The sequence below is a fragment of the Paraburkholderia ferrariae NBRC 106233 genome, assembly GCF_000685035.1.
GTDB lineage: Bacteria > Pseudomonadota > Gammaproteobacteria > Burkholderiales > Burkholderiaceae > Paraburkholderia > Paraburkholderia ferrariae.
Genome location: NZ_BAYB01000008.1, coordinates 283032 through 338772 on the forward strand (window position 1 = coordinate 283032; position 55741 = coordinate 338772).

Here is a 55741-nt window from a genome sequence, read left to right on the forward strand (position 1 = left end):
TCGTGATACGCGTCGCCGGTCAGCGTCTGATAGTCCTTCAGGCATTGCAGGCCCTCTGCAAAAGCACCGCCGCCAATGCACGCGCGCAGCGCAGCGGCTTGCGAAAGCGCCGGATAGCGCGCCTCGGCTTCGTCGAGAAAACCGCGCATGGCGTCGTGCAGATCGTCGTACGTTTGCGCCTGGTTGATGCCGTTGATTCGCTCGTCGGGTGTCATGATTCCACTCCGCGTCGTATCGAAGGAACCAGCATAGCGCAACGTCGGCGAGCGCGTGCCCTTGCCCGTGCCGGGATTGCTGCAGCGCAGTGAAAATCTCCTCTGGTTATTTCGCAATCCAAAACAAACTGCGCGCTGCAAAGCCACCAAATCGCGATGCCGCTACCCGTTGTTCGAAGGCCCGCCGGCCGCGTGCTGCCTCGGCATGCAGTCCCGCGCATATTCGGCGCCCAGCCGGTCGCGCGCGGCGCTGATGTCGGGCGAGTAATTGTCGATGGCCGGGCGATATCCCACCGACTCCAGCTCCGCCATCTCCCGCGCGACATCGGCCTGGGTGAGCGGGCCGTGCGCAGGCTTGAAGGGATAGCTGTTGCACTCTTCGCGCGTGAGGTGCCCGGAGGCGAAGGCGAGAGAACTCCCCGCCATGAGGACGAGCGGCAGCAGCCGCCTGAGCGTTGCGTTCATGATGTGTCTTCCTCCATGTCATGAAACCGGATGCAGCCGCCGCTATGGGTTTTCGATCGGCTGCGTTCCCAGATTAGGCGCAGGCGCTCGACATTCCGGCCTCATTGACGTGAACTTATTGTCATGCTGCTCGCCAACCGCGGCTTTCTCGCACAGTTGTTCTGCCCTGGTTTCGATACGGCGACGGAAATGGGCGCGCGGCTACATCATCATCGGCATCGACATCTTCGCGCTGAGCGGGATTGCCTCTGTCGTGATCTACCGGGGTGACGGGTTTCGACGAAACCGGCGTTTCGCCTCAACCCGGATTGAATAAGGGTTAAACCAACCCTTTCTACTGATGCGTTAATTCCTTCGAACCGGCGCGCGCGAGGCTCAGCAGCACCTGGCTGCCGTCGTTGCGCGCCGCCTCTTCTTTCGAAAACGTCTGCTCGCTATACGCAATCAGCCTGAAGCCGCCGCCCGCGGCACGCGGAACGGTAATGCCCCAATGCCAGCCGCCGTCCTGCTCGAATACGTGCAGGATCGGATCGGCGCTTACCTCCAAGGCTTCTAACGTCGTCATGGCGCATCCTCCCGTCATGGCACGACTGCGCTCACACCGACGCGAACGCACCAATCCAGTCTAGCCGGATTTCGCTGCATTGCAATATGGCCGCCGTTGTAAAAATGTAAATGGGCATTCGCCATAATTTTGAAAAATCCTGGTATCCGGGCGAGATGTGCGACGATCAATGCACGGCAATAGTGAAATGCATGCCGGGATTGACGGGGGTTCTATGAGCAATCATTCGCTCATCTGGGCGGGAGTGCCGCACAACAGTGATGGCGTGGTGTTTCAGGCTCGCATTTTCCACGGGTTTCAACGCTTTCATGTGTCACGCCGCGTATTGGAGGAAGTGTTCGGACTCGAGCGCAAAGCGTCGGACGCGCGGCAACTGGAAGTGTTCTACGCGGTCTTCGCGGAAATTTTGAGCCATGCGCGTGACAAACGTTCGATAGCCGGGTCGGACACCGTTGCGCTCGTGCCCGCCGATTTTCCCACCTGCGACCGGGCAGCCCATGCCGTGCACGCCGGCGCCGGGGCACGCCGTCTGCAGTAGCTTTCGTCAGTTCGGGAACGGCGCGAGCGGCAGCGCCGCTTCGGCAAAGCGCTGCTCGATAAAATCGGGCAGCGTGCGCACGTGAGGCGCCACGCGGCGCGATATAGGGCGTGCGCTGGAAATCACGTGGACGGGCATCTTCGAGCGTTTGCAGCGCGTGCCGGCCAACTTCCGTTCAGGACGCCTTGCGCCACTGCGGCGCCCACGCGCTCTCGGTGAGCGTGGAGACGAACTGCGCGGTTTCCGGCTCGCGCGGCCGCATGAACACGTCCTGCGCACTGCCCGCTTCCACCACGCGGCCGCCGCGCAGAAACACCACGTGGTGCGCAACCGAGGCGGCGAGGCGCAGATCGTGCGTTGCCATCAGCATCGTCATGCCTTCGTCCGCCAGCTTGCGCAGCGTCTCCACGACTTCGCCGGCCAGGCCCGGATCGAGCGCCGAAGTGGGCTCGTCGCACAGCAGCACCTCGGGCGAAGGCGCCAGTGCGCGCGCAATCGCCACGCGCTGCTGCTGTCCGCCCGACAACGTGGCGGGCCACGCATCGGCCTTGTGCGCAATGCCCACCTTCTCCAGCAGCGAGAGTGCGCGCGTGCGGGCGCGGGCCGCGTCCCACTTCTGCACCGTCACGAGCCCTTCCATCACGTTCTGGACCGCCGTGAGATGCGGAAAGAGCTGGAAATTCTGAAACACCATGCCGCTGTGGCGGCGGATCGAGAAAATATCCTGGGTCGAGAGTGTGTACCCGGGTGCGAACGCGAGCCGCGCGTCGCCCACGGCAAGTAAGCCGGCGTCCGGTATTTCGAGCAGGTTCACACAGCGCAGCAGCGTGCTCTTGCCGCTGCCCGATGGACCGATCACGGCCGTGACGCTGCCGCGCGCGAGCGACAGATTCACGTCCGCCAGCACGCGGTGGCCCTGAAAGTGCTTCTCGATGTGTTCGAGCTGGATCATGCGCGGGCCGCCTCGAAGCGTGCGTGCCGGCCAAAACGCTCTTCAAGGCGCCCTTGAGCCGCGGACAGCACCGAGCTGAACAGAAGGTAAATCAATGCGGCCTCGGTATAGAGAATCAGCGGCTCGTAGGTCACGGCCGCAATACGCTGCGCCGCCTGGAAAATCTCGGGCACGGTAAGCACGGCGGCAAGCGACGTGTCCTTGACGAGCGAGATGAACGAATTCGAAAGCGCCGGCAGCGCCACGCGCACGGCCTGCGGCAGAATCACGCGGCGCAGCGCCTGCGCGCGCGTCATGTTGATCGAGTAAGCGGCCTCCCACTGCCCCTTGGGAATCGATTCGATCACGCCACGCACGACTTCGGCGTTATACGCGCCCACATTGAGCGAAAATCCGATGATGGCCGCCGTCAACGGGTCGAGCACGATGCCGATATTCGGGAGTCCGTAGAAAATGACGAAGAGCTGCACCAGCAGCGGCGAGCCGCGAAAGAGCCAGATATAAAAGCGTATCGCGCGGGCCGCCGCCGGCGGCCCGAAAAGACGCAGCAACGCAGCGAAGAACGCGACCGTCACGCCTATCGCAAACGAAGCCAGCGTGAGCGGCACCGTAAAAACCAGCCCCGCGTACAGCAGGGGCCAAAGCGATTGCGCCATCAGATGCAGCCACGCCGGCATGTGCAGGTCCCGCCCAGGTTATTGCGAAATGTCTTTGCCGAAGTACTTCTGCGAAATCTTCGCATAAGTGCCGTCGGCCTTGATATCGGCCAGGGCCTTGTTGATCGCGGCCTGCAGGTCGGGGTTGCCCTTGCGGATCAGCACGCCCGACTGGTCGTCGTCGCTCGACGTATCGGTCGCCGCGATCTTGAGTTTCGCGTCCGGCTTGTGCTTCCTGAAGTCGAGGTACGAGAGTTCGTCGTTGACGGTGGCGTCTACGCGGCCCGAGGTCAGCAGGTCGATCGACTCGTTGAAGCCCTGCACCGGCACCACGTCGGCGCCGTGCGCGGCGGCAAGCTTGCCGAAGTTGCTCGTCAGCGTATTGGCCGACTTCTTGCCCTTGAGGTCGTCGAAGGACTTGATCGTGGTGTTGTCCGAGCGGACGATCAGCACCGCGTGCGTCGAAATGTACGGCGTGGAGAAGTCGTACTTCACCTTGCGCGCGTCGGTAATCGACACTTCATTGACCACGGCGTCGTAACGGTTCACGTCCAGCCCCGCGATCAGGCCGTCCCATTTGCCCTCGACGAATTCCGGCTTCACGCCGAGGCGCTGGGCAATCGCCGTGGCGATGTCCACATCGAAGCCCGTGAGCTTGCCCGATTCGTCGTGGTAGGTGAACGGCGCGTAGGTGCCTTCGGTGCCCACGCGGAACACGCCGGCAGACTTGATCTGCGCGAGTTCGTCGGCCGCGAAGGCGCTCGTGGTGGCCGCGACCTGGAGCAGCGCGACGAGCAGAATGGAGCGAATGGATTTCATGGTCGGGTCCCCGATTCGATTGAGTAGTCCAGCCGGCGGTCCGTAGGGACCATGCCAGAGTTCACGCATTCTACTGACGCGCGTTTGGCGGCCAACCATCGAGTTCCGGTATCGATATGAGCGGCGGGAATTTGCAGGCGGCGGGGCGACTGGAGGTCAGGAATTCTGTCTTAACGTCATTAACTACGTCTCAACAGACGTCATTGCTTATGGCAGCCACTCCGCTTTCAAAGCGCCTTCACGCCGGCCCAGACCATGCTCATGTAGAATATTTATCTGCATTTAATATTTAAACTGCGCATGGACCGGTGCTAGTCTTTTTCGAGTCCGTTGCGCCGCCGGGCGGCGCCCTCTTCGTTTTTGTCGGCGGCCTTCGCCGCCCTCCAGGGAGCCAGCATGAGCGTCGAATTCATCGGCATGATCCAGCAGCGCAAGGTTTCGGAAATTCATTCTCCGCAGGGCCCCGCAATCGACGTCGATTACGTGCGCAGCTTCGCGCAGGCCCACGAGCGCGCGGGCTTCGACCGCATTCTCGTGCCGCACGGCTCGGTCAGCCCGGACGCCACGCTCACGATCGCCTACGCCGCCAGCGTCACCTCGCGCGTGCATTTCATGCTGGCCCATCGCCCGGGTTTCGTCGCACCCACGCTGGCCGCCCGCCAGATCGCCACGCTCGACCACTTTTCGGGCGGCCGCCTTGCCGTGCACTTCATCTCGGGCGGCAGCGACACCGACCAGCGCCGCGACGGCGACTTCCTGAGCCACGACGAGCGCTACGCGCGCACCGACGAATATCTGACGATCCTCAAGCGCATCTGGACCGAAAGCAAGCCGTTCGATCACGATGGCCGCTTCTATCGCTTCGAGCAGGGCTATTCCGAAGTCAAACCGCGCCAGCAGCCGCACGTGCCGATCTACTTCGGCGGTGCCTCCGAGGCCGCGCTCGCGGTGGCGGGCAAGCATGCGGACGTGTACGCGCTGTGGGGCGAATCGAAGCAGCAGGTGGCAGACCTGATCGGCCGGGTGCACGCCGAGGCGGCCAAACATGGGCGCAACGTCCGTTTTTCGGTGTCGTTCCGCCCCATCCTCGCCGATACCGAAAAAGCGGCGTGGGAACGCGCCGAACACATACTCGAAGAAACGCGCCGGCTGCGCGCCGAACAGGGGATCGACAAAGGCGGCCCGCTGCAAAGCGAAGGCGCGCGGCGCCTGCTTGCCGCCGCCGGTGACGGCGTGCGCGCCGACGAGCGCCTCTGGACCGCCGTCGCGAAGGAGATTGGCGGACGCTCGAACTCCACGGCACTCGTCGGCACGCCCGAGCAGGTTGCGCAGACCCTTTCGGAATACTATGCGATCGGTGTCACGACCTTCCTGATCCGAGGCTTCGATCCGTTCGAAGACGCCGTGGATTACGGGCGCGTACTGATTCCCGCTACGCGCGAATTGACCTCCCGCGTGCGCGCCGCTGCGTGACGCGTCATTCTTCCACGCTCCGGCCACCCGCACCATGAGCTCAGTCCTCCTTTCCGGCGCGGCCGCCGACTTCCGGCACGCACCCATCCGCAAGTTCTGGTTCGACGACGAAGCGGCGCCCGCGCGCAGCGTTGCCGAAGAACGCCTGCACCGCCAGGCGCGCCTCGCGTTCGAAAGTCTCTATGCGGGCCTTGTTACACGCGAACCGGAGCTGCTCAACTGATGGCCCTGCACAAACTCCGCCGCTTCGTCGGCACGATTGCGGAACTCGTGGACAAAGCGCCGCCCGAACGCGAACTAATCGAGCACGGCCTCGCCGTCCTGCGCGAACTGGTACGCGAAGACGACTGGCTGCCCGACGCGTTCGCCGTGCCTTCGCACGAGCACTATCAGCAGTACCTGCTGCATGCGGACGCACGCCAGCGTTTCTCGGTGGTGAGCTTCGTGTGGGGGCCGGGGCAGCAAACGCCGGTGCATGATCATACGGTCTGGGGCCTCATTGGCGTGCTGCGCGGCGCCGAATATACGCAACCGTATGCACGCGACGCCAGCGGCGTACTTCATGCGCACGGGCCCGAGATCCTGCTGGCGCGCGGCGCCGTCGAGGCGGTCTCGCCCACCATCGGCGACATCCACCGCGTGCGCAATGCGTACGACGACCGTGCCTCCATCAGCATCCATGTGTATGGGGCCAACATCGGTGCGGTACGCCGCTCGACCTGGCAGGCCGATGGGCACACGAAGCCCTTTATCTCCGGCTACTCGAACACCGTCCTCCCCAATCTCTGGGATCTCAGCAAGGAATCCGCCGTCTCATGAAGTCATTCCCCACGCGCACGTATGCGGAAGTCCGCGATGCCCTGCTCGCCCGCCGAGAAATCGCACTGCTCGACGTGCGCGAAGAAGATCCGCACGCGCAAAGCCATCCGCTCTTCGCCGCGAACCTGCCGCTCGCGAAACTCGAACTCGAAGCCTGGACCCGGCTGCCGCGGCGCAGCGTGCCGATCGTGCTGCTCGACAACGGCGAAGGCTTCGCGCAGCGCGCAGCGGAAAAACTCGACGCGCTCGGCTACGCCAACATCGCGCTGCTCGAAGACGGCCTCGCAGGCTGGATCCGCGCGGGCGGCGAGATCTTTCGCGACGTGAACGTGCCGAGCAAGGCCTTCGGCGAGTTCGTGGAATCACAGCGCCACACGCCCTCGCTTTCCGCCGAAGCAGTGGACGCACTGCTCGCAAGCGGCGAGCCTGCAGTCGTGCTCGATGCGCGCCGCTTCGACGAATACCAGACCATGAACATTCCGGGCAGCATCAGCGTGCCGGGCGCGGAACTCGTGCTGCGCGCCCGGGCGCTGGCGCCCGATCCCGCGACGCGCGTGATCGTGAACTGTGCGGGGCGCACGCGCAGCATCATCGGCACGCAGTCGCTCGTCAACGCCGGCCTGCCGAACCCCGTGGCCGCACTGCGCAATGGCACGATAGGCTGGACGCTCGCGGGCCAGACACTCGAACACGGCAGCACACGGCAGTTCGACCCGCAGGCAGGCAGAGACGCAACCACGCTCGCGCCGTCGCGCGAGGCCGCCCGCACGCTTGCCGACCGCGCAGGCGTAGGCCGCACGACGCTCGACGACGCCGCGCGCTGGGCCAGCGATGCGACGCGCACCACCTATCGCTTCGACGTGCGTACGCCAGCCGAATACGAAGCCGCCCATGCACCGGGTTTTCGGGGCGCCCCGGGCGGGCAACTTGTTCAGGAAACCGAAATGTTTGCACCGGTGCGCGGCGCGCGCGTGGCGCTCTTCGACGACGACGGCGTGCGCGCGAACATGACCGCGTCATGGCTCGCGCAAATGAACGTGGACGTGTACGTGGTGGACGAGACACGCACCGGCGACCTGAGCGAACGCGGCCCGTGGCAGGCGCCGCGGCCGGACGTCCCATCATCCATCGATTCGATCACACCTGAAGCGCTCGCCGCACGTCTTGCGCAAGCGGACCACGGCACCGTGATTCTCGACTTCACGTCGAGCGCCAGTCACGTGAAGGCGCACATCCCGGGCGCCTGGTGGACGTTGCGCTCGCACGTCGCGCCCCGCTTTGGTGACCTGCGCGCGTTGCCCGACGCGAAGCGCTATGTGGCCGTGTGCATGACCAATGCGCTCGCGCCGTATGCCGCGCCCGAGGTTGCCGCGCTCACCGGCAAGCCGGTCGAAGTCCTGGAAGGCGGCACGGCGGCGTGGATCCGCGCCGGACTGCCCGTCGAAAGTGGTGACGCGCGGCTCGCTTCGCCGCGTATCGATCGCTACCAGCGCCCTTACGAAGGCACCGACAACGCGCGCGAAGCCATGAACGCGTACCTGGAATGGGAGTATGGTCTGGTCGAACAACTGGAGCGCGACGGCACGCACGGCTTCTTCGTGATCTGAACGCGGGACGGCCCGTGAGCTACCGGGCACGTGGCACGGAGCGCGAGGCCCCCTCCCCCCTCAAGCGGCGCGCGCAATCCTGGCGGCCTTGAAACTGCGGGCAATGCTCTGCGCGAGCACCGCCAGCGCCGACTCCATCTTGCCGATCGCGCGCGAACGCACGATCCATACGGCAATTTCCGGCTTGAAGTCGCTCACCTGCACGATATCGAGCGAGTCCGCATGCGCGCTCGCCACGACGAGCGGCAGCGGCACGAGGCCGAGCCCCACGCCATCGGCCACGAAACCTAGCTGCAATTCGGCACCGAGCGTTTCGAGGTTCAGCTTGAGCACATGGCCTTGCGCCGCGAGCGCGTGCTGCAAGCCCGCGCGAAAGCCGCAACCGTCCGGATTGAGCACCCAGCCGAACGACTGGCATTCGGCAAGCGTATGCGCGCGCCGCTTGAGCAAACCCTTTTGGGCCACCACGGCCAGCTTGAGCGAGCCGAGCGACTCGCCCGCGAGCGTTTCGGGCAGCGCGCGGTTGGCCGGCAGCAGCACTACGGCGGCGTCGAGTTCGCCGTCCTCCGCCTTCTGCAGAAGCGGCGCACCCCAGCCCGTCGAAACACGCGCCTGCAATTCCGGGTGCGCATGACGAAGCGCCTGCAGGGCATCGAGCATGGCCATGTCCGCCACCGTCTGCGCCACGCCCAGGCGCAATACGCCCGCAAGCGGCGCGCCGTCGTTCACCAGTTGCCGCAGCACCTCGATCTCGCGCACGATCGCGCGGCACTGGTCGTACACCACGCGGCCCATCGGTGTCGTGCGCAGCGGCTTGGTGTTGCGGTCGAGCAGTTCCACGCCCAGCGCCTCCTCGAAGTTCTGGATGCGGCGCGTGACAGCCGGCTGGGTCAGGTCGAGCCGGTCCGCCGCCTGGCTGAGCGACTCGCTGCGCACGACGGCGACAAAGGCTTCGATCTCGTCGAGTTTCATGAGGGGATGCGCTTTTGCTTGCAGACTGCCCGCAGGGGCAGCCCGATTCTCTGTTTGTGTGAATGCCGCGGCAGAAGCCGGCGGCGCGAATTCACCCTAGCTTAGCGCCGGAGCGGCCCTGCGCTCAAGCCCCTATGCATTTGCCGTGTGCATATTTACATAGAAGAACAATGCGTTTGCCTTATGGAGATCCGCTCCGTATCGTGTCCTCGTCGGGCAGCCCGTTTGCCTGTTTGTTTGCCTGTTTGTTTGCCCATCACCCATTGCCGCCGAGGAACCACTAATGCGCCGTACTTTCGCCCGCCTGCTGCTCGCACTCGCCGCCGCCCTGCCGTTCGCGGTCTGTGCGGCCACGCTCAAGGTAGGCGACCAGCAGTTCCAGACGCGCGGCATCCTCGAAGCCTCCGGCCAGTTGAAGGACGTGCCATACATGATCGAGTGGTTCAACTTCCCCGCAGCGCAACCGCTGGGCGAAGCGCTCAATGCGGGGGCCATCGACGTAGGCGGGCTGGGCGATGCGCCGCTCATCTTCGCCTACGCGGCGGGCGCGAAGATCCGGGCCGTGTCGGCCACGCGTTCGATACCGCTCGACCTGGCCGTCGTCGTGCCCGGCAATTCTCCGATCGGAAACGCCGCGGACCTCAAGGGCAAGCGCATTGCCACCACGCGCGGCTCGATCGGCCACTACCTCGCCATCGCCACGCTGGAACGCGCCAACCTCAAGCAGGCCGATGTGACCTGGGCGTTCATGCAGCCCGCCGACGCGCGGGCCGCGCTTGCCTCGGGCAGCGTGGATGCGTGGTCCACCTGGGACCCGTACGTGGCGCTTTCCGAAGCGCGCGACCATTCGCGCAGCGTGGCGAACGGCATCGGCATTTCCTCGGGCCTGAGCTTCGAAGCCGCCACCGACGAAGCCATCCACGACAAACGCGCCGAACTCGCCGATTTCCTGCGCCGCGTGGCGGCGGGCCAGCGCTGGGCGCTCGCCCACCCCGACGAAGTGGCTGCAATCCAGTCGCGCGTGACGGGCCTGCCCGCAGACGTGCTGAAGACGGTCTATCAGCGCGCCCAGTTGCACCCCGTGCAGATCGACAACGCCTTGATCGCGGAGCAGCAACGCACCGCCGACCTCTACCTGCGTGCCGATGTGATCAAGACGCACCTCGACGTCGCGCCGAGCTTCGACAAGCAGTTTTCGTCGAGTGCGCCCTAACGCGCCGCGCGGGCCTGCTCTCGCTCACGGTGCCGCGCGCGGCACGCTGGGCCGCGCCGCGTTCGGCGCTTATGCAGCGGCGCACGCAGCCACTACCCCTGCGGATAGCGAACCATGTTGACGATTGGAATCAAGATTGACAGGACTCCGGCGTATTCTTAAAGTCGGCTCCGATGACACCATGGAGCCCAGGAATGGAACCGAAAACGGCAGGTCTCGTTGCAGCCCGCGCTCCGGCGCGCACGAAGCCTTCGAACTATCCGGAGCCCTTTGCCTCGCGCATGGCGGGACGCGAAAAGCGCCCGCTGGGCGATCCGTTCGGTCTCGGCCAGTTCGGCGTCAACCTGACGACGCTGCATCCTGGCGCCGTCTCGGCGCTGCATCACCGGCATAGTACGCAGGACGAATGGATCTACGTCGTTTCGGGCGAGGTCACGCTGCATCTGGGCACCGAAGCATCGGTGCTGCGCGCAGGGGATTGCGCGGGATTTCCTGCCGGCGGCGAGCCGCATCACCTCGAAAATCATGCGCGAGAGGATGCCGTCATTCTCGAAGTGGGCAGCCGCACTGCGGGCGATTCCGTCGCCTATCCCGCCGACGACCTCGTTGCTGCATTGCAGGCAGACGGTTCACGGGCCTTCGCGCACAAGGACGGCCGGCCGTATTGAGCGGAACGCCGCGGTGCCCGCGGTACCCGCCGTACCTTTACCGCCCCGCGGCGAACAGCAGCGAGAGCCCCGACGAAAACATCAACCCGTCCACCACGAGCCGGAACGTATGCGGCGACATCCGTGCAACGATGCGGCGCGCGCCGAACGTGCCGAGCATGAGCGACGTGCCGATAATCAGGCCGTCCACGATCACGTGCGTGGGCAACGCGCCGAAGTGCTCGAAGACCGAGACCTTGGTGGCATACACGGCAATCGACCCGGCCGCTTCGGTCGCAAGGAATGCGCCTTTCACGAGCCCGTAGCCCATGAAAACCGGCACGGTGATCGGCCCGGTCGAAACCACGATGCCGGTGAGAAAGCCCACCACGCCACCAATGAGCGACAGGTGCAGAAGAGAAAAGCGGATAGAACGCCGCGAAAGCCAGCGGCGCGTGGGCACCATGGCAAGAAAGAACAGGCCGAGGGCCACTTCGACGGCGCGCGGCGGCAACGCAAGCAGCGTGCGCACACCCAGCATCGCGCCCGGCACCGCCGTCACGCAGTAGGCCGCGCACGCACGCCAGTCGATCTCGCTCCACCACGACAGCACCTTGCCGAGATTGCCCATGATGGCGGCAATGGCCATGATCGGCACGGCCTGCTGCGGACCGTACAGAATCACCAGCAACGGCATGAGCATCATCGAAGAACCGGTGCCGACCACGCCGCTCAGCACGCCGGCCATCAGCCCCACGGCGAGAACGACCAGATATCCCATTGCTATCCCTTTGCGTTTCGGCGCATTTTAACTGGTGACTTTTACGCGGCTGCCTTGCGGCCTTTCGATCGGCTTGCATGCAGCTTGGGCGTACTCCGCTCCGGCGTACCCAGACTGCCCGATGCAGCGGCCCTAACATAACGGCGAAAGGTCGGACACGCCATGTGGCTGCGCGCGGGACACGCTGCGGCGTGCAGCAAACCATCGCGCATGGTGCTTTGCCGCCATCCTGGAGGCGAGTGGATGGAGCCGCATCGAAATCCGGCCGATCGACGTACTGTGCAGCATGCCAAAGGCCGGTCTCGCCGACTATCTGGCGAGGCTCGGCCCGGTAGGCCGCGCGCTCGAAACTGCCGACGAGACCACGCGCAGGCGGGTGGTGGATGCCGCCCGTCTGACCTGCGAACCGTACGTGCACGGCGACACGGTGAGCTTTACCGCCGCTTGCTGGTTCGTGGAGGCCGGGACCGCGCCGGACTGAGCGGTAATGCCCGCGCCGCCGCTGTCACGGCGGCAGCACCAACTGGCCGCAACCCGTGTCCGTAACGAACACCGCAAGCAGTTTCGCCGGTCGCGCCGGGTCGGGGTTCTCGGCGAACGCATGCAGCGCGTAAGGCGCCTCGAACCAGGTCTGCCCGGCATGATAGTCGGCCGCGGGCGTGCCCTCCATCTGCGAGCGCACCACGCCCTCCAGCACATAGGCCGTCACCGACCCGGGATGCCGGTGCGCCCCCGTGAACGCGCGAGGCGGAAAATCGACAATCACCGTCGTCACCGATTTTCCCGGCACGTTCGGAAGCGGCTCGCACGAAAGCGGTCGAACCGTGGTAGCGGGGCGGCCCGCGCTCAGGGCAGTCTGGTCTGCTGCACTACCCGGCGGCGTCGAGCAGATCGACGCCGGCCAAAATAGCATGGAGTCCGAATGAATGCTGGCCAGCGCCGCCAGCGCGAGCGCCGAAACCGCCACGACGGCACGTGCTTCACGAAAGGGCCATTCGTGTGGAACGTGCGTTGCCGTTGCCGTGATCGCATTCATCGCGCGGCGCCGGACAGCGACCCGCGCATTGCCGGCGACCAGCTCAGTTCGCGGCTGGCCTTCTGCGTGCTTACGGTCCCTGTCTCCTCGGCGATATTGAAGATGCCGCCCGTCGAGCGCTCAAGCGCCAGCAATGCCGCACAGGCGGCTGCCTCCACGTGCACGGGGCTGGCGCCGCGCGGCTCATCGGTGCCCGTGCGGGGGCCGTACAGTTGACCGTAGCGCAGCACGGTGCCGGTAAGCGGCGCTTCCAGCACCTGACGCTCCAGCGAAACAACGCCATCGACGCTCACGCGCCGCGCGCCGGCCGCTTCGGTGTCGAGCGGTTGCGTCTCGTGGTAGGGCATGGCCCCTTCACGATAGGCCCATGCAATGCTCTGCGCGACGAACTTCGTCGCCCCGGCAGCCACGGCGGCCGCGACCAGATTACGGGTGCCTTCGTCGCGGATCCGCGCGTTGGCCACCACGGCCTGGGCCATTTTCTCGGGCGGCAGTCCCGCGGGCAGATCGGTCAACTGGTGAATCACGCTGGCCGGTCCGATCCGCTCCACCGCATCGTGAAGGGCGGGTGCGTCGAACACGTCCACGAGAACCGGCACGACGCCGAGTTTTTCCAGTTCGGCAGCACGCGGCGCGCGGCGCGTCGTGCCGAACACGGTGTATCCCGCTTCGACCAGCAGCGGTGCGAGCGCGCGACCGATTACGCCCGTGGCGCCGGCCAGCAATATTTTTTGATTCATCCGATAGCCTTCAGTCGTCGAGTGGGCGAAAGCAGCATAGGGGTGTGCAGCCCCAGCGATACGTCAGGCTGAAGAATAGAAGATGTATTGGACTTATATAAGATCCAATATCGAGATTTTCATTGATCCAATTTGAACGACGAGGAAATGAAGGTTAAAAGCTCCGGCCGTTGCGCTCACAACGCTTCGTGCACGGCGGCGCCATCGGCTATCTGGCGGACAACGCCATTACCTTCGCCGGCGGCCTGGCACTGAACGGTGACGCCCTCACGCCGAATTCAAGATCAACTATCTGCTCCCCGCCGTCGGCAAGCGCTAGGCCGTGTGCCCGTGCGAGATTGCACTCGCACAGGGCAGCGTCGTGCCATCCCGCTGATTTGCATTCCTGATTAACAGCAAACCTTCAGCGCACCAGCGGTTCCAGCGCGCGTGCAAGCTTGCGCGCTGAGACGTGAATCTCGTCGACTCCAACGCTCGCGAATCCGAGCACCAGCCCGGACGGCGTGACCCGCCGCACCGCGTACGACGAGAGCGCACGCGTTTCGATGCCTGCCGCGCCGGCCAGCGCAGCCGCGTGCGTGTCGTCGGTGCCGAGCGGCAGGAAAGCTGGCGTGTCGATGCCCGCGGCAATCTCGGGCAACGCCAGCAATCCTGTCCAGTAACGGTGCGCCGCAGCCTGGAGGGCCTGTGCGCGTTCGCCATACAGTTCCCGCATATGCCGCACGTGCCGACCGGCATGCCCTTCGGCAATGAAGGCGTGAAGCGTCGCCTGGGTATCGAGCGGCACGTGGCGGCTCGTAAGCGAAAACGCCGCGACGAACGGCTCCACCAGGTGTTCGGGCAACACCGCATAGGCAATGCGCAAGCCGGGAAACAGCAGCTTGCTGAACGTTCCGCAATACACCACGTGCCCCGTATCGTCGAGACTCTTGAGCGCCGCGAGCGGCCGGCCGTTGAAGCGGTATTCGCTGTCGTAATCGTCTTCCACGATGAGCGCGCCCTGCGAACGCGCCCATTCGAGCAACGCAAGACGCCGTTCGAGCGCGAGCGGCGGCCCGAGCGGAGCCTGCCTGCCCGCGGTCACATACGCCAGGCGCGCATGCGGTCCGAGCGAGACGCCGGCGGCCACGTCGATGCCGTCGCGATCCACGGGCACGCAAACGAGCTTCGCACCGGCCGCCTCGAAAACGAGGCGGGCGCCCGGGTAGCCGGGATCTTCGATCCACGCTTCGTCGCCCGGGTCGAGCAGAAGCCGTGCACATAAGTCCAGCACCTGCTGCACGCTGCCGAGTATGACAACGTGTTCCGCCGTGCACGTAATGCCGCGCGCCACGCGCACATGGTCCGCAATCGCTTCCCGCAACGGCCGGTAGCCTTGCGCCTCGCCGTCCGCGAGCAGCCCGCGGTTCTGGAGCTTGATGCGGCGCGCCGCGATGCGCGCCCAGAGCGCATAGGGAAAAGCCTGCAGATCGGGCTGCGCCGGTCGAAACGCGCGAGCCGGCACCGAGCGCCCTTCAACTGCAAACGCACTGCGGGCAAGCAGCCGCCCGCGCGCGGAAAGGCCGATGTCGCGCGTCGTGACCGGCGCCGCATGTTGTGTTCCGCCGCGCTTCGAAATCCGCACGGGTTCGAAATGCCGGTCCGGCAGGTCGGCGGCAACAAAGCTCCCGCGGCCAACAGTGCCGCAGAGATAGCCCTCCGCCGCCAACTGGGCAAACACGCCGACCACCGTGCCGCGAGAAATCGCATAGCGTGCCGCGAGATCGCGCGTTGCCGGCAAGCGCGCGCCAGCAGAAAGACGGCCTTCAAGGATCGCCGAGCGCAGTTCCCCATAAAGCCAGCGATGCAGCGGCACGCCATCCGGTTTCGGGTTCAACGCGACTTCGATTTCTGCTGCGCGGCGCATGGCGGTGCCTTTTCTCGTGCCTGGATGAACCTGGTTCAGCGATGGCCGGGCTTTGGAAGCCATCTTGTAGCCGATCCGGCATTATGCACGGCCGCCGCGTGGATACGGCGAACCGGAGGTCACACGAGTGCGGGGCCCGAAAATTTCGTCCATCAACCGGTTCGCCATCCCGCACCAGACCGTTTCTCATCGGCAACGTGTGCTCGCCCACAGTGAGCAGGGGCCGGGGAAAGGGACAATCCTTCACCCCCTTTCCGCAAGAGGTTGTGATGGCAAACAAGCTCTCTGGCATCCAGCTCCTTCGTGCGGTCGCCGCAATCGGGGTTGTCACGCTGCACTTCTCCGAGCAGGTCGGCCTGTACGGCCACGGAGCGAAACCTTTCCTGGTGCGCCACGGGCTCGCCGGACTCGGTGCCAGCGGAGTCGATATTTTCTTCGTGATCAGCGGCTTCATCATGTACTACACGCGCAGCACGATCGCGCGCGGCACCTCGGCGGCGGCCGAATTTCTGCGCCGCCGCGCGATCCGGATCTTCCCGACCTACTGGTTCTGGACCGGTGCGGCGATGCTGGTCTGGGCCTCGCACCTCGGCTTTACGTCTCATCACTACGACGAGGCCTATGTCATCAAGAGCCTCTTTATCATCCCCTCGGTTTCGGAAGGGAAATGGGGCGTTTTTCTGTTGCCGGGCTGGACCCTCACCTACGAACTGTATTTCTACCTCGTCTTTGCGGCTGGATTAATCGCGGTGCCGCCGCGCTGGCTGGCAGCGTATGCCGGCGGAGCCATCGGTGCACTGTTCCTCGTGGCCCAGGCCCCCGCTCTCGACGGTTCGACCTTCGCGCATATTGCGGGATCGCCGCTCGTCTTCGAATTTGTCTTCGGCATTCTGGTCGCCTGGGTCATTCTGAAAATCCGGCCTGACGACCTGCAACGCTGGCACCCTGCGGGCGTGGTGCTGATCGCGGCCGGGATCGCCGCCTTCCTGGCCACGAGCCTCGTGCCGCAGGCTGTCGATAACCGGGCGATGTGGTGGGGCATCCCGGCCATGCTGCTGGTGGCCGGCATTGCCGCTACGCGATTCGACAAGCTCTACGAGTCGCGCTGGCTGCTCCTGCTTGGCGATGCCTCGTACTCGATCTATTTGTCCCACCAGCTTCCGGAAATGCTGCTGACGAAGTTCGTGAAAGCGGGCAAGCTCGATGCGCTATCGTCGGACTTCGTGTCGATCTTCGGCATCGTCGTGGCGATCTGCGTGGGGGTAGCCGGGTATTTCATGATCGAGCGGCCCATCATCGCGCGCCTGTCCAGACGGCGCCTCGCCGCCGATCCCCCGATGGCCCAAGGCGTATTCGATCGTGCGTCCCGCTAAAGCGGGAGCCTGCGCCTCAGGCGCCAAATACTCCGCTCACCTGGCACTCCTGATCAGCACAGGCTAGCGCTTCCCGGTCTTGCCCCGTTCGAGCCACGCCACAAACAACTCGCGCGCAGGCGCCAGATAGCGCGCAACCGGCTCGCTGCGCCCGTTCGCGTACCAGTGGCAATAGCAGCCATGCATGACGGCCAGCAGCACGCGCGCCATCTCGGGAGGGACCGCCACCCCCGATCCCTCCATGCCCGCCACGATGGCGCGCACATGCGCGTCCCACCCCGCGCGAATGTGTTCGCGCACTTCCGGCGGCAAACCATCCGAGAACAACAGCGCCAGCACCACGCCCTTCGATTCGGGATTGCGCGTGAAGTACTCGGCCACCTTGTCGAACAGCTTGTCCATACGCTCAACCGGCGCGAGGCCCGCCAGACTGCCGGGGTGCAGGTCTTCCTCGATCTCCTGGAACAGGCTGATGGCGGCCTCGGCCAGCAGCATTTCCTTGCTGTCGAAATGCCAGAGCAGACTGCTCTTCGCAACGCCTGCCTCCGCCGAGATACGGTCGAGCGTCACGCCCGTATAGCCCATCTCGCCGATCAGCCCTTTGGTGACGTCGATCACGCGCTGACGCGTTTGCGCCCCGCGACGGTTGCCGCCGGCGGGTTCGGCGCCCCCCTTTGCGGGCGTAGCGGCCCTGGCTGCGGTGGATCGGACAGGTTTGGCGGATCGGGCTGACTTCATGAATCGGGCATGGGGTAAGCGGTGATTCGGGCACGCGCAGCATAAACGCATTCCAGGCGCGGCACAAACAGGCAAAAGCGGGGGCGCAAGCAGGGGCACAAGCGGGGCACAAGCGGGGCACACGCAGCAAACGCCACCAGCGCGATCGTACTTGACAGCACAGGCAAGCGGGTAGCAAACTGCGCCTGAACGCAATTGTACTGACCGTTCAGTACATTAACAATTCTGGTGCCGAACTGGAGCCCATCATGTCTGCGCAAGCCCCCACCAGCGGCGATCCCGCCGCGCTCCTCGCCGGCCAGCGCAACGCCTACGCGTCGCTGCCCTACGCGTCGATCGAGCATCGGCGGGCCGCGCTCAAGCGCCTGCGCGCCGCGTTGCGAAGCCACGCGCAGGACATCGCGCAGGCCGTCTGCCGCGATTTCAGCGCGCGCGCCACGGCGGAGACCATGACGGTCGATATCCTGCCTTCCGTGCTCCATATCAACCACCTGCTGGGTGGCCTCAAGCGCTGGATGAAGCCCTCCAGACGCCAAACGGAGCGCGTGTTCTTCGGCAACCGCGCGTACGTGATGTACCAGCCCAAGGGCGTGGTCGGCATCGTGGTGCCCTGGAACTTCCCCGTCTATCTCGCGCTCGGGCCGCTCGCCACGGCCCTCGCGGCCGGCAACCGCTGCCTCATCAAGACCTCCGAATACGCGCCGCACACGTCGGCCGCATTGCGCGCGATGCTCGCGCAGTGCTTCGACGAAAACGAAGTCGCCATCGTGGAAGGCGATGCCGAGGTCGCGCAACGGTTCACCGCGCTGCCGTTCGATCACCTCGTATTCACGGGGTCGCCCGAAGTGGGCCGTCACGTCATGCGCGCCGCGGCGGCGAACCTCATGCCGGTAACGCTGGAACTGGGCGGCAAGTCGCCTGCCATCGTGTCGCGCAGCGTGAATCTCGAAGAAGCGGCCACGCGCATCGCACACGGCAAGACGGTCAATGCCGGCCAGATCTGCGTCGCACCCGATTACGCGCTCGTGCCCGAAGAGCACGCCGAAGCCTTCGCCCATGCGGTAGCCGCAGCCTGCGAACGGTTCTTCCCCGCCACTAGTGAGGACTACACGGCAATCATCAACGACCGTGCCTGGCAACGGCTCAATGGGCTGATCGCCGACGCCCGGGCCCACGGCGCGCGCGTCATCACCTGTGCGATGCCCAAAGACGGGCGGCACCTGCCGGTGCATATCGTGCTGGGCATGACGAGCGCAATGCGCCTCGCGAACGAAGAGATATTCGGGCCGATTCTTCCCGTGTGGACCTATGCGTCCTTCGACGCAGCCATCGACCACGTGAACGCAGGCACGCGCCCGCTCGCGCTGTACTACTTCGGCCACGCGAAGCACGAGTCGGATGGCCTGCTTCGGCGCACCCACGCAGGCGGTGTCACGCTCAATGACTGGGGCTGGCATGTCGTGAATCACGATTTGCCGTTCGGCGGCATCGGAACCTCGGGCATGGGCAACTATCACGGCGAAGAAGGCTTTCGCGAACTCTCGCACGGCAAGGCCGTGTTCGTGGAGCGAAGCTGGTTCCCGATCAAGCTGCTTCACCCGCCTTACGGCGGTTTCGTGCAACGCCTGAGCCAGCGGCTCTTTATCGGCAACGGCAACCCACTGCGCCGGTGAAGCCCGCTGCATCGGGCAGACTGGCCGCGACGCACGGCGCCGTCTCCGCAAGGCCAAAACACTCGGCGATGGGCACGCCGGTCACCGATGGATGCATCTTGTCGATGCTCGCGGACGGCGGTGCATTCGCGAGAGATGGGTCGCCGTCCGCTATAGCGGAAAGAGTCATTCACAAAACGGAAAATTGCCGATACAATGGCGCCCCTCTTGGCCCAGGTGGCGAAATTGGTAGACGCACTATCTTGAGGGGGTAGCGCCGCGAGGCGTGTGGGTTCAAATCCCGCCCTGGGCACCAGGAACCTATCCCGGCGAAGGCCGCGGCATTGCGAAAGACTCTGCAAGTCCCCTGATTCAGGGGGTATTTCTTCCGCTCGCAAATATGAGAATGGCCGCCCGCGCCAGTGTTGCACGTCGAGCCATCACCAATCCCTCAAAGATGTGGCATTCCAACGCGCCATTGCCAATTGCCTCGCCGGCAATGCAATCGCTGCGTCATGCCAGATGCACCGCAACCGGTTATAAAATAATTTTCGTGCGCGCGGACGATGCAGTGTGCCTCTGCAATCCAATCATGATTCAACTTACTTGAAGAAGATTCTCGTTCCCGGCAGGCACCACATCGGTCTTTAGATGCAGGATTGCAGCAGATTCGGTCAACGCCGAATCATTGCCACCCCAACCGATGATCTGCTGTCCATCAGACCAGATCACGGTAGCGGTGACACCACTTTCGCCCCGGGTTCCGAACAGACAGAAACTGCAGCGAGAGTCGCATCTCGCCATAAAATGGCACGGCTTCCGTTTCGAACCGCGTTCATGTCGGGATAGAGAACCATGCAATGGATCGCCACAATCACGGAGCTGCCGCCTGAAGGGTGCGAAGTACTTTGCTTCTGGCCAGGGCACCCCCTCGCGGAATATCAGCGCGTAGCCGTATGGGATGGCGATTCATGGGGCTCTCCATCAACTGACTATCCTCGCTACTCTTATGAGAAAGAGCCCGATGCGTGGATGCGTCTGCCGGCCCCCCCCCCGACCCCGACATCAATGCCGTCATGGCGCGGAGCAATCCGGGCGCTGAATGAGAGCGGCTCTGCGTTACGGCGACGGCTCATAGGGCGCTACCACTCACCCTGCCACATCACCGCCCGATACCATCGGACGCAACCTGATCCCATGCCCTGGCTCGCTCACAGCGTGCCGCTGATAAATCAAGGACATCGACGGACTACTCTGCCTTGCATATTCCGTAATGCGTACCTTCAAAATCCGGTTGCCGGCTCAGTTCGCACACAAGTTTCAGGGGCCGTCCATCCAGCTCCGAATTGATTTCGTAACTGCCCTTCGTATGGCGCCACGCTTCGTATTCTGCGCCCTGATAACGGATAACGATTTTCTGTATCACCACCGGCTGATGTGGCAGCAAGTGAAGCAACACCGATCTGCGCTCGACTGCAGGAAACGAAAACGCACCGCCTGGGTCCGTGATCGCACGCTGCGATGGAATCTCATCTTCGTTATCGGACCACACAACCTTCTGAACAACCTCGGCGCCGGCTACTGGCTTGCCGTCCTTTAGCACCGTGCCGTGCACCTCGGAAAACAGCACCAGCGGATCGAACAATCCCATGGCCCATCCCTCCTGGGTAGCAAACAGAAACACAGCAAACAGGAGCATTGCCGTGGGACGCAGCGTGTATCGTGGCCCTGAGGCCCTGGATCTTCGAAAGTGCATGAGCGCCCCAGTCTCACTGCATGGCACCAGGCCGGGTTTGGAAAGGCGACCGGACGAGCGAACTCGGGGCCTTGTTCGAAACCCAGTCGAAGGACGCCGCCAGATTCCGGCCAACCGATTCTAACCCGACGCAGTTCCTCGTCTCCGCATGACTCATTCGACAAGGCCAATCCTCGTACCCGGCTCTATCGGACAACGCCACGAAACCGCCGTGGACCGAGAGTTCGCATCAACCGGCAAGTGCGGATTCGACCGCTTGAATCCGCACCTGACCGCTGTCACTTTCCAACCCATACCCCTCCACCGCTAACAGGCCGCAGACGGCTGAAGGCATATCGGCGTTCAACCTCTCCACGTAGTCGTGGTGGGTTTTGACGACCGAGCCTTTCGGTCCAACCACACAGCGTCGCGCCGGCAATCGCACTCAAGCCGGCAGTATTCGCCCTGCCTCCAATAGCGCGAAAGCGCATTTCACATTACGGAATTCATCTCGAATTTCCGCAGCCTCCGTTTTTCGCCGCCTGAAATCCTATTTTGCATTGCAAAAACCATCGCCTATCTCATTGAAAAATATGGATAAGTTATGTCTTATATCTTATATAAGACTTCACCCAAATGCATCAGGCGGCGCTACCATTTAGTCATGCAGTTCGCTTCGGCATACGTAGCGGCACACCGAACCCTTTATTCAAACGCGCTTCGCTCTCAGGAGTCACACATGGCCCAGTATCAAGACGACATCAACGCAGTTGCTGCTTTGAAGGAAAAACAAGGCAGCGCCTGGAATGCCATCAATCCCGAATCTGCCGCACGCATGCGCGCCCAGAACAAGTTCAGGACGGGCCTCGACATCGCGAAGTACACCGCGAAGATCATGCGCGCCGACATGGCGGCCTACGATGCCGACCCGTCGAAGTACACGCAGTCGCTGGGCTGCTGGCACGGCTTCATCGGCCAGCAGAAGATGATCTCCATCAAGAAGCACTTCAACAGCACCGAACGCCGCTACCTCTACCTGTCGGGCTGGATGGTCGCCGCGCTGCGCTCCGAGTTCGGCCCGCTGCCGGACCAGTCGATGCACGAAAAGACCTCGGTGAGCGCGCTGATCCGCGAGCTGTACACCTTCCTGCGCCAGGCCGACGCCCGTGAGCTGGGCGGCCTGTTCCGCGAGCTGGACGCCGCGAAGGACGCCGCTGCCAGGGCCGCCATCCAGGCGAAGATCGACGGCCACATCACCCACGTCGTGCCCATCATCGCCGACATCGACGCGGGTTTCGGCAACGCGGAGGCCACCTACCTGCTGGCGAAGCAGTTCATCGAAGCGGGCGCCTGCTGCATTCAGATCGAAAACCAGGTGTCCGACGAGAAGCAGTGCGGCCACCAGGACGGCAAGGTCACGGTGCCGCACGAGGACTTCCTCGCCAAGATCCGCGCCATCCGCTACGCCTTCCTGGAACTGGGCGTGGACGACGGCATCATCGTGGCCCGTACCGATTCGCTCGGCGCCGGCCTGACCAAGCAGATCGCCGTGACCAGCACGCCGGGCGACCTGGGCGACCAATACAACGCCTTCCTTGATTGCGACGAGTTGTCGGCCGACGATCTGGCCAACGGTGACGTCATCATCAAGCGCGACGGCAAGCTGCTGCGTCCCAAGCGTCTGCCTAGCAACCTGTTCCAGTTCCGCGCCGGCACGGGCGAAGCGCGCTGCGTGCTGGACTGCGTCACCGCGCTGCAAAACGGCGCCGACCTGCTGTGGATCGAAACCGAAAAGCCGCATATCGGGCAGATCGGCGGCATGGTCAGCGAGATTCGCAAAGTCATCCCGAACGCCAAGCTGGTGTACAACAACAGCCCGTCGTTCAACTGGACCCTGAACTTCCGGCAGCAGACGTATGACGCAATGAAGGCAGCGGGCAAGGATGTGTCGGCATACGACCGCAACCAGTTGATGAGCGCGGAATACGACCAGAGCGAACTGGCCATCGCCGCCGACGAAAAGATCCGCACCTTCCAGGCCGACGCAGCGCGCGAAGCAGGTATCTTCCACCACCTGATTACGCTGCCGACCTACCACACCGCCGCACTGTCGACCGACAACCTGGCCCGCGAATACTTCGGCGATCAGGGCATGCTGGGTTATGTGGCTGGCGTGCAGCGCAAGGAGATCCGTCAAGGCATTGCCTGCGTCAAGCACCAGAACATGTCCGGCTCGGACATCGGCGATGACCACAAGGAATACTTCAGCGGCGAAGCGGCCCTCAAGGCGGCGGGTAAAGACAACACCATGAACCAGTTCTGATACCCGTCACGCGCCGGGCAAAACACCGGCCCGCGCAGTGAACTGCACCCCAAAAGCTGGACGCCGGTCCAACCTTTGGGGTGTTTTCTTTGAAGCGCCTATCTCAGCCGCTGGTTCGCGGCTCCATGAACGTGTGCCGGAAATATTCGCGCACTGCATGCATCGCCGGGCTCGGCTCCTTGTTCTTGCGCCACGCCAGACCAACGCTCATCGCCGGAACGGGGTCCACCAGCATGATCGTTTCGATGCGCCGGCCTTCAAGCGACCAGGGCCGGTAAACCATGTCGGACAGAATGGCAACGCCGGAGCCGTTGGCGACCATGCTGCGCACCGCCTCGACCGACGACGTCCGCAGGATCACGTTCGGCCGCCAGGGTGTGTCGTTCCAGTAGCGCATCGCCGTTTGCGCGGCCTCATCTACGGTTAGCATGACGAACGGTTCATGGGCGACTTCGGCAAGCGCCACGCTCTCCCGTTTCAGCAATGGGTGATGCGCGCCGACCCAAAGCCGCCGCACGGAATGAATGACGGGCTCCAGCGCGAGTTCGGGATTCGAGACGTTCGACGTGAGCAGGACGGCCATGTCGTACTGCCCCGTAATCAGCCCCTCTTCGATCGCGTCGCGGTTAAGCTCGTGCAGTTGAATGGTGAGGCGCGGATACAGCGCATTGAGTCGCTGGATGTGATGCGGCAGGAAATAGCCCAGCACCGTGTAGCTCGCTGCGATGGCCAGCGTGCCGGCGAGCGTGCTTTCGAGGTTGGGCAGGCGCATGGCCTCGTCCACGGACGCAAGGATCGTATAGGCGTGGTTGAGGAATCGCCGCCCGGTATCGGTCAGCGTCACGCCCGAAGCCATGCGCACGAAGAGTTGGGTGCCGAGGCTGTCCTCCAGCTCCTTGATCGCGCTCGTCACCGCCGACTGCGATATGGTCAGATGAATGGCGGCTTGCGAGAGTTGCCCGAGTTCGGCCGTCGCCACGAAGTACTTGAGCTGCCGGAGGGTAAGCGCCATCTTCGAGGAAAGAATGAATGCATCAGCCTCCAGCGTACCGGTCCATATTAAAAAAATCGATACCGAGGCATACAAAAATAAAACTTTTTTGTCCACGCTCCTCCCTATAACCTCCATTTCAACATCGGCCTGCGTGGGGTTTCAGACCCGCATCCGCGCGAACCAGGAGGAGAACCGTATGAAAAAGCAGTGCGTCGATCTGAACTCCGATATGGGGGAAGGCTTCGGCCCGTGGCGAATTGGCGATGGCGTCGACGAAGCAATCATGCCGCTCATCAGCTCGGCGAACATCGCTACCGGCTTTCATGCCGGGGACCCCAACATCATGGCGCGGACCGTTCAACTGGCGAGGGAATCCGGGGTGGGGATCGGCGCGCACCCCGGCTTTCGCGACCTCGTGGGCTTCGGCCGCCGCAATATCACCGAAACGCCCCAGACACTCGTCAACGACATCCTTTATCAACTCGGCGCACTGCGCGAGTTCGTCCGGCTGCACGGACTCAGGCTCCAGCATGTGAAACCGCACGGCGCGCTTTACATGCACGCCGCGCGCGACGAGGCATTCTCGCGGGTCTTGGTCGAAACGCTGCAGCAGGTCGATCCGAATCTTCTGCTCTTTTGTATGGAATCCTCATCGACTTATCGGGTTGCACGCGAAATCGGGCAACCGGTCGTGCGCGAGTTTTACGCCGACCGCGACTACGACCGGAGCGGCTCGATCGTCTTCATCCGCCGCATCGCCCGGCTCGACCCCGAGCAGGTCGCCGAGAAAGTGCTGAGAGCATGCGTCGAAGGAAAAGTGCGCACGGTTGACGGCGACCACATCGATATCGACTTCGACTCCGTCTGTATCCACAGCGACACGCCCGGCGCACTGGAACTCGTACAAAAGACTCGCGAACACCTCGTTCGCGAAGGAATCCGTATTGCCGCGCCGCAGGCAGCGACGACAAAGATCTGAACCCATTCAAGGAGAGACATGATGGCATTGCACGATATCGTCAGCCCCCTGCCGGGCACGTTCTACCGGCGTCCCTCGCCCGACGCGGAGTTTTACATCGCCCTCGATTCCACCGTCCAGGCGGGTGCAATCATCGGCCTCGTCGAAGTGATGAAGCAATTCACCGAAATCGAGTCCAGCGTGTCGGGCCGCGTGACGGAGCTTCTCGTCGAGGATGGGGAACCCGTGGATGCGGGGCAGGTGCTGATGCGCGTCGAGGAGTGAAGCCATGAACATCGAAAATGCAACGACGGCGTTCTACCGCCCCAAACGCATTCGAACCGTGCTCGTTGCCAATCGGGGCGAAATTGCGGTGCGGGTGATTCGCGCGGCGCAGGAGCTTGGCATGCGCGCCGCCGTGGTGGTGAGCGACGCGGACCGCGAGAGTCTCGCCGCCCGCATGGCGGACGAAGCCGTGCATATCGGCTCGTCGCATGCAGTGAAGAGCTATTTGAATCCCGCGGCGGTTCTCGCTGCCGCACGGCAATGCGGTGCGGATGCGGTCCATCCTGGTTATGGCTTCCTGTCCGAAAACGCGGACTTCGCGGCACAGGTGGAGACGGCGGGCCTGATCTTCGTCGGGCCCACTTCGCAGGTGATCGCAACCATGGGCGACAAGGCCCGCGCCCGCGAAACCGCGCAGCGCGCCGACGTGCCCACGGTGCCAGGCAGCGCCGGCATCGTGGGCTCGCTCGACGAGGCCCGCGAAGTGGCCGCGCGCATCGGCTACCCGATCATGATCAAGGCCGCAGCGGGCGGCGGCGGGCGCGGCATTCGCGTCGCGCACGACGCGGCCCAGCTCGACGCCGAACTGCCGCTGGCCCAGCGCGAAGCACAGGCCGCGTTCGGCGATGGCGGTGTGTATCTCGAGCGCTTCATCGCGCGCGCCCGGCACATCGAGGTACAGGTGCTCGGCGACGGCAACGACGTCATACACCTGTTCGAGCGCGAGTGTTCCCTGCAGCGGCGGCGTCAAAAGATTCTGGAAGAAGCCCCCTCGCCGTCGCTCACGCCGAAGCTGCGTGCGCAGCTTTGCGCATCGGCGGCGCGCCTCGCGAAGCAGGTTGGATATCGCAGCGCCGGCACGCTGGAGTATCTCTTCGATGAAACGCGCGGGGAGTTTTACTTCATCGAAATGAACACGCGCATCCAGGTCGAGCACCCGGTTACGGAGGCGATTACGGGCGTCGATCTCGTGCGCGAAATGCTGCGCATTGCCGATGGCGAGCCATTGCGCTTCAGGCAGAACGACATCGTGCTGCGCGGCGCGGCGCTTGAATGCCGTATCAACGCGGAAGATCCGTTGCAGGACTTCCGACCGAATCCGGGCCGTGTGGAAGAACTCGTCTGGCCGGCAGGCCCTGGCGTGCGTGTCGATTCGCTGCTCTACCCCGGTTATGTCGTGCCGCCGTTCTATGATTCGCTGCTCGCCAAGCTGATCGTGCACGACGAAAGCCGCGCGGCGGCCGTCGCCCGCCTCACGCGCGCACTGCGAGAGCTGCACATTGGCGGCCTGAAGACCACGGCACCGCTGCACCGCGCGCTCGTTGCCGACGACGACGTGCGGGCGGCCCGATACCACACCAATTATCTCGAGACCTGGATGGCGGCGTGGCGCGAAAGCGGCGCGGCCGCATCGAGCGCGGCAAGCAAGCGCGAGTTGGCTGGTTCGACGAACGCGCGGGAGACATCATGACCCTACGTTATACCTTCGGCGGCGACGAGTTCGTATTCGCCGAGATCAGCGAGGAGATGTCGCTCGACGCGTTTTTCAAGGGCACGGCGATCACACGCGAACTCCAGCGCCGCAACGTGGCCGGCATCACCGAGATCTGCCCGGCGAATGCGTCGTACCAGGTGCGTTATGACCCGGACGTCATCGCCCCCGATGCCCTCGTTGAGCTGCTGCGCGGCATCGAGGCCGAAGTTGGCGAGACGACGCTCGACATCGACACGCGCATTGTCGAAGTCCCGGTGCTCTATAACGATCCCTGGACGCACGAGACGCTGATGCGTTTTCGCGAACGCCACCAGGACCCGGCTTCGACGGACCTCGAGTACGCGGCGCGCATCAACGGAAAACGCGACGTGGACGAATTCATTGCGGCACATGCGGGCTCGCCGTGGTTCGTTTCGATGGTTGGCTTTGTCGCCGGCTTGCCGTTCATGTACCAGATGGTCGAGCGCGACCGTCAGCTTCAGGTCCCCAAATACCTGCGGCCACGCACCGACACGCCGAAGTTGACGGTCGGCCATGGCGGGTGCTTCGGCTGCATCTATTCGGTGCGCGGCGCGGGCGGGTACCAGATGTTCGGTGTGACGCCCGCGCCGATTTTCGACCCCGCACAGCGGCTCGACTATCTGCGCGACTTCATGGTCTTTTTCCGGCCCGGCGATATCGTGAAGTTCAAGCCGATCGACCGCGCAGCCTACGACGAGGCCCTTGCCGCCGTCGAGGCAGGCACCTTCTCGCTACGCGTACGGCCCGTGAAGTTCTCGCTCGATGCTTTCCTTCGGAATCCGGACGAATACAACCGCTCTCTCGTCGAGGTGCTGTATGCCAACTGATACGCTCAATGTGGTCGAGGTCCTGAAGCCAGGACTGGCCACTTCTGTGCAGGACGCGGGAAGGCAGGGCTACTACCGGGTCGGCATTCCGCCTTCCGGATCGCTCGACCAGTATTCCTCCCGAGCGGCGAACCTGCTCGTGGGCAATGCCGAAGACGCGGCCGTGCTCGAACTGACCCTGCTGGGCCCGGAACTCCTGTTCCATTCGGATGCGCTTTTCGCCGTAACGGGTGCGGAGATGATTCCGAAAGTCGACGGCGTGGCATACGCAGGCAATATGGCTCTGCGCATTCGCGCCGGGAGCAGGCTGACGTTCGATTATGTGAAGCGTGGCGCGCGCGCGTATCTGGCGATTTCCGGCGGAATCGATGTGCCGGTCGTGCTCGGCAGCCGTTCGACCTACACGCTCGGCGCGATCGGCGGCCTCGCGGGCCGTCGTCTGCAAAAGGGCGACCGTCTTGCGATCGGGGCGAAGAGCGGACCAAAAGACGAGGCGAAAAACGCAAAGCCGGCTGAGGGCGTCGAACTGCCGCCTGCCTTGCGTGCAAAGCTCGAAACGACGGTGGAACTGCGCGTGCTCCCGGGGCTTTATCACTACCGCCTCACCCCCGAGTCGGCGCAAACGTTCTTCGACGATGAATGGACCGTGGCGCCGGAAGCGGACCGCATTGGCTATCGCTACAAGAACGGACGCCCGCTCCACTTCATGGATCGCGAGCAGCCCTTCGGGGCAGGAGCCGACCCGTCGAACATCGTCGATGCCTGCTATCCCATCGGCTCGATCCAGGTGCCGGCCGGTCTGGAACCGATCATTCTGCATCGCGATGCGGTGTCGGGCGGCGGATACGCCACGATCGGCACGGTGATCAGTGCAGATATGGATCTGATTGGGCAGATGCAGCCCAACTACCGCGCGCGCTTCGTGAGCGTCACCATGAATGAGGCGCTCGCGGCACGCCGCGAATATCAACGTCGCCTCGCCCTGCTACGCGAAGCGCTAGCGCGCTAGCTCCTTCGAGGCTGGGGGCGGTTGGCAGCAGCGCTGCCCCCTGTTTTCCCTTTCGCGATCCCGGTTCCGTGTGTCTTTGGGCCACACGGTGGGAGCGCTCGCACGTTCTTCGCAGCACCGGCTGCCGGCCCGGCGTCAAGGCAGCCCCGCGCCAAAGTCGCAATGCGGTTCAGACGCCGTTCGCAAATTCCAGACTCGAGGAGCAGGATCATGGCCAATCTGGCGCAGGAAAGCACGGAGGGAGACGTCGATCTTTCGACCGTCGCCATTCCCGAGAGCGCAAGAATGCCCCCCTTTGCGCTGACGATGGCGTGGTGGGCGGTATGTAGTGCGGTCTTCTATATCGTGGTCGGCGCGACGCTTGCGCTCAATTATGGCGCGCGTAACGCTTTGATCGGCATGGCGCTATCGGTTGTTTCCTATGGCGCTGTCAACGCGGTCATCAGCCGATTCGCCATTCGTACGGGTTTGTCGGTCGCGCTCTTCTCGCGTGTCCTGTTCGGCAGCGCGGGCGCTGCGCTCGCGACGTTGATCTTCTTCGCAACGGCCATCTACTACGCGGTATTCGAGGGCTCGGTCATCGCCGTCGCGGCCAATCACCTGTTTCCCGCGCTCGCATACAAGTGGGCCGCGCTGATTGTGGTCTGCTACAGCGTGCCGCTCGTGTTCGGCAGCGTGCAGCACTGGCTGGACAAGTTCAACGGCGTGCTGCTGCCGTTTTACCTGCTGGGACTCCTGGCGGCTGTGGGACTCACGACCTGGGAATACGGCTATAACGCGTCCTGGCTGGATTTCGGCCCCAGGGGCGCGGTGCCGGCAGACGGGTGGTGGCACTGCTTCGTCTATTACATGGGCGTGTGGGTGCTCATGATGTTCACATTCGACTACGCCCGCTTTGGGCGCAAGGAAGATGCGCACTATCACGGTCGCTGGAATTTCGGCATGCCGTTCTATCTCGTCACCTTTCTCGTCAACGGCGCGGCGGGCATTTACCTCGTCAGCACCATTCCGGGCCTGGGCACACTCTCGGAAGTTTCGGTCGTGCTGGCATTGCTCAAGCTGATGGGCATCTGGGGGCTGCTGTTCGTGTGGGTCACGCAGTCGCGAATCAACACGGCGAACTACTATCTCGCGACCATCAACATGCAGGCGTTCTTTCAGAAAGTCGCGGGCCTGTGGGCGCCGAAGTTCGTGTGGGCACTGGTCGTCGGCGCGGTGGTCTACGTGCTGATGATGGCCGACATTTTTTCGAAAATCCTGTTGGCGCTCGCCTGGCAGGGTATTTTCGTGGTCGCGTGGGTCGGTGTCGCGCTTGCCCATATCATGTCGGCGCGCTATGAACGACTCGTCGGAACCGAAATTGAATGCCGGGATTCCCACGTATCACAGTTCAATCCGGGTGGGTTGGTTGCCTGGTTCTCCGGAGCATTCGTCGGGCTTGCCTTGAACACCGCATCGGGCTTTCTCGCATCGCTTTCTGCGCCAGCGACGTTCGTCATTTCCTGGGTGGTTTATAGCGGCTTGCTGGCGGCTGCGAAACGGACCTGGTTCGTGCGAAACACCCTGGCAGATCAGTAATCCGGTAGACATCGTTTCGAAGCGGTCACGGGTCACAGGCCATGTCGAACGGAGAGAGTCGATTCAACCGCAGGCTGACCCTCTTCGTGAACCCGAGCCGCGATGGACCGCTTCATTTTCCGCTCAGAATCGATGCACCAACCCGACCTGAACACCGCGTGCGTCCGCGCCGGGATACGCCAGCGGAAGCCCGGCATTGGCTGCTCCCGCCAGGGTGTAACTGGCTTTCCCGCGGTTTTGCAGAAAGGACGCCGCCGCATAAAAACTGGTGCGCTTCGAAACATCATGGTTGTACATCAGGCTGAACTGTCGCGCACCGTTGCCTGCCGAGGTGCGGTCCGTCAGTTGCGCCCAGCCGAGCGCCACGTAGTTGAGCGGATTGATCGTGTACCCGACCGACACGCCGTAGGTGTTCGCGTCCAGCGCCAATTCGTCCCACTTTGCCCACGTGTAGGCGCCATAGACAGTGAACTGGCCGATTGCGTATGAGACGCCGGAAAGGATGGTGCGATCGGTCGCCGCATCTTCGGTGTTGTGCAGCGCCTGGCCCGCGACGAACGCGGAGAACGGCCCCTGGTCGTAGGTAACGTCGAACTGGTAGCTCGCGCCGGTTTGACGCAGTCCGCCCGCATTGCCCAAGCCGAGATAGATGCCCCCCTTCAATCCATGAAACGAAGGCGAAAGATACGAAATCGTATTGCTGGTGCGTATTTCATAGGTCGTGATGTTGTCCAGTCCCGAGGCCTGCGTAACCGCGCCGAACGCGTCCATTCGCCCTTCGTCGATGAAGAGCGGCGAGTTCTGGCGCCCTACTCGCACCTGCCCCCAGTCGCTCGACAGGCCAACCCAGGCCTGGCGGTTGAACAGGCTGCCCGAGGTGGCGAGCGCTCCGGTGCTGGGTACGAAGCCGTTTTCGAGCACGAAATTGACGGCATAGCCATCGCCCAGGTCTTCCTTGCCGCGTAGCCCGAAGCGGCTCGCCCACTGACCGCTCGAGCCCATCGCCGCCGTATAGCCCGATCCGGTGTCGACGTATTGCACGAATTCGTCGACGATGCCGTAGAGCGTGAGGCTCGATTGCGCATGCGCGGTGCCCGCGTAGCCCGCCGCCATAACAAATAAAGTAGTCCTTAATTTTTTCATGGTCATAGAGAATTGTAAGAGGGATAAAATTTCAGTCGTTGCGGTTCTTCTTCGAGAGCGCCTGCGCACTGATCAGCGCGGCAGTCGAAATCACAATGAGGAGCGTGGAGATCGCCGCGATGGTCGGATCCTGCTGGTCGCGGATATTCTCGAACATGAGCCTCGTCAGCGTAGAGGTGTCGCCTCCGGAAACGAACAATACGATCACCGTTTCGTCGAACGAGGTCATGAACGAGAACAACAGCGACGAATAGATCGCCGGTGCGATCTGCGGCAGCGTGATTTCGAAGAACGCCCGCAGGCGGCCCGCCCCAAGGCTGCACGCCACCATTTCCTGCGTAAGATCGCAGGTTTCGAGTCCGGTGCCGACCGTGATCACGACATAGGGCAGTGCCAGCAACGTATGCGAAAGCACGAGGCCAGTAAGCGTATTGTTCAGACCAAGCCTGGCGTACACGAAGAACACGCCCACCGCAATCAGGATGACCGGCGCGATCATCGGCAACATGAAGACCGCACGCATGGCACCGCCGACCTTCCCGCCAAGATGGCGAATCGCGTAAGCGCCGGCCGTGCCGAGTGCCGTGGCAAGCACGACCGTAGCAATCGCCACTTCGGTCGAGACCCAGGCGCCGTGCATCCAGTCATCCGAAGCGAGGAAGCTGCGATACCAGCGCAGACTGAGCCGCTGCGGCGGAAAATGCAGGAAACTGTCCGCCGAAAACGACATCGGGATGACGAGCAGACAGGGGACGACGAGAAATGCCAGCACCAGTGCGCACACGAAGTAGAGCCAGGCGCGCTGCGCGTGTGTGATCTGCGTGTCGGTAGCCATCATTTGCATCTCAGCGTTCCTCCCGGGGAGCGACTGCACGGCCAAAGCGCCGCATGATCGCGGCCACGGCCAGCGCGATCAGCACGAGTACGACACCCTGCGCGCTCACGAGCCCCCAATCGCCCTCGGTGGCGAGCGTGGTCTGAATCTGCATGGCCATCACGTTGACATTGCCGCCTCCCAGCAACGCGGGCGTCACGTAGTAGCCCAGCGAGATCACGAACACCATGACAACGCCGGCCGTGAGTCCTGTGAGCGTCTGCGGGAAAAACACCTGCCAGAAGGCGGCGCGCGGGGTCGCACCGCAGTTCGCGGCCGCTTTCATGAGCGCGGGATCGACCGAACGCATCACGCCGTAAAGCGGCATGATCAACACGGGCGTCATGACATGCACCATGCCGATCACCACGCCGGTGAAGTTGTTCACGAGATGCAGCGGCGCCGCCAGCAGGCCGTGGCCAACCAGCAGATCGTTCACCACGCCGTTACGCTGCAGCAGCACGAGCCACGCATAGGTGCGCACGAGCGTCGAGGTCCAGTAAGGCAGCACCACGGCTACGAGCAGCACGCCGGCAAGGCGCCGCGGCACCTGTGACAGCAGATAGGCGACGGGATAGCCGATCAGTGCGGCACCAAGGGTGACCGCGAGAGAAACCTCGAGCGTCGTCGCAACGGAGTTCAGATAGAGCGGGTCGAGCAGCGCGCGGTAGTTGGCGAGCGACCATTGCCCCGACCCGTCCAGCAGCGACTGCTCGAAGAGCCACGCGAACGGGACAGCCAGCAAGGTGCCGACGATGGCAAGCCCCGGCAGGCCAAGCAGGGCCACGCGCAAGCGTCCGAAAGCTTCGAGCCGCCGCAGCGCGCTTTCGTTCTCCGGCGCCGCCGCGTGGAGGATCGCCGCTTCGTTCGATGCGAGCTTCATGCACCCTCCCCGACGAGCACGAGCGCGTCGCGCGGCAAACCGATCTTCACGCGCTGGCCCGGCGCAAGCGCCCTGCTCTGGTTGCACGCGGTATCGGGCGGCATCATGACTTTCACTTCGTATCCGTCCGCAAGATCGGCATAAACGATGTGCGCGTCGCCGCGATAGAGCTGGTCCTTCACGACGGCTTCGAAGCACACGCTATCCGCGTCCTCGTTCTCGACAATGCGCAGCGACTCCGGCCGCAATGCCATCCACAGATCGCCCGCCGGCGTGCGCACGGGTGCCGCGCTCACCTGCGTGCCGGCAAACCATGCCGCCTGCCCTTCGCGCCGCAGCGGCACCATGCAGGTCTCGCCGATGAACTGCGCAACGAAGCGGGTGCGCGGGCGCCGGTAGACTTCTTCGGGCGCGCCCACCTGCGCGAGCTTGCCGCCATTGACGATGGCAATGCGATCGGACAGCGTCAGCGCCTCCTGCTGGTCGTGCGTGACGTTGATCGTGGTGGTGCCGAAGCGCTCGTGCAGCCTGCGGATCTCGACCTGCATGCGGTCACGCAACTGTTTGTCGAGCGCCGAGAGCGGTTCGTCGAGCAGCAGGATACGCGGCTCGAACACGAGTGCGCGGGCAAGCGCGACGCGCTGGCGCTGGCCGCCCGAAAGCGCGCCGATATGGCGCTCGCCGAAACCTTCCAGTTGCACCACCTCGAGCATGGCGTCCACGCGCCGCCGCCGCTCGCGCGCCTCCACGCCGCGCAGCTTCAGCGGATAGCCGACGTTGTCCGCCACGCTCATATGCGGAAAGAGCGCGTAGTTCTGGAACACCATGCCGATGTCGCGCCGGTGCGGCGGCATGGTCAGCAATTCGACGCCGGCCACCTCGATCGACCCGGAACTCGCACGCGTGAAGCCCGCCAGCACCATCAGCAGAGTGGTCTTGCCGCTGCCGGACGGGCCGAGCAGCGTGAGAAACTCGCCCGCGCCGATATCGAGTGACACGTCGTTGAGCACCTTCGCTGCGCCATACGACTTGCTCACCTTCCTGATCGAAACCGTTGCCTTCATGGTCTGCACCTGTTCGTCGCCGCTCAGCGCGCAATGGCGGCCTTGTAGCGCGCCGTCGCCGTTTTCTGGTTGTCGCCGGCGCCCCACCAGCGTCCGTCGATCTTCACCGCCTTCGCAAGGTTCTGCGGGCTCGAGTTCAGCTCGGCCAGCGCCTGCGCCGAGAACGGCCTGACGTCGAATGCGCGCGTATTGGTCGGACCGTAGCCGTCGAGGTACTGCGGAATATTCGCCTGCAATCCGGGCGACATCATCAGCGCGATCATCTTTTGCGCGGCGGCTGCGTGGCGTGCGCCCTTCGGTATCGCGAGACAGCCCATGCCGAGCAGGGTCTGCTCGCTCGAATACGCCACGGGTGCGTTGTCCTTGAGCACGGGCGTGAGGCGGCTGCCCCAGATCATCTCCATGTCCACTTCGCCGCTCTCGATCAACTGCGCCGATTGCGCACCGCTCGACCACCAGACGCTCACATTCGGTTTGAGCTTTTCGATCGAGCGCAGCGCGCGGTCGAGATCGAGCGGATAGAGCTTGTCGGGCTGCACGCCGTCGGCCAGCGAGGCAATCTCGAGCGACTCGATCGGCGCATCCGACATCGCGCGCCGGCCCGGAAACTTGCTGACGTTCCAGAAGTCCTGCCAGGTACGGGGCGGATTGTTCGCGTACTTGTCCTTGCGATAGGCGAGCACGACGCTGTAGTAATTGCTCGCGATCCAGTCCTTCGCCCAGGCGCTCTGTGGAATGCCGTCGGTCTTGATCTGCCGGTAGTCGAGCGGCTCGAACAAGCCTTGTGTGCTACCCGCCGCACACTCGTCCGAGCCTAGATTGACGATGTCCCATGCTGGACTGCCCGATTGCACCTGCAGGCGGACGGCCGTCAGCCCCGGCGTCGTATTTTGCGCGAGCGAAAGACCGAGTTGCGTCGCCGCCGGCTGGGCGAGCGCCTCGACCATGCCCTTCTGGTACGCGCCGCCGTAGCCGGCGAAAGTCACCGTCTCGCCGGCCTGCGCAACGCCGCTCGCAATGCCGCTCGCAACAGTGAGCGCCAAAACACCGGTCACCTGTTTCATTTGTTTCAGCATCTCAAACTCCTTCCTCTTTTGTTTAATTCGTATTACGAAATAATATGAGCAGATCGAATGACGCCTTGTTCCTGCACGTGTGCTTCGCTTGAGCGCGCTAGCGCCACGCGCGCAGCACGGCGCCCAGGTTGTCGCCGAGATCCGGCGCAAGGTAGCCGCCTTCCTGCACGAGCACGGTCGGCAGACCCAGTTGGGCGAGCCGCATGCCGATCCGGGCGAAGCCACGCTCCGTGATCTGGAGGTACGCGAACGGGTCGTGCTTCGAGGCGTCGAGGCCCAGCGCCACGACGAGGGCCTCCGGCGCAAACCGGCCTATCTCCCCGCAGGCCACGTCGAGTGCGGCGAGATAGGCGTCGTCACCCGTCCCCTTCGGCAGCGGATAGTTGCGGTTGCGGCCGAACGCAGCGCCCGTGCCGCGCTCGTGCACGCCACCGCTGAAAAACGGATACGCCACGGAGGGGTCCACATGCAGAGAAACCGTCAACACGTCGGGATCGGAGTAATAGATGCTTTGCTGGCCGTTGCCGTGATGCACGTCGACATCGATGACCGCAATGCGCCGCATGCGCGTGCGTAGCTGCTCGACGGCCACCGCGACATTGTTCACATAGCAGAATCCGCCCGCGCGCTCGCGCTCCGCGTGGTGGCCGGGCGGCCGGCAAAGCGCGTAGGCCGCGCCGTCGCCGGCCAGTACCGCCAGCGCCGCATGATGGGCTGCGTGCGCGCTGCGCAGGATGGCGTGCCAACTGCCGTCCGAGAGCGGCGACGTGCTATCTGCAATATGAAACCCGCAGCGCCCGACGATCGATACGGGGTACACCTTTGCCTCGCCGAAGGGATGAAAGCTCGGCACCATCGGCCCCGCCGCTCCCGTCGCGCGCCGCCAGGCATCGAGACCGTCGCGCAGGAAATCGAGGTAGCGTTCCGTGTGTACCGGTTCGACGGAACTGAGCCCGAAATCGTCCGGGACATGTGCGATACATCCGGCGGCAAGCGCGGCTTCGTGCAGCACGTCCGCGCGGGCGGGCTGTTCGGTATAGGCCCGCTCATGTCCGTGCACGACGAACGACGCGGGGTCGTGCTCGCGCTGGCTTTCGCAGTAGAAGACTTTCATCGTGAATTCGCCCTCACGCCGCGTTGCGCCGCGAAGCGGTGTCCAGCCGATGCGCGTTGACCTGCGCACCCGCGCTCGCGTCCGCCATCCGGAAGCGGCTTGCCGGGATCAGCAGCAGCGCGGCCATGCCCAGCACCTGCACGCCGCACAGGACATAGAAGGCCGGGGCGAAGCCGCCTGCCAGCGTGCGCGCGTAGCCGATCATGAACGGAATCGCGTAGCCGCCGAGATTGCCGCCGATCGTCACCATGGCGAGCGCCGTGCCGGCCGCCGATCCCGAGAACAGCGTGGCAGGTACGGACCACAGCACGCCCGACGCGGTCTGCGCGCCCACGACAGCGAGTACGAGGCCGGCAAGCCCCACCCCGAGGCTGCCCGATGCCACACCCGTCAGCCAGAACCCCAGGACCGAAAGCAGCATCGGCAGGATCGAATGCCAGCGGCGCTCCTGCGTGCGGTCGGAATGGCGCGCGGCAAGCACCATGCAAACGCCGGAGAACACGTAGGGCAGCGCGGAAAGCAGCCCGACATGCAACAGACTGGCGATTCCCGCGCTGCGGAGGATCTGCGGCAGCCAGAAACTCACGCCATAGGCGCCGCCGAGCAATGCGAAGTTCGCGACCGCCATGAGCCAGACCGTGGGGCTGCGCAACGCGTCGCTCACGCGCCCCGGCAGCGCGCTCGCGCCCGCCGCCCCGGCGCCACGTGCCGCCGCGTGAACTTCGCGACGCTGCTGCGGGCTCAGCCATTTCGCGTCCAGCGGATCATTGGGCAGCCACGCGAGCGTGAACAGCGCAAGCCCGATCGCGGGCAGGGCCTCCATCACGAAGAGCCACTGCCACCCGCGCAGCCCCCACCATTGCGGCGCCGCCTGCAGGATCCAGCCCGAGAGCGGGCCGCCCAGCATGCCGCCCAGCGTCAGTCCAAGGAAAAAGATCGCGCACACCTGCGAGCGCAGACGCGCGGGAAACCAGTACGTCATGTAGAGCATGACGCCGGGATAGCAGCCCGCTTCGGCGATGCCGAGCAGGATCCGCATGGCGTAGAACTGATGGGGATTGGCGACGAACGCCGTGCCCGCGGAAACCGCGCCCCAGACGAGCATGATGGCGCCGAGCCACAACCGCGCGCCCACACGCTGGAGAATCAGATTGGCGGGAATTTCGAATGCGCAGTAGCCGAGGAAGAACAACCCTGCGCCGGTGCCGTAGGCGAGATCGCTCAGGCCGATGTCTCCTGCCATTTCAAGCTTGGCGAAGCCGACGTTGACCCGGTCGACGAACGACACGACGAGCAGCAGGACGAGGTAGGGAAGCAGCTTCGTTGCGATCCGGTTGTACAGCACATCGTCCCGGTCGTGCGCGAAGCTGGCACGGCTCAACAGTCTCATGCGTTTACCCTTCGGGTCAGGCGCGCGGCGCACGGATCGATTGACCGTGGTCGCCGCTCGCATATTTGTTTCTCTATACGTTACGTCGTTTCTTTTTTATTCATCGTCGGGCGACAAAAAAACCCTGTCAACCGGAAACCGCGCGTGCCGCTCAGCGGCGAAGTTCTGCCGCCGTTTCGTCGAGGCATTCGCGCACCGCCCCCAGCAGCGCATCGATCTGCGCCTCCGTGCTGATGAGCGGCGGGGCGAACAGCACCGAAGCGCCCAGCGCGCGCAGCAGGAAGCCGCGTGCCTGCAGCAGATCGGTCACGCGTTTGGGCACCTGGAGCTGCGGGTCGAACGGCGCGCGCGTAGCCTTGTCGGCGACGAGTTCGAGCGCGCCCATGAGCCCGATGCCGCGCGCCTCGCCCACGAGCGGATGCTCCCCAAGGTCGCGCAGACCCGCCTGCAGGCGCGCGCCTGCAGCCCTCACACGCTCGATAATCCGGTATTCCTCGTAGAGATCGAGCGTTTCGAGCGCGACCGCCGCCGCCACCGGATGCCCGCCGTAGGTGAAGCCATGGCCGAAGCCGCCGAGCGCGTCGGTCTGGCTCGCAATGGCCTGATAGAGGCGTTCGCTGAGCATGAGCGCCGAAATGGGCTGATACGCCGAAGACAACCCTTTCGCGCAGGCCAGCATGTCCGGTTCCAGGCCGAATGCCTGCGAGCCCCAGTAGTGCCCGGTGCGCCCGAATCCGCAGATCACCTCGTCCACGACGAACAGGATGTCATGCCTGCGCAGCACCGCCTGGACGCCTTCGAAGTAACCGGCCGGCGGCACGACCACGCCGCCCGTGCCCATCACCGGCTCGGCGAAGAACGCGCCGATGGTGTCGGCCCCCTCGGCCACGATCAGTTGCTCGAGCTCGTCGACCAGCCGCGCGCTGAACGCCGCCTCCGTTTCGCCTTCGCGCCCTTCGCGGTAGAAGTGCGGACAGCTCACGTGCAGCATCTCCGGCAACGGAAGGCCCCAGCCCGTCTGCATGTTTGGCAGTCCGGTGAGGCTCGCGGCCGCGACCGTGGTGCCGTGGTAGCCGCGCCGGCGGCCGATGATGCGGCGCTTGCCCGGCCGCCCCGCCGCGGCCTGGTAGTACCAGACGAGCTTGATGGCCGTGTCGATGGCCTCGGAACCCGAACTCTGGAACATGACTTTCGACATCGGCGACGGCGCGAGCGCGAGCAGACGTGCGGCGAGCTCGATCACCGGGCGGCTGCTGCGATGCGCGAAGGTCTGCTGATAGGGCAGCGTCAGCATCTGGCGATAGGCAGCTTCGGCGAGACGCTTCTCGCTGAAGCCGAGCGAAGCGCACCAGAGCCCCGACATCCCTTCGAAATAGCGCTTGCCTTGCGTGTCGATGACATACGGCCCGTCGCCCGATTCAATAATCAGGGCTCCTGTTCTTTCATGTTGACGAAGATTCGTCTGCGGATGCAGGTGGTGATCGATATCGAGTTGATTCAGTGCGTTCATCGGAGTGTCCCTGCCAGTGGCATAACCAGTGAAATCAGCAGCCGGGTTCCCAGCGTTGCCGGAACCACGCCTTGTTTCGTTATAAGTTACCATGTTTCTTATTGCGTAACATAGGTATTTCCGAGAACGTGGCTCTGTCGCGTACCGCGAACCGCCCGTGCGCTCGCCAGCAAGGCCGTTGTGTTATATCTGCAGGAAAAGAGGGCCGCCGACCGGCCATGAACCGCGTGTTCTGGCGCTGCGGCTCGGCGAAATGAACAAGAAGCGTGCGCGCGAATGCGCCGCCCAATGGGATTGGATGGAATGGACGAGGAAAAGACAAAAAGCGGCGTCAAGTCGGTGCAGATGACGTTCGACATTCTGGAAAGCGTTGTCGGTGCCTCGGATGAAATCGGCGTGAGCGAACTCGCCGCGCAGCTCAACACCACGAAGACCACGATCTTTCGCCATCTGCAAACGCTGATGGAGCTCGGCTACCTGGCGCAGAATCCGGTGACCTCGCGGTATCGCCCCGGGGTGAAAGCGTATTTGCTGAGCCGCTCCGCGGCTTCGCGCATCGACCTGCTGAGCGCCTCCGAGGCCGCCATGCGCGATCTGCGCGAGGAACTCGGCATGTCGGTCGTGCTCTCCGGACTGAGCGCGCGCGAACTCACCGTGCTCGCCACGGTAGTCGGCAAGGCAGCGCTCGAAATCGGCGTGCGGCCCGGCACGAATCTCGCACTCAATGCCAACGCGCAAGGCTATGTCGCGCTCGCGTTCGGTCCACCGGAGTTGCGCGCGCAGTTGAAGCGGCAGGAATTGAAGGCCTACACGCCGCATACCCTCACCACACACGCCGAACTCGACGCCGTCGTGCGCAAGACCCGCGAAAAAGGCTTCGCGGTGGCGTTCGAGGCAGAAACGCTCGGCATCAGCGCGGTTGCCGCTCCGCTGCTCGACAGCACGGGGCTCGCAATCGGCACGCTCGCGCTCGTCGGCAGCATCCAGTACATCCCGAAGGCGCCATCGGCCGCCATCGTCGATCCGCTGGTACGCACCGCCCTGCGCATCTCGTGGAATCTCGGCTACAAGGGCAGCGATCTGCACCACGCTCAGAGCGCTCAGCCCGGCAACGGCTGAACGCGCGCGCAGCGGAAAGCGGCGCCTCCCGCGCGGCCGCACGATGCACGCGCGGGCGGCGGCGCGTGCCGCTCAAACCGGCGTGTCGCCGTACAGTGTCGGCTTGGCGGCTTGCCTGCGCTGGCGCAACTGCGGCACGCAGGCCATCGTCAGCGCGCCGACCAGCGTCACTGCCGCGAGCGCATAGAGCCCGCTTTCGAGGTGCCCCGTGCGGTCGCGCAGCCAGCCCATCAGGAACGGGCTCGCATATCCGCCCAGATTGCCGATCATCGCCATCAGCGCGATCGCAGCCGCGGCAGCCTGCCCCGTCAGCAGCACGCCCGGCAGCGCCCATAGCACGCAGAACCCCGAAAGGCCGCCGGCCATCGCCACGCTCAGGCCCATCAGCGAAAGCCACGGTTCGGTGTGAAAGCATGCGCTGAACGCGAGCCCGGCCGCGGAAAGCGCCGTGGCAATCGTGCCGTGCCAGCGCCGCTCCTTCGTGCGGTCCGAATGCTTGCTGACGACGATCATCACCACGGCCGCCACCGCAAACGGCACGGCGGCCAGCAAGCCCGTGGTCAGCAGGTTGCGGACGCCCAGATTCTTCACGATCTGCGGCATCCAGAACGACACGCCGTAGGTGCCGCATAGCAGCGTGAAGTTCGTGACGATGAGGCACCAGATGCCGGCGTTCGTGAATGCCGCGCGGAAGTCGTGGCGCGCGCCATCGCGCTCGTTTGCGCTGCGTTGCGCGCCCAGTTGGCTCACCACGCGGGCGTTGTCGTCGGCGCTCAGCCAATGAACCTTGCCGGGGCCGTCGTCAAGATAGAAGTACGTAACAATGCCGAACAGGATGGCGGGCGAGCCTTCGAGCAGGAACAGCCACTGCCAGCCCGCGAGACCCCAGACACCCGCGAAGGTCTGCATGATCCAGCCCGAGAGCGGACTGCCGAACACACCCGCGAGCGCGATCCCCAGGTTGAAATACGCCATGGCCTGGGAGCGCGCATAGGTCGGGAACCAGTACGTGAGATAGAGCACGATGCCCGGGTAGAAACCGGCTTCGGAAATGCCCAGCAAAAAGCGCAGGACATAGAACGACGTGGGCGAATGCACGAACAGCATGCACGACGAAACGATCCCCCACACGACCATGATGCGTGCGATCCAGAATTTCGCGCCCACGCGCTGCAGCATCAGGTTGCTCGGTATCTCGCACAGGCAGTAGCCGATGAAGAACACCCCCGCGCCGAAGCCGAACGCCGTATCGGAAAGACCGATATCGGCGGCCATCTGAAGCTTCGCGAAGCCGACGTTGACGCGGTCGAGAAATGAAATGATGTAGAGAAAGAACAGGAACGGCAGAATGCGCCGCGCGATGCGGTTATAGAGCGCCCAGTCGCGTGCGGACTCGAACGTCGGGCGGGAAAGCAGATTCATGTTGTCTCCTCAACTGCGTGCTGTAGTGTACGTCTCATGCGTTTTCGGCCAGCGAAACGGCGCGGCTCTGCGGCCGCGTCCGCCTCGTGCCCATGTATTCAGGCAGCGTGCCGCGTGCCTGCCCGCCGCTGAGCGAGCATGAATCCGGCGCAGCGTTCTCCGATCATGATGGTGGGCGCATTCGTATTGCCGCTTACGATCAGCGGCATCACCGAAGCGTCGGCGATGCGCAGCCCCTCCAGGCCCCGCACCTTCAGTTCCGGCGTGACGACGGAAAGCGCATCGGTGCCCATCTTGCAGGTGCCCACCGGATGGAACACCGTTTTCGCCACCGTGCGCACGTAATCCTCGTAGACAGGCAGGGGAATCGCGTCGTCGGCCGTGTCGGGCAGCACGAGCATGCCGTCGAGCAGGCTCGCGAGCGACGGCGCACGCATGATACGCCGCGCGAAACGCACGCCGGCCACCATCGTGCGCAGATCGTCCTCGTCGGAGAGAAAACCGGCGTCGAGCGAGAAGTCGTCGTGCGGATCGGCGCTGCGCAAGCGCAGCGTGCCGCGCGACTTCGGCCGCAACGCGCACGGATTCAGCGAGAGGCCATGCCCTTGCGGCGCAGCCCGATCGACATCGCCGACGAGCGCGGGCACGACGTGAAACTGCACGTCGGGCCGCCCGCAGCCGGTCGCATCGACGAACGCACCGCTTTCAATCACGTTGGAGGTCAACAGACCGCGCCGTGCCGCCACGTACTGCAAGCCGTGACGCAGCGCCTTGACGCCGCGGTCGTGGCCGAGCAGGCTGACCGGTTCGCGCGTGCGCGCATAGACCGACGCCGCGAGATGGTCCTGGAAATTGCGCCCGACGCCGGGCAGATCGTGCAGCACACCCACGCCCAGGTCGCGCAGATGCACGCCGTCGCCCACGCCCGAGAGCATCAGGATCTTCGGCGTGGCAAGCGCACCCGCGCTCAGCACGACTTCTTCCCGGCAGCGGAATTCGTGGCGCGTGCCGTCGTCCGCTCGCGCGATCACGCCGACCGCGCGGCGCCCCTCGAACACCAGCCGCTCGACCGCGTAACCGGTCCGCACGCTCAGGTCGCGATGGCCGCGCATGGGCCCGAGGTAGGCCACGGCCGAGCTGCAGCGGCGCCCCGCGTCGGTCGTCGTCTGGTAATAGCCCACCCCCTCCTGGCGCGCACCGTTGAAGTCCTCGGTATACGGCACGCCCGCCTCCATCGCGGCCTTGACGAACGCGACACTCAGCGCGTGCCGGTGCGTACCGTCGCTCACTTTCAGCGGTCCGTGCTGGCCGTGCAGGGGCGCGCCGAGGCGCCGGTTGCCCTCGGCGCGGAGGAAATACGGCAGCACGTCGGCGAAGCTCCAGCCCGTTGCGCCGGCTTCGGCCCAGTCGTCGTAATCCTGCTGCTGGCCGCGAATGTAGATCATCGCGTTCACCGAGCTGCCGCCGCCCAGCGTTCGCCCTTGCGGGATATACACTTCGCGGTCGTTCACGTGCGCCTGCGCGTCGGTACGGTACATCCACGTGCGGCGGGTGCCGTGCACGCGGATGAAAGTACCCGGAATATGGATGAACGGATGGTTGTCGCGCGGGCCGGCCTCGAGCAGCAGCACGCTGCAGCCGGCTTCGACGAGGCGCGCCGCGACCGTGCAGCCGCCCGACCCGCCGCCCGCGACGATGTAATCGAAAGTCTCCATTGCCGCCGCGCTCAAATGCCGACCTGGCTCACGAACTTCGGCTGCAGATAAGCATCGAGCCCTTCGCTGCCGCCCTCGCTGCCGTAGCCGCTGTCCTTCCAGCCGCCAAACGGCGTTTCCGGCGCGGCGAGCCCAAAGTGGTTGATCGAGACCATGCCGCATTCGAGATCGTCGGCAAGGCGCGTGGCTGTGGCGATCGAGCGCGTGAAGGCAAACGAGGCGAGGCCATACGGCAGCGCATTGGCGCGCGCGATCGCCTCGTCGAGCGTGTCGAAGCGCAGGACGGCCGCGATCGGGCCGAACGGCTCGTCGCGCATCACGCGCGCGTGGTCAGGCACGTCGGTCAGCACGGTGGGCTGGAAGAAGAAGCCCGCCGCCGCGCCGAGGCGTTCGCCGCCCACCCGCACGCTCGCGCCGCATTCGCGCGCGTCGGCGACGAAGGCGGCCATCGCATCGACGCGGCGCGCATTCGCGAGCGGGCCCATCTGCGTGCCGGCAGCGTCGCCCGCGCCCACCACGAGCCGCGCACTGTGACTCGCAAAGGCGTCGACAAACGCCTCATACACGCCCGACTGCACGAAAAAGCGCGTGGGCGAAGCACACACCTGACCGGCGTTACGGAACTTGAGCCCGGTGCCGAGCGCGGCGGCCGCGGCTACGTCGGCGTCGTCGCAGACGATGAACGGCGCGTGGCCGCCCAGTTCGAGCGTGCAGCGCTTCAGATGCTGCGCGGCCAGCGCACCGAGCGCACGGCCCACCGGCACCGAACCCGTGAACGAAACCTTGCGGACCACGTCGGATGCGATCAGATACGACGACACTTCCGCCGGCACGCCGAACAGCAGGTTCAGCACGCCGTCCGGCACGCCCGCGTCCTGAAACGCGCGGCACATTTCGATACACGACGAGGGCGTTTCCTCCGGCCCTTTCGCGATGATCGAACAGCCGGCCGCCAGCGCACCCGCGATCTTGCGCACGAGTTGCGAGACCGGGAAGTTCCACGGGCTGAACGCCGCCACCGGCCCCACCGGCTCGCGCTGCACGATCTGGCGCGCGCCGCGCTGACGCGGCGGAATCAGGCGGCCATACGCGCGGCGGCCCTCTTCCGCGTACCAGTCGACGTGATCGCCCGCGCCGCCCGCCTCCATGCGCGCTTCGGCCAGCGGCTTGCCCTGCTCCTTCGTGATGAGCTGCGCGATCGTTTCCGCGCGCTCGCGCAGCAGGTCGGCCGCGCGGCCGAGGATCTTCGCCCGCTCGTACGGCGAAGTCCTGCGCCACACCTCGAAGCCGCGCTGCGCCGCCGCGAGCGCGAGCGCCATGTCCTGTTCGCCCGCAAGCGAGAGTTCGCCGAGCGCCGCGCCCGTGGCGGGATCGCGCACCGTCGCACGCTGCGCATGCGTGCCGGCGCGCCATGCGCCATCGATCAGCAAAGGAGTTTCCAGAGTCATCTTGCGTCCTTGTAGCCCGGTCTTCCGGGCACCTTTCGTTGCCGTTGTGTGTTTCATCTAAAGAAACACAGTTCTTTTCAATGACACATCCTATGTGCACATTTCGAACTATGTCAAGCACTTGCCGCCAGGTATAAATCCCGACGCGTTTTGTGTCAGCCAGGTGTTGACCATCGCGCCGGAGCGGATCTAGCATTCTCTTCATCGAAAATTTGTTCTTTTAATCGAAACAATCGTGCGCGAATGAACTATCGCTTCGCGCGCCGCCGTCCAACTTCGGGAGAGACACGCCGATGAACTATCAGGACCTGCTTCACAACTGGAACGACCTGCCGCGCGAAGTGGTGCGCAAGGGCGTGGAACGCGTCGGGTTTCGTGGCGACGACGTGATGTGCGTAATGAACTGGCTGACGCCCGGCATGCAGGTGTTCCCGCACAGCCACACGTTCGAGCAGCTCGTGCTGATCGTGCAGGGCCGCGTGCGCTTTCACCTCGGCGACGACGTAATCGAAGGCGGCCCCGGCACGATGATCCGCATCCCGCCGCATGTCGTGCACTACGCGGAACCGGTGGGCGACGAGGTCGTGCTCAACCTGGACGTGTTTGCGCCGCTGCGCGAGGACTATCGCCATCTCGTCGAGTACCAGGCGGCCGAATTCACGGCAACGGATGCGCAGGCGGGGGCGCCGGCGTGAGCACGCAAACCTTTCGCCAGCGCCTGCGCTCGGGCGCGCCGGTCGTCAGCTCGTTCATCAAGACCGCCCACTATCAGCCCGTGGAAGTCGCGGGCGCGGCAGGCCTCGACGCCGTGGTGATCGACGCCGAGCATGCCGCCTTCGGCTCGGGCGACCTCGATGCCTGCCTGATGGCGTGCCGCGCTGCGGGCGTAGCCGGCCTCGTCCGCGTGCCGGACACGCGCCCCGCTACGCTCCTGCAGGTGCTCGACATGGGCGCCGCGGGCGTGCTCGTGCCGCACGTGAGAACCGCTGCGCAAGCCGCGGAGATCGTCGCGTGCACACGGTATGTGCAGGGCGTGCGCGGGTTTTCCAATTCGGCCCGCGCGGGCGGCTACGGCGCCGTGCCGATGCGCGAGCACATTGCGCAGCAGGACGAGACGGTCAGCGTGCTCTGCCAGATCGAAGACGAAGAGGCGCTCGCGCATCTGGGCGCCATTGCCGCGGTGGACGGCGTGGATTGCCTCTTCGTCGGTCGCGCCGACCTCTCGGTCTCGCTACGCACCTTCGATCTCGATTCTCCCGCCGTGGCCCGCGCGACGCGCGCCGCGCTCGGCGCGGCCGTCGAAGCCGGCAAGGCCGGCGGCATCTTTCTCGGCGAAACCGCGAGCGTGCCCGAATGGCGCGCCGCCGGCGCCTCGTTTTTCGTCATCGGTTCGGATCAGTCCATGATGCGCGCCGGCTGGCGTCAGGCCGCGCAGCAGGTGCGGGCCGCACTCTGAATAAAAGGAATTGCCATGAACGACACCCTTCTCGACCACGACACGACCGAACAGGACGCTCAGGTCGAACGCCTCATGCAAGGCGCTATCGACCTGCATTGCCACAGCGGCCCCTCCGTGATGGCGCGCTATCTCGACCACGTCGAAGCGATCCGCGAGGCCTCGGCCGCGGGACTGCGCGCCGTGCTGCTCAAGGACCACTACTATTCGTGCACGCCGGTCTCGTACCTGCTCAACAAGCATTTCGCCGATTCGGGCGTGCAGGTCCTGTCAGGCGTGCCGCTGAACAACGCCGTGGGCGGCCTGAACGTCCACGCGGTGGAGCATGGCCTGAAGCTGGGTGCGAACCTCGTCTGGATGCCCACGTTCTCCTCGAAGAACCACATCGCGCATCATCATCAGGACAAGCAGTTCGACCAGAAATTTCCGCAGACGACGCAGCGCATGCTGCAACCGATCCCGCTCACGGTGCTCGACGACGACGGCAAGCTCAAGGACGAGGTGCTCGCGATACTCGACCTGATCGCCGAGGCGGGCGTGGTGCTCTCGGGCGGCCACCTGCATATCTCGGAGATCTTTCCGCTCTTCGAGGAGGCGCGCAAACGGGGCGTGAAGCGGCTGCTCGTGAACCATCCGACCTACGTGGTCGATGCCACGCTCGATCACATGCGCGAACTCGCGCGCGAAGGCGTATTCATGGAGCATTCGATGTGCATGTGGGTGCCGGGTTCGAAGTTCAAGTTCTACGATCCCGAATTTCTCGGCCAGGTGATCGAAGCGGGCACGGTCGATCTGACGATCCTCGGCTCGGATCTCGGCCAGAAAGGCAACCCGACGATCGGCGACGGATTCCGCAGCGTGATACGCACCGCACTCGACATTGGATATAGCGAGGCAGACATCCGTAAAATGACGTCGGGCAATGCCGCCCGGCTGATGGGACTCTGAACCGCGCCGGGCCATAACCGGAGAACAAGGCAATGGCAACGCAAAAAGAGCGCATTCAGGACGCAGGCGAGGGTCCGGCTGTGCTGGAGTCGGTGGGCATCGTGTTCCGGTTGCTCGACGAAATGTCGTCGGCGCGCCGGCCCATGGGCGTCACCGAGCTCGCGCAGATCGTCGAGGAGCCCAAGCCGCGGGTCTACCGGCATCTTGCCTCGCTGCGCCAGCTCGGCGTGGTAGAGCAGGACCCGGTCAGCGAGAAGTACCGGCTCGGCGCTCGGCTCGTGATCTACGGTGCGGCGGCAAGCGAGCAGTTCGATCTGCGCACGCTCGCCGACCCGTACCTCACGCAGATCCGCGACGCGACCGGCCAGACTGCCCTGCTTTCCGTCGCGACCCACGACACGGCGCTCGTGGTCGCGACGGTCGAGTCCAAGGCGAACGTCTGCATTTCCGTCAAACCCGGCAATCGTGTGCAGCCGTATTGCTCAGCGCAGGGCCGCATCGTGCTCGCCTTCGCCGACGAGTCGAGCCAGCAGCGCGTCATGCGGCGCAAGATGCTGCCGCTCACGCCCCACACGATGACCGATCCGGCCGAACTCGCGGAACGCCTGAAGCTCATTCGCGCGCGCCTATACGACGACGCGGACGGCGAGGTAACGGTGGGCATCAACGCGTTGTGCTGCCCGATCTTCGGCCACAACAACGTGGTGCTCGGCACCATCGGCATTGTCGGTTCGAGCGGCGAGGTCGTCTCGCCGCCGGACCCGGCCATGCTCAAACCCATACAGGTCGCCGCCGCCGCGCTCAGCGCGCGGTTGAACGGCACCGCCTACGAGCACACGCTTGCGGCACATCGCAAGAAAAGCAAACCCGGGGACGCATGAGTACGAATCGACTGGAGAGCCGCATCGGCGCGCTCACCCTCAAGAACCCCGTGATCTGCGGCGCGGGCGAGCACACCATGACCGCCGAAGCGATCCGAGCCGCGCTGCGCCAGGGCGCGGGCGCGGTGGTCGCGAAATCGACCAACGAATCGCAGGCCGCGAAAGACCAGCTCGATCGCACCGACTACGCGCTGCTCGACGGCCACTGGAACCCGGTGCCCTGGCACCGGGCCGGCGCGCAGGACGCCACGCTCTTTTGCCGCTCGGGCCTCCTGCAGCGCGGCTTCGATGGCTGGATCGACGAACTCGCCACACTCGACGCCGAGGCGCGCGCCAGCGGCAGCTACGTGATTCCGAGCCTCATTCTCAGCGATCTCGAACAATGTGCGCGCTACGCGGCGCAGATCGAGCAGGCCGGCCTGCGCGTGCTCGAAGTGAACATTGGCGCACCGCATGGCGAAGAAGCGGCGCAAGGCGCGATTCGTCTCGAGCGCGACGCCGAGCGCATTGGCCGCATCGTCGCACGGCTGCGCGAAAGCACTGCGCTGCCACTGTGGATCAAGCTCACGGGGCAAAGCGAAGACGTCGCGGGCATGGCAGCCGCAGCGCAGGCGGGCGGCGCCGACGCCGTGATCCTGATGGGCCGCTTCATGGGCTTTCTGCCGGACCTCGATACGCAGCGCCCCTTGCTCGGCACGAACGCGGCGGTGGGAGGCGGCTGGGCGCTGCCGCTCACGGCGCGCTGGATCTCGCTAACGCGGCGACGCGTGGGCCCCGCCCTGCCCCTCATTGCCACGAACGGCGCGCGCAATGGCCTCGACGTCGCACGCTTCCTGCTCGCCGGCGCCGCCGCAACCGAGATGACTTCGGCCGTGCTCACACGTGGCTATGCGGTGCTCGGCGACGCCATCGCCGAACTCGACGATTATCTGCGCGCGCGCGGCCAGCGCGTGGAGGACATATTGGGCCGGGCGGCCGACAGCGTCGAGACCTACCAGCAGCAAGCGAGCCGCCCCGGCCACTGGACGCAGTTCGCGCCCGACACCGACTGATTAGCCGCAAAGCAGTGCATTGCCTTGAATTTCACGATCGCCCACGGCAATTATTTTGCATTCCAAATTATTAAAAATCAGGAGACCCATGAAACGCTATAGCCCCCTTCTCGTGCTGCCCCTCTTCGCAGCCTCGCACGCCTACGGCCAGTCCTCGCTCACGATGTACGGCATCGTCGATACGTTCGTGCAGTACGTCAACACAGGCAATGGCTACACCGCCGCGATGAACAGCAGCGGCCAGTACGGTACGCGTATAGGCTTTCGCGGATCCGAGGACATCGGCGGCGGCAACAAGATCGACTTCGACCTCGAAAACGGCTTCAACTCAAATGACGGCACCTTCTCCACAGCGGGTTCGCTCTTCAACCGCCAGGCCTGGGTTGGCGCGTCAGGCAACTGGGGGAGCACACGCGTGGGCCGGCAGAACTCGCTGCTGTTTCTGAACGAAGGGCGGCTCGATGCCTTCGGCGGCGCAACGCAGGCCTCGGGCATCGACAACCTGAGTGTCTACACCTATCGCACGAGCAACACCTTCGCGTATTTTTCGCCGAAGATGGCAGGCTTTCAGGCGGCGGGCTATATCGGCCTCGGGAATGCAGGGGGATTCCGCTCGGGCGGCTCGAACTACCAGTTTGCCGTGACTTACGACAATCAGGCCATCTCCGCTGTCTATACGATGCAAGGCGTACGCAACGCCGACGCGACCAGCACCGAACGTTCGACCTTCGCGGGCGGCTCATACGACTTTGGCGGCGTTTTCCGCCTCTACGCCGGTTACGCGGCGGCTTCGTGGGACGACATGAACATCGATATCCGAAGCTTCGAGTTCTCCGGGCGATGGACCTTTTCGCCGTTCGCCTGGGTCGCGCTGGGCTATACCTTCTTGCAGGACCGCATCGGCAGCAACGACGCGGCGCAATATAGTGCGCTGGTTAACTACAACTTGTCCAAGCGTACGAACGTGTACGCGGCGCTTTCCTGGCTCGACAACCGGGGCGAGGCAAGCTATCGCCTCGCGGGCGCCGCCAACGCGGGCCTGCCGCTCGCCTATGCGGGCGCGCCGGCTCGGGGCATTCAGTTGGGTATCGTGCAGGCGTTCTAGGTGGCGTTGCCGTTGTGCCGGGATGTTCCACCGCCTCCGCCTTAAACCATTTTTGAATCAAAACGTAATTGCCGATATTAAATATCGGCAATTACCGTCGATTGACTACGCAACGACAGGCGCAATCCAGATACCAGCAAACAATTCCAGCTTTGAATCCGGCGCTGCGCGCTTCGCAAATTCGCATACACTACAGCAGGACGTTTTCAGGAAAAACGTTCGTCTGCGGTAACGTTCACACGTGGAGTCCATTATGCGAACGAGCGCGCGACGTGTTCTGTGTGTGCTCTACCCCGACCCAGTGGCGGGCTACCCGCCGAAATACGTGCGCAACGCGATCCCGGAAATCGACGTCTACGCTAATGGCCAAACCGCGCCCACGCCGCAGGGACCACCCGGATTCCAGCCCGGTCAACTGGTGGGATGCGTGTCCGGCGAACTAGGGCTTCGTCATTATGTGGAAAGCCTCGGCCACGAACTGATCGTGACCAGCGACGTGGACGGACCCGATTCGGTTTTCGACAGGTATCTCCCCGAGGCTGAGGTCGTGATTTCTCAACCGTTCTGGCCCGCCTACCTGACCGAAGAACGCATATCACGGGCAAAGAAATTAAAGCTGGCGCTGACCGCTGGCGTCGGCTCCGACCACGTCGATCTCGGCGCGGCAGCGCAGGCAGGAATCACCGTCGCTGAAGTGACCGGATCAAATAGCGTAAGCGTGGCGGAGCATGTGGTGATGCTCGTCCTCGCGCTTGTGCGCAATTATCTGCCCTCGCACGCCTTCTCGGAATTGGGTGGCTGGAATATCGCGGAATGTGTCGAGCGAAGCTATGACGTCGAAGGCATGCACTTTGGCACGATCGGCGCCGGCAGAATCGGCCTCGCGGTTCTGCGCAGACTCAAGCCGTTTGGGCTCCATCTCCACTACACCCAGCGGCACCGGCTCGATCCGGCCATCGAGGACGAGTTGGCACTCACCTTCCATTCAGACGCGGAATCGCTGGTTCGCACTGCCGACATCGTCAACCTGCAACTGCCGCTCTATCCGTCTACCGAATACCTCATCAACGACGCGATGTTTGCAAAGATGAAGCGCGGGACGTATCTCATCAACACGGCTCGCGGCAAGCTGGTCGAGCGCGACGCGGTTGTGCGCGCGGTACAGTCAGGCCAGATCGCAGCGTATGCCGGGGACGTCTGGTTCCCCGAACCCGCACCGACCGGCCACCCGTGGCGGACCATGCCGTTCAACGGCATGACCCCTCATATGTCGGGCACCACGCTTTCGGCTCAGGCACGTTATGCAGCGGGCACGCTGGAGATTCTGCAATGCTATTTCGGGGGCACGCCGATTCGCGAGGAATATCTGATCGTCGATGGCGGCCGGCTCGCCGGAACCGGTAGCCAGTCCTATCAGCTAACGTGATCCTCTACGGTTAGCCGCAAGCTTAGCGGCGAAGCCTCGCTTGCCTCCAGGAGGATCGCGACAGTACCGGGCGAAAAATCGCCGCTGATGGAATCGATAAACTCATGGTCGAGCAGGTCGATGAGCGCGACACCGGCCAATCCGGTACTGGCGCCTATCGTGAAGCCCAGTAAAGCGCCGGATGGGCCGCCGAGCAACCCAATCAGACTTCCCGTTACTGCACCGATTACGACGCCCCAGAACGGATGCGTTTTTGTTCCAGGCAGAGTGACCTTGCCGGCCTCGTCCTTTTCCGCCATCACGCCGCTATGAACCTTGAAGTTCGGGCGTCGCCTTCGCGTTTCCGCAAGTCCACCGCGGCATCTTCCGCATCGCTCAGGCTCCTGAAAACGGCGACGATAAGTTGCCCAGCCATCGCGTCACTCCTTGCACGATGCACGAGAGAACATTCAACCGGCGGCGCCTGCACTGCCGGCCACGCCGATTTCCACACTGTTTCCATACTAAACGCGCGCAACCGGCGTCTCCTCTTCGAACGCCAGTTCTGCCCGAAGGCTTTCAAGATCGCGGCCCACTGTCGCCACCGCGAGCCGCCGGTTATTTCGCCAATACGTCGCGGTGCATGCGTGGGCAGCCGGATCGCCGTCGATATCGACGCGATCCCAACCCTCCGCGTGACCGACATAGTTGACGGCTACGTCGTAGTGCTGGGTCCAGAAGAATGGGACTGCCGCGAAACGCCGGCGCTGCCCCAATATGTTGCGCGCCGCCACGACGCCCTGGCGCTCGGCAACCACCCAGTGCTCGACGCGGATGGGCTCCCCCGTGCGCGGGTCCGGCCACCGCGCGATATCGCCCGCGGCGTAGATGTCCGGCGCGCTCGTCTGAAGATATTCGTTGACGACCACCCCGCGATCCAGCGCGAGACCCGCTGCCTGCGGCAACGCCACCTCCGGTTGAACGCCGATGCCTGTCAACACCACGTCGGCAGCCAGGTCAACGCCGGTGGATAGCCGCACGCGATGCGGCTCGATTCCGGTAACTTCGGCAACGTGGAAAGACACGCCGTGCGATTCGTGCAGTGTCCTCAGCATTTGACCCAACGCTTCTCCCAGAACCCGCTCCATGGGATGCGCGCCGCGCATGACGACGTGGACCTCGATCCCCCGTACGCGCAGGGCAGCCGCGGCTTCGAGCCCGATGAAGCCGGCGCCGACCACCACGCACTGCCGCGCATTCCCCAGCCGCGCAATCAACGCATTGCAGTCCGCAAGCGTTCGCAGAACCGCTACGTGGGGCAGGTTCGCGCCCGGCACGCCAAGACGGACCGGCGTTGCGCCGGTCGCGATGAGCAATGCGCCGTAGCGTTCGCGCCGGCCATCGGAAAGCGTCATTTCCTTGCGCTGCGGGTCCAGCCCTGTCACGCGCTGATCGCATTGGATATCGATATGATGCTCCGCATAGAACGCGGGCAATCGCAACGGGAGCCAGGCCGGACTCGCCGTGCCGGCCAGATAATCCTTCGACAAATTCGGCCGGTCGTAGGGGAGCGCAGTGTCGGCGCTCCATACGGTTATCGGGCCCTCGTAGCCTTCAAGGCGTAGCGTCTGGGCAGCGGCGTTCCCGGCTGCGCCGCCTCCCACGATCACCACGGATTCCGGCGCCTGCGCAATGTGCGGCGTGGGCGGCTGCGCGGCAGGCATGGCTTCGCGGACGAAAACTCGCCCATCGATCTGCTCCACGCGCCAGCACTTGAGATTATCGAGCGCGGGCGGCCGCGTCACCGCCCCATCGCGCAGACAAAACGCCGCGTGATGCCAGGGACAGCGAATCGTGTCGCCCACCACGAGGCCATCCGCCAGCGGCCCGCCGTAATGCGTGCAGGCTGCGGCAACGGCAAAGCATTTCCCACCCTTGCGTGCGAGCAGAACGGCATCGCCACCGACGTGGCCAGCCACCATGCCGTCTTCGGCGATGTCTTCGAGCGCGATGCCTTGCGTGAGATCGCGCCCGGACGGAGAGGACGAGCTATTCGCCATGGGGCCGCTCCTTGCTGGTGACACATCAACGGATTACGAAAAAACCGATGCAATGAATCGGCTCGCGCATTGAAGGCTTGCCGATCTGGCACGCGGCCCGGTCAACGATACTCCTTCGAACCGAAGTTCGTACGTCCCGTGCCTTCGCGCGAAACGCGCCTGCCATCGGGCGGACACGGCACGATCCGGTTTGTTGAACTCGCGCGGCCTTGACCCGCGCCTGGTGAGCGTGGTTGAATTCCGCAACCATGTTCGTCGGCATTGCTCATCTCACGACAGGAGATGCCCTTGAGCCAGCCCCCTTCGTCCCCTTCGCCCGCCTCGCAATCTGCGCCCGTTTCCGCGGACCAGCGCGCGCTTGACACGGAACCGCAATACATTGACGCCCCGCTCACCGCAGCGGCTGCCTTCCTGGTGCTGGCCGTCAAGGACGACGATGCGTCGATTGCCGCCGTCCGCTCCGTGACCGGAAGTACCGACGACCTCATCAAGGACGTCAAGATACGCGCCAACGGAGGCGCATTCACGTGCAACGTCGGCATCTCGCATCGTGTCTGGAGCGCGCTTACCGGAAAGCCCGCGCCGAAAGAACTGGCGCCATTCAAAGAAGTTCGGGGCGCCGCGCACGTCGCGGTCTCCACGCCGGGCGACCTGCTGTACCACATTCGCGCGGCGTCGACAGACCTGATTGTCGAGTTCGAGAAGATTCTGCTCGAGGCCTTTGGCGATGCCGTCACGGTGATCGACGACGTGGCCGGCTTCCGCTACTTCAACGGGCGCGATCTGCTCGAATTTGTCGACGGCACGGCGAATCCGGACGGCCTCGATCTGCCTGCCGCGACGATCGTCGGCGACGAGGATCCCGACTACGCCGGCGGCAGCTATGTCGTGATCCAGAAGTACCTGCACAACCTCGCGGGGTGGCGCGGGCAGAGCGTGGAGACGCAGGAGGCGATTATCGGCCGCACCAAGTTCGACAATGTCGAATTGCCGGACGCCGCGCAGGGACAGAAGTCGCACAAGACACTGTGCACGATCCAGGACGCCGAAGGTGAGCACGACATCCTGCGCGACAACATGCCGTTCGCCACCCCGGGCCGCGGCGAGTATGGGACCTATTTCATCGGCTATTCGCGCCATCTCTGGGTCATCGAGAAAATGCTCGAACGGATGTTCATCGGCGATCCCCCGCCGCTTCACGACCGGATACTCGACTTCTCGAAGGCCGTCACCGGCGTCACGTTCTTCGCTCCCGCGCGCAAATTCCTCAGCAATCTTGGCGATTGAGGCATTGTTTCAGGCGGTGACTCCCGCCTTTTGACCCGCGTAGCAAACCCAACGCCGGTTGGGGTTGTTACGGCGGGATTCCGCGCGCTTGCGCCGTGACTCACCGCATACGCAGACACCCCTTGATCCGATATTAAATATCGGATTCCTACACAAGCAGTTCGCCCCGTTTACCGCTGCCGGCAGCAATCCGCCTCGCTATAATCGACTGACCCGGAGCGTTGGTCCGGACCGGTGTTCCGAACGCGCCGTTATCGCGGAGGTGTGGGTTATGAACGATCCTGCCGTTTCCCCTTCTGGTTTCCGCTGCGGGATGATCGCTATCGTCGGCCGCCCGAACGTCGGCAAATCGACACTCATGAATGCGCTCGTGGGACAAAAGGTCAGTATCACGTCG

General features: G+C 64.3%; 54 protein-coding genes, 1 tRNA gene and 1 pseudogene (2 of these 56 only partly in view). 29 read left to right on the top strand and 27 right to left on the bottom strand.

The annotated features are described in order from the left end of the window. The 3 genes from BFE01S_RS10070 to BFE01S_RS10080 form a co-directional block, all read right to left on the bottom strand. Positions 1–215: the 5' portion of a hypothetical protein gene (locus BFE01S_RS10070; RefSeq protein ID WP_028225375.1), read on the bottom strand. It extends 70 nt beyond the left edge of the window; only the first 215 of its 285 coding nucleotides appear in the window; its start codon is at positions 213–215; the stop codon falls past the left edge of the window. Between the two features lie 162 nt (positions 216–377). After that, entirely contained in the window at positions 378–680 is a 303-nt protein-coding gene (locus BFE01S_RS10075) for a DUF4148 domain-containing protein (protein ID WP_042337417.1), read from the bottom strand. Positions 681–1014: 334 nt separating this feature from the next. After that, complete coding sequence (locus BFE01S_RS10080; RefSeq protein WP_042337418.1) at positions 1015–1245, bottom strand: hypothetical protein; 231 nt, start codon at positions 1243–1245, stop codon at positions 1015–1017. A 214-nt stretch (positions 1246–1459) separates the two neighbouring features. Here BFE01S_RS10080 and BFE01S_RS10085 point away from each other — a divergent pair, with 214 nt between their 5' ends. Beyond that, positions 1460–1783 (top strand): hypothetical protein, encoded by a 324-nt coding sequence (locus BFE01S_RS10085; protein ID WP_028225378.1) that lies wholly within the window; start codon positions 1460–1462, stop codon positions 1781–1783. A 175-nt stretch (positions 1784–1958) separates the two neighbouring features. Here the strand turns inward: BFE01S_RS10085 and BFE01S_RS10095 are convergent, their stop codons facing one another. The 3 genes from BFE01S_RS10095 to BFE01S_RS10105 are packed head-to-tail and all read right to left on the bottom strand — an operon-like array spanning position 1959 to position 4210. After that, entirely contained in the window at positions 1959–2735 is a 777-nt protein-coding gene (locus BFE01S_RS10095) for an amino acid ABC transporter ATP-binding protein (RefSeq protein WP_028225379.1), read from the bottom strand. Further along, the gene (locus tag BFE01S_RS10100; RefSeq protein ID WP_028225380.1) at positions 2732–3412 is read right to left on the bottom strand and encodes an amino acid ABC transporter permease; all 681 of its coding nucleotides are present in this window, start codon (positions 3410–3412) and stop codon (positions 2732–2734) included. Before BFE01S_RS10100 ends, BFE01S_RS10095 begins: the two co-directional genes overlap by 4 nt. Before the next feature lie 18 nt (positions 3413–3430). After that, the gene (locus BFE01S_RS10105) at positions 3431–4210 is read right to left on the bottom strand and encodes an amino acid ABC transporter substrate-binding protein (protein ID WP_028225381.1); all 780 of its coding nucleotides are present in this window, start codon (positions 4208–4210) and stop codon (positions 3431–3433) included. 396 nt (positions 4211–4606) lie between these two features. Here BFE01S_RS10105 and BFE01S_RS10115 point away from each other — a divergent pair, with 396 nt between their 5' ends. From BFE01S_RS10115 to BFE01S_RS10130, 4 genes are read left to right on the top strand one after another with little or no spacing between them, the layout of a single operon-like run. Further along, positions 4607–5683: an LLM class flavin-dependent oxidoreductase gene (locus BFE01S_RS10115; protein ID WP_028225382.1), complete on the top strand. Its 1077-nt coding sequence runs from the start codon at positions 4607–4609 to the stop codon at positions 5681–5683. 34 nt (positions 5684–5717) lie between these two features. Further along, positions 5718–5906 (top strand): hypothetical protein, encoded by a 189-nt coding sequence (locus tag BFE01S_RS10120; protein ID WP_028225383.1) that lies wholly within the window; start codon positions 5718–5720, stop codon positions 5904–5906. Next, positions 5906–6502 carry a cysteine dioxygenase family protein gene (locus BFE01S_RS10125; RefSeq protein WP_028225384.1) on the top strand — a complete coding sequence of 199 codons (597 nt, stop codon included), beginning with the start codon at positions 5906–5908 and terminating at the stop codon, positions 6500–6502. The genes BFE01S_RS10120 and BFE01S_RS10125 overlap by 1 nt, the downstream gene beginning before the upstream one ends. Beyond that, the gene (locus BFE01S_RS10130; protein WP_028225385.1) at positions 6499–8109 is read left to right on the top strand and encodes a rhodanese homology domain-containing protein; all 1611 of its coding nucleotides are present in this window, start codon (positions 6499–6501) and stop codon (positions 8107–8109) included. Before BFE01S_RS10125 ends, BFE01S_RS10130 begins: the two co-directional genes overlap by 4 nt. A gap of 60 nt (positions 8110–8169) precedes the next feature. On the opposite strand, the gene BFE01S_RS10135 is transcribed toward BFE01S_RS10130, so the two are convergent. Continuing rightward, positions 8170–9081: a LysR family transcriptional regulator gene (locus BFE01S_RS10135; protein WP_028225386.1), complete on the bottom strand. Its 912-nt coding sequence runs from the start codon at positions 9079–9081 to the stop codon at positions 8170–8172. A gap of 283 nt (positions 9082–9364) precedes the next feature. Here BFE01S_RS10135 and BFE01S_RS10140 point away from each other — a divergent pair, with 283 nt between their 5' ends. Further along, positions 9365–10294, top strand: a complete 930-nt coding sequence (locus tag BFE01S_RS10140) for an ABC transporter substrate-binding protein (RefSeq protein ID WP_028225387.1) — start codon at positions 9365–9367, stop codon at positions 10292–10294. 194 nt (positions 10295–10488) lie between these two features. Next, the gene (locus tag BFE01S_RS10145) at positions 10489–10962 is read left to right on the top strand and encodes a cupin domain-containing protein (RefSeq protein ID WP_028225388.1); all 474 of its coding nucleotides are present in this window, start codon (positions 10489–10491) and stop codon (positions 10960–10962) included. A gap of 37 nt (positions 10963–10999) precedes the next feature. Here BFE01S_RS10145 and BFE01S_RS10150 read toward each other — a convergent pair whose 3' ends face one another. Continuing rightward, positions 11000–11722 (bottom strand): sulfite exporter TauE/SafE family protein, encoded by a 723-nt coding sequence (locus BFE01S_RS10150; RefSeq protein WP_028225389.1) that lies wholly within the window; start codon positions 11720–11722, stop codon positions 11000–11002. Between the two features lie 286 nt (positions 11723–12008). On the opposite strand from BFE01S_RS10150, the gene BFE01S_RS10155 reads away from it, so the two are divergent. Continuing rightward, positions 12009–12203 (top strand): hypothetical protein, encoded by a 195-nt coding sequence (locus tag BFE01S_RS10155; RefSeq protein ID WP_028225390.1) that lies wholly within the window; start codon positions 12009–12011, stop codon positions 12201–12203. Between the two features lie 24 nt (positions 12204–12227). On the opposite strand, the gene BFE01S_RS38150 is transcribed toward BFE01S_RS10155, so the two are convergent. Further along, a complete protein-coding gene (locus BFE01S_RS38150) occupies positions 12228–12758 on the bottom strand; it encodes a cupin domain-containing protein (protein ID WP_042337420.1) in 531 nt (176 codons plus the stop codon). Continuing rightward, positions 12755–13498, bottom strand: a complete 744-nt coding sequence (locus tag BFE01S_RS10165) for an NAD-dependent epimerase/dehydratase family protein (protein ID WP_028225391.1) — start codon at positions 13496–13498, stop codon at positions 12755–12757. The genes BFE01S_RS38150 and BFE01S_RS10165 overlap by 4 nt, the downstream gene beginning before the upstream one ends. 170 nt (positions 13499–13668) lie before the next feature. Here BFE01S_RS10165 and BFE01S_RS45760 point away from each other — a divergent pair. Next, positions 13669–13805: pseudogene (locus tag BFE01S_RS45760) on the top strand (PaaI family thioesterase); the annotation flags it as partial. Positions 13806–13901: 96 nt separating this feature from the next. Here the strand turns inward: BFE01S_RS45760 and pdxR are convergent. Further along, positions 13902–15404, bottom strand: a complete 1503-nt coding sequence (gene pdxR, locus BFE01S_RS10170) for a MocR-like pyridoxine biosynthesis transcription factor PdxR (protein ID WP_042337421.1) — start codon at positions 15402–15404, stop codon at positions 13902–13904. Between the two features lie 269 nt (positions 15405–15673). Between pdxR and BFE01S_RS10175 the strand changes: the two genes are divergently transcribed. Then, positions 15674–16777 (top strand): acyltransferase family protein, encoded by a 1104-nt coding sequence (locus tag BFE01S_RS10175; protein ID WP_028225393.1) that lies wholly within the window; start codon positions 15674–15676, stop codon positions 16775–16777. Positions 16778–16840: 63 nt separating this feature from the next. On the opposite strand, the gene BFE01S_RS38155 is transcribed toward BFE01S_RS10175, so the two are convergent. Further along, positions 16841–17395: a TetR/AcrR family transcriptional regulator gene (locus BFE01S_RS38155; protein ID WP_322787820.1), complete on the bottom strand. Its 555-nt coding sequence runs from the start codon at positions 17393–17395 to the stop codon at positions 16841–16843. 368 nt (positions 17396–17763) lie between these two features. Between BFE01S_RS38155 and BFE01S_RS10185 the strand changes: the two genes are divergently transcribed. Both BFE01S_RS10185 and BFE01S_RS10190 read left to right on the top strand, forming a co-directional pair. Beyond that, positions 17764–19188, top strand: coding sequence for a coniferyl aldehyde dehydrogenase (locus tag BFE01S_RS10185; protein WP_028225394.1), 1425 nt, complete (start codon positions 17764–17766; stop codon positions 19186–19188). Between the two features lie 210 nt (positions 19189–19398). Beyond that, positions 19399–19483: transfer RNA gene (locus BFE01S_RS10190), tRNA-Leu, on the top strand. 933 nt (positions 19484–20416) lie between these two features. Here BFE01S_RS10190 and BFE01S_RS10195 read toward each other — a convergent pair. Next, positions 20417–20818 carry a carboxypeptidase-like regulatory domain-containing protein gene (locus BFE01S_RS10195; protein ID WP_028225395.1) on the bottom strand — a complete coding sequence of 134 codons (402 nt, stop codon included), beginning with the start codon at positions 20816–20818 and terminating at the stop codon, positions 20417–20419. A gap of 823 nt (positions 20819–21641) precedes the next feature. Between BFE01S_RS10195 and BFE01S_RS10200 the strand changes: the two genes are divergently transcribed. Next, on the top strand, positions 21642–23225 hold the full coding sequence (locus tag BFE01S_RS10200) for an isocitrate lyase (protein ID WP_028225396.1): 1584 nt from the start codon (positions 21642–21644) through the stop codon (positions 23223–23225). A 103-nt stretch (positions 23226–23328) separates the two neighbouring features. Here BFE01S_RS10200 and BFE01S_RS10205 read toward each other — a convergent pair whose 3' ends face one another. Next, a complete protein-coding gene (locus BFE01S_RS10205) occupies positions 23329–24237 on the bottom strand; it encodes a LysR family transcriptional regulator (protein ID WP_028225397.1) in 909 nt (302 codons plus the stop codon). Positions 24238–24415: 178 nt separating this feature from the next. Here BFE01S_RS10205 and BFE01S_RS10210 point away from each other — a divergent pair, with 178 nt between their 5' ends. From BFE01S_RS10210 to BFE01S_RS10235, 6 genes are all read left to right on the top strand, one after another. Further along, positions 24416–25198, top strand: a complete 783-nt coding sequence (locus tag BFE01S_RS10210; RefSeq protein WP_028225398.1) for a 5-oxoprolinase subunit PxpA — start codon at positions 24416–24418, stop codon at positions 25196–25198. Positions 25199–25219: 21 nt separating this feature from the next. Beyond that, complete coding sequence (locus tag BFE01S_RS10215; RefSeq protein ID WP_028225399.1) at positions 25220–25462, top strand: acetyl-CoA carboxylase; 243 nt, start codon at positions 25220–25222, stop codon at positions 25460–25462. A 4-nt stretch (positions 25463–25466) separates the two neighbouring features. Continuing rightward, positions 25467–26933: an acetyl-CoA carboxylase biotin carboxylase subunit gene (locus tag BFE01S_RS10220; RefSeq protein WP_028225400.1), complete on the top strand. Its 1467-nt coding sequence runs from the start codon at positions 25467–25469 to the stop codon at positions 26931–26933. Then, positions 26930–27805 (top strand): 5-oxoprolinase subunit B family protein, encoded by an 876-nt coding sequence (locus BFE01S_RS10225; protein ID WP_028225401.1) that lies wholly within the window; start codon positions 26930–26932, stop codon positions 27803–27805. The genes BFE01S_RS10220 and BFE01S_RS10225 overlap by 4 nt, the downstream gene beginning before the upstream one ends. After that, a complete protein-coding gene (locus BFE01S_RS10230) occupies positions 27795–28814 on the top strand; it encodes a 5-oxoprolinase subunit C family protein (RefSeq protein WP_028225402.1) in 1020 nt (339 codons plus the stop codon). The genes BFE01S_RS10225 and BFE01S_RS10230 overlap by 11 nt, the downstream gene beginning before the upstream one ends. 210 nt (positions 28815–29024) lie before the next feature. After that, complete coding sequence (locus BFE01S_RS10235; RefSeq protein ID WP_028225403.1) at positions 29025–30392, top strand: purine-cytosine permease family protein; 1368 nt, start codon at positions 29025–29027, stop codon at positions 30390–30392. 123 nt (positions 30393–30515) lie between these two features. On the opposite strand, the gene BFE01S_RS10240 is transcribed toward BFE01S_RS10235, so the two are convergent. The 8 genes from BFE01S_RS10240 to BFE01S_RS10275 form a co-directional block, all read right to left on the bottom strand. Next, on the bottom strand, positions 30516–31505 hold the full coding sequence (locus BFE01S_RS10240; protein ID WP_245621074.1) for a porin: 990 nt from the start codon (positions 31503–31505) through the stop codon (positions 30516–30518). A 61-nt stretch (positions 31506–31566) separates the two neighbouring features. Beyond that, complete coding sequence (locus BFE01S_RS10245; protein WP_218002905.1) at positions 31567–32379, bottom strand: ABC transporter permease; 813 nt, start codon at positions 32377–32379, stop codon at positions 31567–31569. Between the two features lies 1 nt (position 32380). Then, positions 32381–33292, bottom strand: coding sequence for an ABC transporter permease (locus tag BFE01S_RS38160; RefSeq protein ID WP_042337424.1), 912 nt, complete (start codon positions 33290–33292; stop codon positions 32381–32383). Further along, the gene (locus BFE01S_RS10255) at positions 33289–34356 is read right to left on the bottom strand and encodes an ABC transporter ATP-binding protein (protein ID WP_028225406.1); all 1068 of its coding nucleotides are present in this window, start codon (positions 34354–34356) and stop codon (positions 33289–33291) included. The genes BFE01S_RS38160 and BFE01S_RS10255 overlap by 4 nt, the downstream gene beginning before the upstream one ends. A 23-nt stretch (positions 34357–34379) precedes the next feature. After that, positions 34380–35432 carry an ABC transporter substrate-binding protein gene (locus BFE01S_RS10260; protein ID WP_052420845.1) on the bottom strand — a complete coding sequence of 351 codons (1053 nt, stop codon included), beginning with the start codon at positions 35430–35432 and terminating at the stop codon, positions 34380–34382. Positions 35433–35529: 97 nt separating this feature from the next. Beyond that, complete coding sequence (locus BFE01S_RS10265; RefSeq protein WP_028225408.1) at positions 35530–36546, bottom strand: histone deacetylase family protein; 1017 nt, start codon at positions 36544–36546, stop codon at positions 35530–35532. A 13-nt stretch (positions 36547–36559) separates the two neighbouring features. Further along, on the bottom strand, positions 36560–37936 hold the full coding sequence (locus tag BFE01S_RS38165) for an MFS transporter (protein ID WP_169742615.1): 1377 nt from the start codon (positions 37934–37936) through the stop codon (positions 36560–36562). A gap of 151 nt (positions 37937–38087) precedes the next feature. Then, on the bottom strand, positions 38088–39446 hold the full coding sequence (locus BFE01S_RS10275) for an aminotransferase (protein WP_028225409.1): 1359 nt from the start codon (positions 39444–39446) through the stop codon (positions 38088–38090). Between the two features lie 303 nt (positions 39447–39749). Here BFE01S_RS10275 and BFE01S_RS38170 point away from each other — a divergent pair, with 303 nt between their 5' ends. Further along, complete coding sequence (locus BFE01S_RS38170) at positions 39750–40565, top strand: IclR family transcriptional regulator (RefSeq protein ID WP_042337425.1); 816 nt, start codon at positions 39750–39752, stop codon at positions 40563–40565. 72 nt (positions 40566–40637) lie between these two features. Here BFE01S_RS38170 and BFE01S_RS10285 read toward each other — a convergent pair whose 3' ends face one another. The 3 genes from BFE01S_RS10285 to BFE01S_RS10295 form a co-directional block, all read right to left on the bottom strand. Further along, entirely contained in the window at positions 40638–41987 is a 1350-nt protein-coding gene (locus BFE01S_RS10285) for an MFS transporter (protein WP_028225410.1), read from the bottom strand. A gap of 98 nt (positions 41988–42085) precedes the next feature. Further along, entirely contained in the window at positions 42086–43717 is a 1632-nt protein-coding gene (locus BFE01S_RS10290; protein WP_407668197.1) for a GMC family oxidoreductase, read from the bottom strand. After that, a complete protein-coding gene (locus BFE01S_RS10295) occupies positions 43714–45150 on the bottom strand; it encodes an NAD-dependent succinate-semialdehyde dehydrogenase (RefSeq protein WP_028225412.1) in 1437 nt (478 codons plus the stop codon). Before BFE01S_RS10295 ends, BFE01S_RS10290 begins: the two co-directional genes overlap by 4 nt. Before the next feature lie 293 nt (positions 45151–45443). On the opposite strand from BFE01S_RS10295, the gene BFE01S_RS10300 reads away from it, so the two are divergent. The 7 genes from BFE01S_RS10300 to BFE01S_RS10330 all read left to right on the top strand — a co-directional run bounded on the left by BFE01S_RS10300 (position 45444) and on the right by BFE01S_RS10330 (position 52018). Beyond that, complete coding sequence (locus tag BFE01S_RS10300) at positions 45444–45845, top strand: cupin domain-containing protein (protein ID WP_028225413.1); 402 nt, start codon at positions 45444–45446, stop codon at positions 45843–45845. Further along, positions 45842–46606, top strand: a complete 765-nt coding sequence (locus BFE01S_RS10305) for an HpcH/HpaI aldolase family protein (RefSeq protein WP_028225414.1) — start codon at positions 45842–45844, stop codon at positions 46604–46606. Before BFE01S_RS10300 ends, BFE01S_RS10305 begins: the two co-directional genes overlap by 4 nt. A gap of 15 nt (positions 46607–46621) precedes the next feature. Beyond that, on the top strand, positions 46622–47554 hold the full coding sequence (locus tag BFE01S_RS10310; protein WP_028225415.1) for a DUF6282 family protein: 933 nt from the start codon (positions 46622–46624) through the stop codon (positions 47552–47554). A 32-nt stretch (positions 47555–47586) separates the two neighbouring features. Further along, a complete protein-coding gene (locus tag BFE01S_RS38175; protein ID WP_042337426.1) occupies positions 47587–48435 on the top strand; it encodes an IclR family transcriptional regulator in 849 nt (282 codons plus the stop codon). Continuing rightward, the gene (locus tag BFE01S_RS10320) at positions 48432–49487 is read left to right on the top strand and encodes a beta/alpha barrel domain-containing protein (RefSeq protein ID WP_028225416.1); all 1056 of its coding nucleotides are present in this window, start codon (positions 48432–48434) and stop codon (positions 49485–49487) included. Before BFE01S_RS38175 ends, BFE01S_RS10320 begins: the two co-directional genes overlap by 4 nt. 88 nt (positions 49488–49575) lie before the next feature. Next, on the top strand, positions 49576–50592 hold the full coding sequence (locus tag BFE01S_RS10325; RefSeq protein ID WP_028225417.1) for a porin: 1017 nt from the start codon (positions 49576–49578) through the stop codon (positions 50590–50592). A gap of 253 nt (positions 50593–50845) precedes the next feature. Further along, on the top strand, positions 50846–52018 hold the full coding sequence (locus BFE01S_RS10330; RefSeq protein WP_042337428.1) for an NAD-dependent formate dehydrogenase: 1173 nt from the start codon (positions 50846–50848) through the stop codon (positions 52016–52018). Here the strand turns inward: BFE01S_RS10330 and BFE01S_RS38180 are convergent. After that, positions 52006–52320 carry a DUF1269 domain-containing protein gene (locus tag BFE01S_RS38180; RefSeq protein ID WP_156966966.1) on the bottom strand — a complete coding sequence of 105 codons (315 nt, stop codon included), beginning with the start codon at positions 52318–52320 and terminating at the stop codon, positions 52006–52008. The genes BFE01S_RS10330 and BFE01S_RS38180 overlap by 13 nt on opposite strands. Before the next feature lie 201 nt (positions 52321–52521). Then, entirely contained in the window at positions 52522–54057 is a 1536-nt protein-coding gene (locus BFE01S_RS10340; RefSeq protein ID WP_028225419.1) for an FAD-dependent oxidoreductase, read from the bottom strand. 288 nt (positions 54058–54345) lie between these two features. Between BFE01S_RS10340 and BFE01S_RS10345 the strand changes: the two genes are divergently transcribed. Next, positions 54346–55344: a Dyp-type peroxidase gene (locus BFE01S_RS10345; protein WP_028225420.1), complete on the top strand. Its 999-nt coding sequence runs from the start codon at positions 54346–54348 to the stop codon at positions 55342–55344. Positions 55345–55615: 271 nt separating this feature from the next. Next, positions 55616–55741 carry the 5' end (the start) of a GTPase Era gene (gene era / locus BFE01S_RS10350; protein WP_028225421.1) on the top strand. 780 nt of this gene lie beyond the right edge of the window, so 126 of the gene's 906 nt are visible here — the first part of the coding sequence; its start codon is at positions 55616–55618; its stop codon lies off the right edge, out of view.

What these genes read in the sequence shown, in the direction of transcription:
- BFE01S_RS10075 (WP_042337417.1), bottom strand. Translation starts at nt 680, where the DNA reads ATGAACGCAACGCTCAGGCGGCTGCTGCCGCTCGTCCTCATGGCGGGG.
- BFE01S_RS10080 (WP_042337418.1), bottom strand. Translation starts at nt 1,245, where the DNA reads ATGACGACGTTAGAAGCCTTGGAGGTAAGCGCCGATCCGATCCTGCAC.
- BFE01S_RS10085 (WP_028225378.1), top strand. Translation starts at nt 1,460, where the DNA reads ATGAGCAATCATTCGCTCATCTGGGCGGGAGTGCCGCACAACAGTGAT.
- BFE01S_RS10095 (WP_028225379.1), bottom strand. Translation starts at nt 2,735, where the DNA reads ATGATCCAGCTCGAACACATCGAGAAGCACTTTCAGGGCCACCGCGTG.
- BFE01S_RS10100 (WP_028225380.1), bottom strand. Translation starts at nt 3,412, where the DNA reads ATGCCGGCGTGGCTGCATCTGATGGCGCAATCGCTTTGGCCCCTGCTG.
- BFE01S_RS10105 (WP_028225381.1), bottom strand. Translation starts at nt 4,210, where the DNA reads ATGAAATCCATTCGCTCCATTCTGCTCGTCGCGCTGCTCCAGGTCGCG.
- BFE01S_RS10115 (WP_028225382.1), top strand. Translation starts at nt 4,607, where the DNA reads ATGAGCGTCGAATTCATCGGCATGATCCAGCAGCGCAAGGTTTCGGAA.
- BFE01S_RS10120 (WP_028225383.1), top strand. Translation starts at nt 5,718, where the DNA reads ATGAGCTCAGTCCTCCTTTCCGGCGCGGCCGCCGACTTCCGGCACGCA.
- BFE01S_RS10125 (WP_028225384.1), top strand. Translation starts at nt 5,906, where the DNA reads ATGGCCCTGCACAAACTCCGCCGCTTCGTCGGCACGATTGCGGAACTC.
- BFE01S_RS10130 (WP_028225385.1), top strand. Translation starts at nt 6,499, where the DNA reads ATGAAGTCATTCCCCACGCGCACGTATGCGGAAGTCCGCGATGCCCTG.
- BFE01S_RS10135 (WP_028225386.1), bottom strand. Translation starts at nt 9,081, where the DNA reads ATGAAACTCGACGAGATCGAAGCCTTTGTCGCCGTCGTGCGCAGCGAG.
- BFE01S_RS10140 (WP_028225387.1), top strand. Translation starts at nt 9,365, where the DNA reads ATGCGCCGTACTTTCGCCCGCCTGCTGCTCGCACTCGCCGCCGCCCTG.
- BFE01S_RS10145 (WP_028225388.1), top strand. Translation starts at nt 10,489, where the DNA reads ATGGAACCGAAAACGGCAGGTCTCGTTGCAGCCCGCGCTCCGGCGCGC.
- BFE01S_RS10150 (WP_028225389.1), bottom strand. Translation starts at nt 11,722, where the DNA reads ATGGGATATCTGGTCGTTCTCGCCGTGGGGCTGATGGCCGGCGTGCTG.
- BFE01S_RS10155 (WP_028225390.1), top strand. Translation starts at nt 12,009, where the DNA reads ATGCCAAAGGCCGGTCTCGCCGACTATCTGGCGAGGCTCGGCCCGGTA.
- BFE01S_RS38150 (WP_042337420.1), bottom strand. Translation starts at nt 12,758, where the DNA reads ATGAATGCGATCACGGCAACGGCAACGCACGTTCCACACGAATGGCCC.
- BFE01S_RS10165 (WP_028225391.1), bottom strand. Translation starts at nt 13,498, where the DNA reads ATGAATCAAAAAATATTGCTGGCCGGCGCCACGGGCGTAATCGGTCGC.
- pdxR (WP_042337421.1), bottom strand. Translation starts at nt 15,404, where the DNA reads ATGCGCCGCGCAGCAGAAATCGAAGTCGCGTTGAACCCGAAACCGGAT.
- BFE01S_RS10175 (WP_028225393.1), top strand. Translation starts at nt 15,674, where the DNA reads ATGGCAAACAAGCTCTCTGGCATCCAGCTCCTTCGTGCGGTCGCCGCA.
- BFE01S_RS10185 (WP_028225394.1), top strand. Translation starts at nt 17,764, where the DNA reads ATGTCTGCGCAAGCCCCCACCAGCGGCGATCCCGCCGCGCTCCTCGCC.
- BFE01S_RS10195 (WP_028225395.1), bottom strand. Translation starts at nt 20,818, where the DNA reads ATGGGATTGTTCGATCCGCTGGTGCTGTTTTCCGAGGTGCACGGCACG.
- BFE01S_RS10200 (WP_028225396.1), top strand. Translation starts at nt 21,642, where the DNA reads ATGGCCCAGTATCAAGACGACATCAACGCAGTTGCTGCTTTGAAGGAA.
- BFE01S_RS10205 (WP_028225397.1), bottom strand. Translation starts at nt 24,237, where the DNA reads ATGGCGCTTACCCTCCGGCAGCTCAAGTACTTCGTGGCGACGGCCGAA.
- BFE01S_RS10210 (WP_028225398.1), top strand. Translation starts at nt 24,416, where the DNA reads ATGAAAAAGCAGTGCGTCGATCTGAACTCCGATATGGGGGAAGGCTTC.
- BFE01S_RS10215 (WP_028225399.1), top strand. Translation starts at nt 25,220, where the DNA reads ATGGCATTGCACGATATCGTCAGCCCCCTGCCGGGCACGTTCTACCGG.
- BFE01S_RS10220 (WP_028225400.1), top strand. Translation starts at nt 25,467, where the DNA reads ATGAACATCGAAAATGCAACGACGGCGTTCTACCGCCCCAAACGCATT.
- BFE01S_RS10225 (WP_028225401.1), top strand. Translation starts at nt 26,930, where the DNA reads ATGACCCTACGTTATACCTTCGGCGGCGACGAGTTCGTATTCGCCGAG.
- BFE01S_RS10230 (WP_028225402.1), top strand. Translation starts at nt 27,795, where the DNA reads ATGCCAACTGATACGCTCAATGTGGTCGAGGTCCTGAAGCCAGGACTG.
- BFE01S_RS10235 (WP_028225403.1), top strand. Translation starts at nt 29,025, where the DNA reads ATGGCCAATCTGGCGCAGGAAAGCACGGAGGGAGACGTCGATCTTTCG.
- BFE01S_RS10240 (WP_245621074.1), bottom strand. Translation starts at nt 31,505, where the DNA reads ATGGCGGCGGGCTACGCGGGCACCGCGCATGCGCAATCGAGCCTCACG.
- BFE01S_RS10245 (WP_218002905.1), bottom strand. Translation starts at nt 32,379, where the DNA reads ATGCAAATGATGGCTACCGACACGCAGATCACACACGCGCAGCGCGCC.
- BFE01S_RS38160 (WP_042337424.1), bottom strand. Translation starts at nt 33,292, where the DNA reads ATGAAGCTCGCATCGAACGAAGCGGCGATCCTCCACGCGGCGGCGCCG.
- BFE01S_RS10255 (WP_028225406.1), bottom strand. Translation starts at nt 34,356, where the DNA reads ATGAAGGCAACGGTTTCGATCAGGAAGGTGAGCAAGTCGTATGGCGCA.
- BFE01S_RS10260 (WP_052420845.1), bottom strand. Translation starts at nt 35,432, where the DNA reads ATGCTGAAACAAATGAAACAGGTGACCGGTGTTTTGGCGCTCACTGTT.
- BFE01S_RS10265 (WP_028225408.1), bottom strand. Translation starts at nt 36,546, where the DNA reads ATGAAAGTCTTCTACTGCGAAAGCCAGCGCGAGCACGACCCCGCGTCG.
- BFE01S_RS38165 (WP_169742615.1), bottom strand. Translation starts at nt 37,936, where the DNA reads ATGAGACTGTTGAGCCGTGCCAGCTTCGCGCACGACCGGGACGATGTG.
- BFE01S_RS10275 (WP_028225409.1), bottom strand. Translation starts at nt 39,446, where the DNA reads ATGAACGCACTGAATCAACTCGATATCGATCACCACCTGCATCCGCAG.
- BFE01S_RS38170 (WP_042337425.1), top strand. Translation starts at nt 39,750, where the DNA reads ATGGACGAGGAAAAGACAAAAAGCGGCGTCAAGTCGGTGCAGATGACG.
- BFE01S_RS10285 (WP_028225410.1), bottom strand. Translation starts at nt 41,987, where the DNA reads ATGAATCTGCTTTCCCGCCCGACGTTCGAGTCCGCACGCGACTGGGCG.
- BFE01S_RS10295 (WP_028225412.1), bottom strand. Translation starts at nt 45,150, where the DNA reads ATGACTCTGGAAACTCCTTTGCTGATCGATGGCGCATGGCGCGCCGGC.
- BFE01S_RS10300 (WP_028225413.1), top strand. Translation starts at nt 45,444, where the DNA reads ATGAACTATCAGGACCTGCTTCACAACTGGAACGACCTGCCGCGCGAA.
- BFE01S_RS10310 (WP_028225415.1), top strand. Translation starts at nt 46,622, where the DNA reads ATGAACGACACCCTTCTCGACCACGACACGACCGAACAGGACGCTCAG.
- BFE01S_RS38175 (WP_042337426.1), top strand. Translation starts at nt 47,587, where the DNA reads ATGGCAACGCAAAAAGAGCGCATTCAGGACGCAGGCGAGGGTCCGGCT.
- BFE01S_RS10320 (WP_028225416.1), top strand. Translation starts at nt 48,432, where the DNA reads ATGAGTACGAATCGACTGGAGAGCCGCATCGGCGCGCTCACCCTCAAG.
- BFE01S_RS10325 (WP_028225417.1), top strand. Translation starts at nt 49,576, where the DNA reads ATGAAACGCTATAGCCCCCTTCTCGTGCTGCCCCTCTTCGCAGCCTCG.
- BFE01S_RS10330 (WP_042337428.1), top strand. Translation starts at nt 50,846, where the DNA reads ATGCGAACGAGCGCGCGACGTGTTCTGTGTGTGCTCTACCCCGACCCA.
- BFE01S_RS10340 (WP_028225419.1), bottom strand. Translation starts at nt 54,057, where the DNA reads ATGGCGAATAGCTCGTCCTCTCCGTCCGGGCGCGATCTCACGCAAGGC.